The following is a 53,314-nucleotide window of genomic DNA, read 5'->3' as shown; positions in this document are numbered from 1 at the left end:
TCACGCTGGCCGCGGTGCAGCCCAACGTGGTCATCGTCAACAAGGACGTGCCGGCCAACAACCTGGCCGAACTGAAGGAGTATTTCCAGAAGACGCCGACCGCCACCTACGGCACCGCCGGCGTGGGCATTTCCAACCACCTGATCGCCGAGACCATGCTGTACAAGCTGGGCGTGAAGGTGCCGCACGCCGCCTATCGCGGCGCCGCGCCCGTCATCACCGATCTGCTGGGCGGCCATATCGCCATGACGATGGACAACATCTCCACCGCCGCGCCGCTGGCCTCGCAAGGCAAGGTCAAGGCCATCGCCGTGGCTTCGATCAAGCGCGCGCCGCAGTTGCCCAACGTGCCGACGCTGGATGAGCAGGGCCTGAAGGGCTTCGACATGCCGACCTGGCAAGGCGTGTTCGCGCCCGCCGGCCTGCCCGCCGACGTGCTGGCCGCCTACTACGCGGCCATGCAGGACGTGCTGAAGCAGCCCGCGCTGGTCGAGAAGATGGCCGGCCTGGGTTCCGAGCCGGTCACGGGCATGACGCCTGAACAGTTCAGCCAGTTCCTGGAGAAGGACCGCCAGCAATGGGCCGACATCGTCAAGGCGGCCAACATCAGCCTGGAGCAGTAAGCCGGGTTACCCCCCAAAACCCTCCGGTAACACGGAGGGTTTTTTTATGTCCCAGGCTGCAGAGCTTGACTCTGAAGTTACTTCAGGCTTTTTCATGAGGCCTGGCAATACGCCGGAACGGCGATTCGGAGTCTCAAATGGGCATACTGAAGCATCTGCTGGGCGGACAGGGCAGCCGCCATGGTTACGGCAACCGCCATGGCTACGATGGCCATCGGGGGGGCTCCCACGGCAATCCGCCGCAAGGCGCTTCCTCGCACGCAGCAGGCGTGGCCTGCAATAATTGCGGCGCGGCGCAGCCTGCGGGCAGCCGGTATTGTTCGCAATGCGGCGCCTCGCTCGCGGCGGCTGCATGTCCCCAGTGCCGTGCCGCTCTTGCCCCGGGAGCGAGTTTCTGCGGACAGTGCGGCACAGCAGTCGCGCGCACGGTTCAGCCTTGATTTCCTTCCACGACCAGGACAGCCATGAGCGACAGCCATCAGCACGGTGACGTGCGCGCCTTGCCCGAATCCCGCCTCTGGATCGCCTTCGCCCTGACGGGCACGTTCATGCTGGTGGAGGTGGCCGGCGGGATGATCACAGGCAGCCTGGCATTGATTTCCGATGCCATGCACATGCTGACCGACGCGATGGCCCTGCTGTTGGCGCTGGTGGCGATACGCGCCGGCCGCAAGGCGGCGGACCTGATGCGTACCTACGGCTACGCCCGTTTCGAGATCCTGGCGGCGGCGGTCAATGCGCTGGTGCTGCTGGGCGTGGCGTTCTACATCCTGTACGAAGCCTACCAGCGCTTGTCCGCGCCGCAGGACATCCAATCGCTCGGGATGCTGGCCGTCGCCGTGGTTGGCCTGATCGTCAACCTGATTTCGATGCGCCTGCTGGCAAGCGCGAAGGATGAGAGCCTCAACGTGAAAGGCGCCTACCTGGAGGTATGGGCCGACATGCTGGGCTCGGTCGGCGTGATCGTCGGCGCCGTGCTCATCTGGTTCACCGGCTGGCGCTGGGTGGATTCCGCGCTGGCGGTGGGCATAGGCTTCATGGTGTTCCCGCGCACGTGGGTGCTGCTGCGCGAATGCGTGAACATCCTGCTCGAAGGCGTGCCGCCGGGCATGAGCCTGCAGGCGGTGCGCGCGGCCATCGCCGGCACGGCAGGGGTGGCCTCCATCCACGACATCCATCTGTGGGCGGTGACGCAGAGCAATCCGATGCTCACGGGCCATGTGGTACTGGTGCCCGGGGCGGACGGCGAACAGGTGCGCTGCGCCATCGAAGCTCGCTTGCAGGAGGATTTTGACCTGCACCATACGACGCTGCAGATGGAGCGCGAGGATCGTTCGGCCGAGGAGCACATCCACTGAGCGCGTGTGGGTTCGCAGCAAGTTCGCGAGCAAAGAAAAACCCCTGTCCGGAGACAGGGGTTCATCAGCAGTCAGGCCAGGCCCTTGGGCCTGGCTTTTTTAGTTGGGTAGCCGGGCTGCGATTTCGGCGATCAGGCGCCGCGCCGCGTCCAGTTTGTCGCCGGCGGGCAGGGGATGGGTGCCTTGCTCGTCGAACAACACCAGTTCGGTGGTGTCCGCATCCATGACCTTGTGCGCCAGGTTGCCCACCAGCAGCGGAATGCCTTTGCGCGTGCGCTTGGCTTCGGCATGTTCGGCCAGCTTTTCGGTTTCGGCGGCGAAGCCCACGCACCAGGGGCCATTGGGCAGCTTGGCGACTTCGGCCAGGATGTCCGGATTGGGTTCGAATTCCATCACGGGCGCGCCGCCGCCTTCGCTGGTCTTCTTCAGCTTCTGGTTGCTGACGTTCTTCACGCGCCAGTCCGCCACCGCGGCCACGGCGATGAAGATGTCGGCGTCGGCCGCGCTGGCCATCACGGCGTCGTGCATCTGGCGCGCGGTGGTGACCGACAGCGCGGTGACGCCGCGCGGGACTTGCAAGAAGGTGGCGCCGGTGATCAGCGTGACGCGGGCGCCGGCCTCGCGTGCGGCGCGCGCCAGCGCGTAGCCGGTCTTGCCGGAAGAGCGATTGCTCAGCACGCGCACCGGGTCCACGGGTTCAGACGTGGGGCCGGCGGTCAGCAGCACGTGGCGGCCGGCCAGCAGCTTGGGCTGGAAGAAGGCGATCAGGTCGGTCAGCAGCTCATGCGCTTCCAGCATGCGGCCGTCGCCGGTTTCGCCGCAAGCTTGCTCGCCGGCGGAAGGGCCCAGCACGCTGATGCCGTCGGCGCGCAGTTGTTCGACGTTGCGCTGCGTGGCCGGGTTGGCCCACATCTCGCGGTTCATGGCGGGCGCGACCAGCAAGGGACAGGCGCGCGCCAGGCATAGCGTGGACAGCAGGTCGTCGGCCATGCCGTGCGCCAGCTTGGCCATGAAGTCGGCGCTGGCGGGCGCGATCAGCACCGCGTCCGCGCCGCGTGTCAGGTCGATGTGCGCCATGTTGTTGGGCACGCGGGCGTCCCATGCGTCCACGAACACCGGGCGGCCCGACAGGGCCTGCATGGTGACCGGGGTGATGAAGTGCGTGGCCGCCTCGGTCATTACCACGTCGACGGTGGCGCCTTGTTCGGTCATGCGCCGCACCAGTTCAGCGATTTTGTAGCAGGCGATGCCGCCGGTCAGGCCGAGGACGATGCGTTTGCGGGCGAGGTCGAGCATGAGGGAGGCGGCGGGTTCAGCGCCGTGTAAACGAGGAACGGACAGTGATTTTATTCTGCATTGCGGCATTGCGCCGTTCGCGATGCGTTCAGGGGGCATCAAGCAGCACAAAAACCGTGAGAAAGAGGGGGGGGGCGGGGCATGGCGGCGCCCCGGCCGGGCCGTTTTCAGGCCTGGGTCTTGGCCTTGCGGCCTCGCAGGAGCTCGTCCAGCACCAGCAGGATGGCGCCGCAGCTGATGCCCACGTCCGCCAGGTTGAAGGCGGGAAAGTAGGAGTCGTTCCAGTAGAACAACAGGAAGTCCACCACGTGGCCATAGACCACGCGGTCGATGACGTTGCCGATGGCGCCGCCCAGGATCAGGGTCAGCGCCAGGCTGAAGCGCGGCTGGCCGTGGGTGCGGCGCAGGATGATGGTGATGACCACCGCCGCCACGCAGCCCAGGCCGGTGAACAGCCAGCGCTGCCAGCCTTCCTCGGAAGCCAGGAAGCTGAACGCGGCGCCCCGGTTGTACATCAGCGTGAAGTCGAAGACCGGCAACACGTTGACACGCTCGCCATACTGGAACGAGGTGTTGAAGTAGACCTTGGTCAGCTGGTCCAGCACGATGATGAGCAATGCCAGCGCCAGCCAGCCGCCCACGCGCGCCGGCGCGGCGCGGGCGGGGGCGGTGGCGCCCGTCACTCCGGGTTCGGAGGGGCGGGCCATGCTCAAGCCTTGTCGCGGGCTTCGCCCGAGCCGAACAGATTGGACACGCAGCGGCCGCAGATCTCGGGGTGATCAGCGTCCTGGCCCACGTCCAGGCGCCAGTGCCAGCAGCGTTCGCACTTCTTGTGCGCCGACGGCGTGACCTCGATGCGGGTTTCGCCTTCGCCCGTGTGCACGGTGGCGCGCGAGACGATCAGCACGAAGCGCAGGTCGTCGCCCAGGCTGGCCAGCAGTTCCTGGTCGGCGCCGTTGGCGTACAGATCGACTTCGGCCTGCAGCGAGGAACCGATGTCGCCGGCCGTGCGCACTTCTTCCAGCTTGCGCTGGACTTCGGCGCGGATGGCGCGCAGGCGGGTCCACTTGGCCGACAAGGCGTCCGCGTCCGCGAACGGCGGCAGGGCGTGGTAGACCTCGGTGAAGATGGTGGTGCGGGCGGCGTCGGCCTGGTTCTTCAGGGCCGAGTTGACCAGTTCCTTCCAGGCTTCCTCGGCCGTGAAGGACAGGATCGGGGCCATCAGCTTGAGCAGCGTCTGCGTGATGTCCAGCAGGGCCGTCTGGGCCGAGCGGCGCGCGCGGCTGTCCACGGCCGAGGTGTACAGGCGGTCCTTCAGGATGTCCAGGTAGAACGCGCCCAGGTCTTCCGAGCAGAACGTCTGCAGGCGCGAGACGGCCGGGTGGAAGTCGTAGCGTTCGTAGTTGGCCTGCACTTCAGCCTGCATCTGCGCCGTCATGGCCAGCGCATAGCGGTCGATCTCGAAGAGTTCGCCATAGGGCACGGCCTGCGTCACGGCGTCGAAGTCGGCCAGGTTGGCCAGCAGGAAGCGCAGCGTGTTGCGGATGCGGCGGTAGCCTTCGACCACGCGCTTGAGGATCTCGTCCGAGATGGACAGTTCGCCCGAGTAGTCGGTGGAGGCCACCCACAGGCGCAGGATTTCCGCGCCCAGCGAGTCGGATACCTTTTGCGGGGCAATCACGTTGCCCACCGACTTGCTCATCTTGCGGCCCTGGCCGTCCACCACGAAGCCGTGCGTGAGCAGCGCCTTGTAGGGCGGCTGGCCGTAAAGCATGCAGCCGGTCAGGAGCGACGAATGGAACCAGCCGCGGTGCTGGTCCGAGCCTTCCAGGTACAGGTCGGCGGGCCAGGCGAGTTCAGCGCCGTGCGAACCGGCGAAGTCGCCGTCCTTGCCGCCCAGCACGGTGGCGTGGGTGCTGCCCGAGTCGAACCACACGTCGAGCGTGTCGCGATTCTTTTCATACTGGTCGGCTTCGTCGCCCAGCAGTTCGCGCGGATCCAGCGTCTGCCAGGCTTCGATGCCGCCTTGCTCGACGCGTTGCGCCACCTGTTCCAGCAATTCGGAGGTGCGCGGATGCAGCGCGCCGGTTTCCTTGTGCACGAAGAAGGCCATCGGCGTGCCCCACTGGCGCTGGCGCGACAGGGTCCAGTCCGGCCGGTTGGCGATCATGGCGTGCAGGCGGGCGCGGCCCCAGGCCGGATAGAAGGCCGTGGCGTCGATGCCGGCCAGCGCCGATTCGCGCAGGGTCGGGCTACCGTCCTTGGGCGTCACGTCCATGCCGGCGAACCACTGGCTGGTGGCGCGGTAGATGATCGGGGTCTTGTGGCGCCAGCAGTGCATGTAGCTGTGCTTGTGCTTCTCCACGTGCATCAGCGCGCCGGCTTCCTGCAGCGCTTCGACGATCTTGGGGTTGGCGTCCCAGATGGACAGGCCGCCGAACAGCGCCAGGCTGTCCACGTACTTGCCGTCGCCCATGACCGGGCTGATGAAGTCGGTGTCCTTCATGCCGTGCTCCTTGCACGACACGAAGTCCTCGATGCCGTAGGCCGGCGCCGAGTGCACCACGCCGGTGCCGGAGTCGGCCGTCACGTAGTCGCCCAGATAGGCGGGCGACTTGCGGTCGTAGGCGGCATTGAACTGCGCCAGCGGATGGCGGAACTCGATGCCCGACAGCGCCGCGCCCGGAGCGGTGGCGATGACTTCGCCTTCCAGGTTCCAGGCCTTCAGGCAGGCCTCGACGCGCTCTTTGGCGATCAGCAGCAGGGGGCCGAACTTGGGCACGGGCGACACGCGCACCAGCGCGTATTCGATCTCGGGATGCAGGTTCAGCGCCTGGTTGGACGGAATGGTCCAGGGCGTGGTGGTCCAGATGACGATGGCGCCATCGTCGACCGATTCCAGGCCGAAGGCGCTGGCCAGCTTGGCGTGTTCGGCGAACGGGAAGGCCACGTCCACCGCCGGGTCGACGCGGTCGGCGTATTCGACCTCGGCTTCGGCCAGGGCCGAGCCGCAGTCGAAGCACCAGTTCACGGGCTTCAGGCCGCGGAACACGTAGCCCTTGTCCAGGATGCGGCCCAGTGCGCGGATTTCGTCGGCTTCATTGCTGAAGTTCATCGTCATGTAGGGACGATCCCACTCGCCCAGCACGCCCAGGCGCTTGAAGTCCTTGCGCTGGCGGTCGATTTGTTCGAGCGCGTAGGCGCGGGCCTTGGACTGCACTTCGGCCACGGGCAGGTGCTTGCCGTATTTCTTTTCGATCTGGATTTCGATCGGCATGCCGTGACAGTCCCAGCCCGGCACATAGTGCGCGTCATAGCCGGCCATGTTGCGGCTCTTGACGATGATGTCCTTCAGGATCTTGTTGACCGCGTGGCCGATGTGGATGTCGCCGTTGGCGTAGGGCGGGCCGTCGTGCAGCACGAAGCGCGGCCGGCCGCGGCTGGCGGCGCGGATTGCCTGGTAGACGTGGTTTTCCTCCCACTGCGAAATCCAGGCGGGCTCGCGCTTGGCGAGGTCGCCCCGCATGGGGAAGGAGGTATCGGGCAGGTTGAGGGTCTTTTTATAGTCCATGAACGGCAAAATAGGCGCGCGCGTTTCGCGCGTCTTCGGCGATGGCGGCAGTCAGGGAAGGGAGGTCAGGAAATTTTTCTTCGTCCCGCAGCTTTTGCAGGAATTCGACGCGTACGAGTTTACCGTAAGCGTCGATGGTCTCGTCGAGCAGGTGTGACTCCAGCAGCACGCGGCCGCGGTCTTCGACGGTGGGGCGCACGCCCAGGCTGGCGACCGCCGGCAGCGGACGGTCGGCCAGGCCATAGACTTGCACCACGTAGATGCCGGAGCGCGCGGCGCAGCGCTCCGCCACCCGCAGGTTCATGGTGGGGAAGCCTAGCGTGCGGCCCAGCTTCTGGCCGTGGATCACGTGGCCGCTGATGTGGTACGGGTGGCCCAGCAGGTGGCGGGCGCGTTCCAGATCGCCCACCGCCAGCGCGGTGCGCACTTCGGAACTGGAGATCCGGTGGCCTTGCTGGTCGGTCACGTCCGCCAGCGTCTGCACTTCGAAGCCATGGCGCAGGCCGGCCTCGCGCAGCAGGTCGATGTCGCCGCTGCGCTTGTGGCCGAAGCGGAAATCCTCGCCCACCAGCAGCCATTTGGCGTGCAGGCCCTGGACCAGCAGTTGTTCGATGAAGGCGTTGGCCGACATTTCAGCCAGGCGGGCGTTGAAGCGTTCCACCACGACCTGGGAGATGCCGTAGCGCGCCAGCGCGGCCAGCTTGTCGCGCAAACCCGAAATGCGGGTGGGCGCCAGTTCCGGGCGTTGATTCAGGGTGGCGAAATACTCCCGCGGATGCGGCTCGAAGGTCATCACGGCGGGCGTCAGGTTGCGGTCGCGCGCGACCTGGCAGACGCGCGCCAGCATGGCCTGGTGTCCGCGGTGGACGCCGTCGAAGTTGCCGATCGTCAGCGCGCAAGGGGCGCGCCGGTCGGGCGGGGGCAGGGATCGGTAGATGCGCAGCGATGGTTTCACGAGCGAGAGTTTACAATTTTGGATTCCGGGTTTGTTCCTGTTTCCTCCTGATGCGCGTCCAGGCTGCTGCCGCACGCGGGATTTCGGAGGGCGGACGGGCCCGATTTCCCTTGGAATTCCTTATCTTGCCGGAAATATCTACCACCAAGCGCCGCATCGTCATCCTGATCTCGGGACGCGGCAGCAATATGCAGGCATTGGCCGAAGCCTGCCGCACTGAGGGCTGGCCAGCCGAAGTCGCCGCCGTCATCGCCAGCAAGCCCGACGCCGCGGGCCTGGAATGGGCGGCCCACGAGGGCATCCCCACCGGCGCGCTGTACCACAAGGACTACGCCAGCCGCGAAGCCTTCGACGCCGCGCTGGCCGCCGAAATTGACCGCTACGAACCCGATTACGTCATCCTGGCGGGCTTTATGCGCGTGCTGACCCCGGGCTTCGTCAACCACTATGCCGGCCGGCTGGTGAACATCCATCCCTCGCTGCTGCCGGCTTTCCCGGGACTGCACACGCACGCCCAGGCGCTGGCTACCGGCGTGCGCGTGCATGGCTGCACCGTGCATTTCGTCACGCCGGTGCTGGACCATGGCCCCATCATCGCCCAGGGCTGCGTGCCGGTCCTGGCGGGCGATACGCCTGAAGCGCTGGCCGAGCGCGTGCTGGCGGTGGAGCACCGCGCTTTTCCGGCGGCGGTGCGCTGGCTGGCTGAAGGCCGGGTTACCCTGACCAGTGACCAGCGGGTGAACGTGCAAGGCGATCCCGACCGCCTGTTCGCCTGGTCGCCGGCCGCCTGAGCGGCCCCGAATCGCATTTTTCGGGCGGAAGCCCTCCGCCCCATTGGAATACACCATGAGCAAACCCCAATCTCCGCGTTCCCGTCCGGCAGGCGCCGCCAGGTCGACCTCCGAAGGCCGCGACGGTCGGTCCTTTTTCTCGCGTCCCAAGGGCGACGCACGCACGCCGGTCGCGCGCGACAGCGCCCGTGACGAGCGCTCCGGCGGCAGCCGCGACGAGCGCACCAGTGGTCGTCCGGCGCCGCGTCCTTCCTATGACGCCCCGCGCGGCGAAAACCGTGGCGGCGAGCGCGCCTCCTACGGTTCGGAGCGCCGCGAAGGCCGTCCGGGCCCGCGTCCGTCCTACGACGCTCCGCGCGGTGAAAACCGTGGCGGCGAGCGCGCCTCCTACGGTTCGGAGCGCCGCGAAGGCCGTCCGGGCCCGCGTCCGTCCTACGACGCTCCGCGCGGCGAAAACCGTGGCGGCGAGCGTGTCTCCTACGGTTCGGAGCGCCGCGAAGGCCGTCCGGGCCCGCGTCCGTCCTACGACGCTCCGCGCGGTGAAAACCGTGGCGGCGAGCGCGCCTCCTACGGTTCGGAGCGCCGCGAAGGCCGTCCGGGTCCGCGCCCGTCCTACGACGCTCCGCGTGGCGAAAACCGTGGCGGCGAGCGGGCCTCCTACGGTTCGGAACGCCGTGAAGGCCGCCCGGGTCCGCGTCCTTCCTATGACGCCCCGCGTGGCGAAGGCCGTGGCGGCGAACGCGCCTCCTACGGTTCGGAGCGCCGCGAAGGCCGTCCGGGTCCGCGCCTATCCTATGACGCTCCGCGCGGCGAAGGCCGCGGCGGCGATCGCGCGTCTTATGACTCGGACCGTCGCGAAGGCCGCCCGGGCCCGCGTCCGTCCTATGACGCCCCGCGCGGTGAAGGCCGTGGCGGCGAACGCGCGTCCTATGGTTCGGACCGTCGCGAAGGCCGCTCGGACTCGCGTCCGTCCTACGGCGCGCCGCGAGGCGATGATCGCGGTGGCGAGCGGGGCCAGTATGGCGGCCCGCGCGGCGGCGGCAGCGACGGCGGCCAGGACCGCCCGCCCAAGCCTCAGTTCAACCGTCCGCGCCAGTCGCATGCGGCCATCCGTATCGACCAGGTCCAGCGCGTCCTGGGCGAAATCCTACAGTGGACCTATCCGGCCGACGCGGCCCTGTCGCACTGGCTGCGCCATCACCCCAATCTGGGCGCGCGCGACCGTTCCGAAGTCGCCGAAGCCGTCTATGACGTGCTGCGCCATCTGCGCCGCTACCGCCAATTCGGCGAAAGCGGTGTCGGTCCGGCCTCGCGCCGCCTGGCCATCCTGGGCCTGGCCGCGACGCTGGGCGCCGAGGCCCTGACCGAAGGCATGGACGCCGCTGAAGCCGAATGGTTGCAACGCGTGTCGCAGATCGATCTGGCGACGCTGCCGCGCGCCGTGCGCGGCAGCATTCCTGACTGGCTGGACGAGCGCCTGGGCGCCATGGACAGCCCCGAAACCCTGATCGAGGCGCTCAACCGCCAGGCCAGCCTGGACTTGCGCGTCAACCCGTTGAAGGTCGAGCGCGACGCCATGCTGACGGAATTGCAGCAGGGCGCCGGCCGCTACGAACCGGTTGCGATGCCGTATTCGCCCTGGGGCATCCGCATGGAAGGCCGCCCGGCCATCAACCGCTGGCCGCAGTTCGAGAACGGCAGCATCGAAGTCCAGGACGAGGGCAGCCAGCTGTTGGCCCTGCTGGTGGCGCCGCGACGCGGCGAAATGATCATCGATTTCTGCGCCGGCGCGGGCGGCAAGACGCTGCTGCTGGGCGCGTTGATGCGCTCCACCGGCCGCCTGTACGCCTTCGACGTGTCGGCGGCCCGCCTGGCGCGCGCCAAGCCGCGCTTTGCGCGCAGCGGCCTGTCCAACGTGGTGCCCGTGGTCATCGACAGCGAAAACGATGCCCGCGTCAAGCGCCTGGCCGGCAAGGCCCAGCGCGTGCTGGTCGACGCCCCGTGCAGCGGCATCGGCACCCTGCGCCGCAATCCGGACCTGAAATGGCGCCAGCACCCCGAGGCGCTGGCTGAGTTGGGCCAGCTTCAGGAACGCATCCTCAACAGCGCGGCGCGCTGTGTGGCGCCGGGCGGCCGCCTGGTGTACGCCACCTGCAGCCTGCTGGCCGAGGAAAACGAGGTGCAGGCCGAACGCTTCCTGGCCAGCCACCCCGATTTCGAACGCCTGGACGCCGCCGAGATCCTGGCCGCCCGCTGCGAAACCCTGAAGCTGGACGGACCCTACGTGCAGTTGCGTCCCGACGTGCACGGCACCGACGGCTTCTTTGCCGCGGTGTTCGAACGCAGGAAGAAGGGCGCGGCAGCCGGGGCTGAGAACGCCGAGGCGGCGAACGCCGATGATGCCCCCGCCGAAACGCCGGCAGAGGCATCGGCGGAAACGCCGGCCGGGGAAACCGCGGCCGGCCCGCAGGATCAGCCGGCCTGAACGGGAGCGCCGGGTCAGGGACCCGGCGTCACCACCACCGTGGCGCTGTAGCGCCGCGTGCCTAGCGTCTTGTTCTGGTACTTCACTTCCCAGGCCAGGGTGTCATTGCCGGGCTGGTCTGCCTGGTAGACCACCTGCGACACCGGTACCGCCTGGTAGGCGCAGCGGCCGGAATCGCTGGACTGGCCGCGCGTCTGCATGATGTTGGCCTTGCCCAGGCGCGGCATCATGGTCAGCGATACCCGCGGCGCGCGTAGCGCCAGGCAGTCCGCGCCACGGATCTCATAGTACGAGGCCAGCACGGCGACGTCGCCCGACTTCACCGTCTGCGCGGGAACGGAGGCGGGCAGGGCGGCTCCCAGCGCGGCCAGGGTACAAAATAAATGGGGACGTATTTTTTTCAGCAACATCAGTTGGGCAAAAGAGACAGTTTGATCGGCAAAGCACCCGCAGTGTGCGCCAGCCGCAAGTCTGCTTCAAGACCGGACGCCCAGCTGACAGGAACTTTAACGGCGAAATCCAGCCCAAACCTTGCGCCTTCGCGTATGCCCCCCACGTTCCCTGGGGAGGACGGCCCTAGCGCCGCGTGCCGCAAGGCTCGGCCTCGCCATCTACATTTCTGGCGGCGAGAGTGGTTTTTTGCCCTGAAAAACCAGGGCTTAGTCCTTGATTTCGCTCAAAAACTATTTTGAAACTACCTTGTCATAAGTCGGTCAAGGTAAGCTAAACTCCAGGCACTTCTCTAGCGAGGCTCCTAACAGCTTTATGGATTACATCCTTTCCTTCATTGCCGGCGGTCTGACCCAAGCTACCTGGTGGCAGGTCATCGTGTTCACTCTGGTTGTGACGCACATCACGATTGTGTCGGTCACGGTCTTCCTCCATCGCAGCCAAGCGCACCGTGGTCTGGATCTGCATCCGGCCGTCATGCACTTCTTCCGCTTCTGGCTCTGGATGACGACCGGCATGGTCACCAAGGAATGGGTGGCCATTCACCGCAAGCACCACGCCAAGTGCGAAAAGGAAGGCGATCCCCATTCGCCCATTCTGTTCGGCATCTGGAAGGTGCTGTTCCGCGGCGCGGAACTGTACCGCGAAGAATCCAACAACAAGGAAACCATGGCCAAGTTCGGCCACGGCACGCCTGACGACTGGCTCGAGCGCAACGTCTACAGCAAGCACAGCCTGTGGGGCGTGCTGACCATGCTCGCCATCGACGTCGCCCTGTTCGGCGCCATGGGCGTCACGGTGTGGGCCGTGCAGATGGCCTGGATTCCCTTCTGGGCCGCCGGCGTCGTCAACGGCATCGGCCACTACTGGGGCTACCGCAACTACAACAGCCCGGACACCAGCACCAACGTGTTCCCCTGGGGCATCGTGATCGGCGGCGAAGAGCTGCACAACAACCACCACGCCCATGGCACGTCGGCCAAGTTCTCGGCCAAGTGGTACGAATTCGATATCGGCTGGTGCTACATCAACATCCTGAAGTTCTTCGGGCTGGCCAAGATCAAGAAGGTTGCGCCCAAGCTCAAGCTGGACGACAGCAAGACCGGCATCGACCTGCGTACCCTGCAGGGCGTGATCACGCACCGCTACGAAGTCATGGCCCGCTATGCGGACGTGATCAAGAGCGCGGCCCGCGAAGAGCTGGCCAAGCTGAAGGATTCGCGCAACAAGGACAGCGCCGAGTGCGACTGGAGCAAGCTGCACAGCGTGCGCCGCGCCATCCATCGCAACGAGGACATCCTCCAGCCCGAACAGGTTGCCGCCGTGGACCAGGCCATCGCCAAGAACAAGTCGCTGGCCACGCTGGTGCAGATGCGCCGCGAACTCGGCCGCATCTGGGAAAGCTCCAGCGCCAGCAGCGAACAGCTTCTTCATGACCTGCAGGCCTGGTGCCAGCGCGCCCAGCAAAGCGGCATCGCCGGGCTCGAGCAATTCGCTCAACGTCTGCGCCGCTACGCGGCATGATGCTAGAGAAGCTCAACCCTGAACAACGCGCCGCAGTAACGTTAGAACCGCAGCACGCCCTGGTCCTGGCCGGGGCGGGCAGCGGCAAGACCCGGGTGCTCACCACCCGCATGGCCTGGCTGATTCAAACCGGCCAGGCCTCGCCTTTTGGGCTTCTGGCGGTCACGTTCACCAATAAGGCGGCGCGCGAGATGCTCGCGCGCATGTCGGCCATCCTGCCGATCGATACGCGCGGCCTGTGGATCGGTACCTTCCACGGCCTGTGCAACCGCATGCTGCGCGCGCATCACCGCGATGCCGGCTTGCCGCAGAGCTTCCAGATCCTGGACGTCACCGACCAGCTCGCGGCGATCAAGCGGCTGATGAAGGCCAACGGCGTCGACGATGAAAAGTATCCTCCCCGGGATGTGCAGCGCTTCATCAACGGTTCCAAGGAAGAGGGCCTGCGTCCGGCCGACGTCGAAGCCTACGACGCTCATCGCCGCCGCCTGATCGAGATCTACCAGCTCTACGAGGCCCAGTGCCTGCGCGAGGGTGTGGTGGACTTCGCCGAGTTGCTGCTGCGCGCCTACGAACTGCTGTCGCGCAACGCGCCCGTGCGCGAGCACTACCAGCGCCGCTTCCGCCACATCCTGGTCGACGAGTTCCAGGACACCAACACGCTGCAGTACAAGTGGTTGCGCCTGTTGGCCGGCGGCGGCGCCGCGATCTTCGCGGTGGGCGACGACGACCAGTCCATCTACGCGTTCCGCGGCGCCAACGTCGGCAACATGGCCGACTTCGAGCGCGATTACGCGCGCGGGACCGTTATCCGCCTGGAGCAGAACTACCGTTCCTTCGGCCACATCCTGGATTCGGCCAACGCGCTGATCGGCCACAACACCGGCCGGCTGGGCAAGAATCTCTGGACCGAGCAGGGCGAGGGCGAGCCGGTGCGCGTCATCGAGCAGCCGTCCGACGGCATGGAAGCGCAGTGGATCGTGGACGAGATCCGTTCCCTGATCCGCGAAGGCAGTCTGCGCCGCGAGATCGCGGTGCTCTACCGCAGCAACGCGCAGTCGCGCGTGCTGGAACACGCCATCTTTTCCGCCGGCATTCCCTACAAGGTGTATGGCGGCCTGCGCTTTTTCGAGCGCCAGGAAATCAAGCACGCGCTGGCCTACCTGCGCCTGATGGCCAACCCGCACGACGATACCTCCTGGATGCGGGTCGTCAACTTTCCCACGCGCGGCATCGGCGCGCGCACGCTGGAGCAATTGGGCGACGCCGCGCGCGCGCACGACACCAGCCTGTATGCGGCCGTGGCCCTGGTGCCCGGCAAGGGTGGTTCCAACCTGGCGCAGTTCGCGCAGCTGATCCATCGCCTGATCGAAGAGACGCGCGACCTGCCGCTACCGGAAATGGTCGAGCACATGCTCGAGGCCAGCGGCCTGAACGCGCACTACAAGGCCGAACGCGAAGGCGCGGAACGCCTGGAAAACTTGAACGAACTGATCACGGCCGCGGCCGTGTTCGCGTCCGAGGAAAACTACGACGGCATGCCCGCTGGCGTGGTACCCGAACAGGACACGGCCTCCACGCTCAACGCGGGCGTGGTGGACGCGCCCATTGTGGCGTCCGACGGCCTGACCCCGCTGGCGGCGTTCCTGTCGCATGCGGCGCTGGAAGCCGGCGACAATCAGGCCCAGCAGGGCCAGGACGCCGTGCAGCTCATGACCGTGCATGCGGCCAAGGGCCTGGAGTTCGACGCCGTGTTCATCACCGGCCTGGAAGAGGGCCTGTTCCCGCACGAGAACAGCGTCCTGGAAGCTTCCGGACTGGAGGAAGAACGCCGCCTCATGTACGTGGCCATCACGCGCGCGCGCCAGCGCCTGTACATCAGCCTGGCGCAAAGCCGGATGCTGCATGGCCAGACGCGCTATGCGATGCGTTCGCGCTTCCTGGACGAAATTCCCGAGCAGCACCTGAAGTGGCTGTCGCCCAAGGCCGGCCTGGCGCCGGTCGGCAGCACCGGGGCGGGCTGGGGTGGCGGCAATCGCGGCGACGCTTTCGGACGCAAGCCCACCAATACCATTGCGCCGCGTCAACCGCGTGGCGTCGCTACCGGTGTCACGGTGGGCGACAAGCAGTATCGTGTGGGTCAGGGCGTGCATCACGCGCGGTTCGGCGAGGGCACGATCGTGAGCCTGAGCGGAGCAGGGCAGGACGCCCAGGCTGAAATCCAGTTCCGCGACGTGGGCGCCAAGACCTTGGCGCTGGGCATCGCCAAACTCGACATTGTTCAGGGTTGACACACATGGCTGACAACGATACTTCCAAGGCCGAGTTGGCGTCGCTGCGCGCCGAGGTCGATGAAATCGACCAGCAGATCATGCTGCTGCTGGGTGTTCGGTTCCGCTGCACGGACATGATAGGCGAGCTCAAGCGCGACCTGGGCATGGACTTGGTCGATCCGCAGCGCGAGGAGCAGCAGGTCGAACGCATCCGCCGCCTGGCGCAGGAAGCGGGCGTGCCGCCCGCGCTTGCCGAAACCATACTGCGCGAAGTGATCGACACCGTGGTCGACCACCACACCCGCCTGCGCGAGCGTCCGTACTCGTAATGCCAGGCCGGCGGCGCCCGGGAGCCTGCATCTGCAAGCGCCCGGGCGCCGCCTTTCCCTTTCTCCCTACAAGACCCGCATGAACGCCAGCAAGGCGTCGATCTCGTCCGCGCTCAGATCCAGCGCCCGGATATGCTCTGACTTGCGCGGTGCATAAGGATCGGGCGGATCGGCGGGCGCCGGATCGCGGCCCATGCCGGCGTTGTACATCCGTAGCAGCCCCTTCAGGTCCGCGAACAAGCCGTTGTGCATCCACGGTCCGGCCCGCGACACATTGCGCAGGCTGGGCGTGCGGAACTGGCCCAGGTCGGCGGGATCGCGGGTCGCTTCGTAGCGGCCCAGATCCTGATTGCGGCGGCCATAGAACGACAGGCCGATGTTGTGGAACCGATGATCGGTCAGCATCGGGCCGCTGTGGCAATTCATGCATCGCGCCTGGGTGCGGAACAGATGCATGCCGATCAACTCGGTGTCATCCAGCGCCTCGGAACGGCCTTCCAGGAATTCGTCAAAGCGCGTCGGCTCCGGACGCAACGTGGCGACGTAGGCCGCCAACGCGCGCGCCAAGCGGTCCGCGTCCACCGGCCGTTGCGGTGCAGGGGCCGCGCCGAACGCCAGCAGGAACTGCGCCGGATATAGCTCGGTTTCAAGCAGGCGCGCCACGGCGCCGCCGGCGTCATGGTTCATTTCGCGAGGATCGTGGATGGGGCCCAGCACCTGCTCCTTCAGGCTGGCGGCGCGCCCGTCCCAGAACAGCCGCGGCGCAAATGGGGCCGCGTACAGCGGGGTTGAGCGTCGCCTGCCCATCAGCTTGTCTTCGCCCACGGCCAGCGCGAGCCCGTCCGTGAAGGCGCGCTGCGGCAGGTGACAGGAAGCACAGGACACCTGCCCCTTGCGTGACAGCGCGGTGTCGAAGAACAGCATTTGTCCCAGGGTCACGACGGCCGGACGCGCGACGTCGGCGGCCAACTCCTGCTGGCCGGCATTGGCGGCGGTCCAACTCAGGGGCGGGCTGGCGGCAGGGGGCACAGGGCCCCATTCGCGCCAGGCCACGCCGGGATCGATGGAAGGCGCGGGCCAGGACGCGGGCGACCCCGAGTAGTGGGGCCGCAGGCAAGCTGCGTTCCAGCCCGCCGGCCCGTGGCAGCCGGACGGGCCGGCAGCCGGCGTCTGGCTCGGGCTGCCGTCTCCGCGAGCCAAAGGCGCCGCCAGCGCCAGCGCGGCGCCCAGGATCAGAAGCGGTAACCGACTTGCAGCCATAGCTCCCGTCCCGTCTGAAAGGTACTGCGGTTGGTCTTGAGGTTCGGGTTGCTGGCCGTCACGGCGGGCCTGCGGTCCAGCACGTTCAGCACTTCGACCGTGAATTCCAGGCTGCGCGCGAAAGTGGGATTCCAGGCGAGCTTGGTGTCCCAGGTCCAATAGGAAGGAACCTCGCCTGATACGAATCGGTCCAGGTAGTCGGGCCGCGGGCCGACTCCCACATAGACGGTGGCGTCGCGCTTGCTACGCCAGTTCACCATGTTGCTCCAGGTCAGGCCGGCGCGCGGCCACGCGCCGATCAGGCCGAGCGTGGCGACTTGCGGCTGGTAGAAGGTGGACGGCGGCAGGTCGATGGCGCGCGTGCGCGAGCCGTTGTAGATCACGTATTCGTCGGGATCGCGCGCATCGCCGTTGTAGCCTTCGACCAGGTCCGCGTTGGTCTTGCGCTTCTGCCAGCTCCAGGACGCCTGCATGTTCCAGCGCGTTTCGCCCAGGCGCCAGGGTTCCAGCGTGCGCAGCGACAGGCTCACGCCATCGGTGGTGGACACGCCCTCGTTGGTGTAGCGGTAGCCGTCCTTGTCGTTGCCGGTCGAGGTCCACTGGTCGCGGCCGTTGCGGCGCACATAGCTCAGCACGCCTTCCATGCCCGCCATGCGATGGCGTAGCGAGACCGCCCATTCGTCGTCATAGGGCAAGCGCAGGCCCTTGTACTGGACGTAGTACTCCTTGCTGCCGTCCGCCACGGGCTGGCCGTTCTTGTCCAGCACCTGGCGTCGCAGGCGGCTACGTTCCTCTCTGAGCGCCGTCTCCAGCACGCCGGAGCCGTAGTACCGCGACCAGCCGGCGCTGAACAGCGTGTCGCCCGAACCGAACATGTCCCAGTCCAGCCGTGTGCGCGGCGACAGGTTGTTGTTGCCGAGGAAGGTCTCGCGGTCGTAGCGCAGGCCGGCGTCCAGGGCCAGCCGTTGCCATTCGACGCGGTCCGACAGGTACAGGCTGGCCATGTTGTAGTTCACGTCCACGGTGCCGGGCAGGTAGCGGACCTTGCTGAAATCCCGGTAGCTGCCGTCGCGGTTGTAGGCGCGCTGGTAGGAGTGGCTTTCCTGGAAGCGCTCAAAGTTCGCCTGTACTTGATTCAATTCGACGCCTGCGTACGGAATGTGCGTGAACACGCCCGTGCGGACCGGATCCAGGTCGACCCGGCCCTTCAGCGTCCAGGTGTCCTGGCGCGTCTGCTCCTTGCCGAAGCCGCCCGCCGTGTACAGCGGCAGCCGATAGGGGCGGAAGGTCACCAGCTCATCGCCTATGGATTCGCGGTTGCTGAGCGAGCGGTCCCAACCTGCCTGCAGCGCAAGTCGTCCGCCCTGGAAATAGTGGTCCACGTTTGCGGCTACGCCTCGCGCCGCATGGTTGTTGTCCCAGCGCGTGTGCCGGAACAGGTCGCTGGCCAGGGTTTCGCTGCGGTCGCTGTACTTCAGCGTCAGATCGGCGGTGGTGTCGGCGCTGGCGCGCACGCTGAACTTGCCCAGAAAGTTGTCGATGCGGTCGCTGTAGGCGTCCTGGCCCGGGGCCGGCTGTCCCTTGTCATCGACGCCCATGTTCCAGCGCGTGATGTCCGATTCGCGCCGCGACAGGGCCAGCACGGCGCCCGATTTTTCATTGAAGGCCAGGTCGCCCACGGCCGAATAGAAGCGCTTCTTCCATTCCGGCGAATAGCCCGGCTTGCCCTGCGCCCAACTGTTCTGCTCGCCTTCTGCCACTTCCTGCCGCGTCATCTTGGAGGTGTTCCAGCGGTAATCGAGGTTGAGCCGGTTTTCGCCGGAGAACCGGCGCAATCTCGCGTCCACGACGCCGCCCGTGAAGCGGCCGTACTCAACGGGCACGAAGCTGTCGTGCACGCGCACTTCCTCCAGCAGGCTCGTGTCGACGAAGTACGACTGCGGATTGCTGGGTACATTGCCGACCTGCAGGTTCAGGTTCTTGCTGGCGGGGTCCACGCGGTTGGTCGCGTCCATGCCGTCGAGCTGGAACAGGTTCTGGTAGGGGCTGGAGCCGTGGAAGGATATGTCCTCCACATTGAGCGAGCCGCGGTTCTGCGAGCCGGCGGCGCCTGGGTTGGTGCGTACCGCCGGATGCGTCGCCACCAGCGTGCTGAGGTCGCGGTTGGAACTGGGCGTCTCGGCGATGTCCTCGCGGGTATAGATGCGCTCGCCGACCTGTTCGCCGTAGACCCGCACGGCGTCCAGGCGCAGGGCGGAAAACTGGTTGGTCTTGTCCACGTAGACGATGTAGCGGCCCGGGCCATCCGCGCGCAGCGCCAGCCCGGAACCCGCCAGCAGGTGGTTCAGCGCGAGCAGCGGCGAATACTCACCCTGCAGCGGGGGCGAGGTCTTGCCCGCCACCGCCGCCGGCGGAAAGGAAATCTCCAGGCCGGCTTGCCGGCCCAGCGCCAGCAGCGCTTCGCCCAGCGGTTGCGCCGGCATGTCGTAGGCGGCGCGCGCGACGGGCTGGGCGGCGCTCGGCGTGACTGTAATCAAGGCGGCGATGAGCAGCGCCGCTGAAGCGCTGGACCGGCGGGCGCGCCGGTTGATGATGTGAAACTGCATGAATGCGTCCAGGCGGGTGTTGATATCAGCCGTAGGACGTGTCCAGGCGCGGGTTACCTCATCGGATTGCTCATGAATAATTTATATCGATTCTCATTTACCGATTGGCAACAGGCTTCAGCGCACGATCAGCAGGCCGGGAAGTTCGGTGATGCCAACCTTGGCCTGCGCCAGCAGCAGGGCCAGGGCGCGCTTGGGATCGCCGATGCTGGCGGTGCCTGACACGCGCAAACTCCGTGCTGCCTCGCCGAGCACCAGGATGTGCTTACCGCCATAACGGGCGAGCCGGGCCGCGGCCTCGGGCAAGGCGACGTCGTTGAATGCCAGCAGGCCCTGGCTCCAGTCCGGCGCCGGTTCTTGCGCAGCGGCGAGGCGCAGGATGCCTGTTGCCGACACGGCAGCTTCCTGGCCCGCGTCCAGTGCCAGGCTCTGCCCATCCTGGCAGGTCAGGCACTGGACCGCCACGCGATGTTCGTAGACCACCACGCGCGTGCCGTCGGCTTTGCGTGCGACGGAATAGCGGGTGCCCAGCGCGGCGGCGGAGGCGTCTGGCGTCACTACGGTGAAATCTGGGCCGCCGGGCGCGCGCGCTGCGGCCGTGAACAACGCCTGTCCGGCCAGGAGCCTGACCTCGCGCTTGCCCGGTGCGAAGTCGATGGCGATGGCCGAATCCGCATCCAGCATGGCGCTGGAGCCGTCGGGCAGGACCACGCGGCGCACTTCGGCGCCAGTCGTGTAATCAGCGCCGGGATGCGCCGTACGCAGCAATTGCCAGGCCGGCCAGGCTGCCAGCAGCGCCAGCGCCGCCGCCGCGCCGCGCTTGCGCGTGCGTCGCGGGGCCAGTTTGCCGCGCTCGATTTCGCCCATCCGCCGCCACAGGCGCGCCAGCCGCTCATAGGCGTCGGCGTGGCTGGCGTCGGCGCGGTACCAGGCTTCGAACTCTGCCTGAGCCTGCGCATCCATGCCCTGGCCGCTGTGGCGCACCACCCAGCGCGACGCTTCTTCCTGGGCGCTTCGGGGATTGGGGGGAGCCATGGTCAGGACGCCAGCGCCTGGTCGCAGGCCAGCAGGATGCGCATCATGTGCTTTTCCACGGCGCTGATCGAGATCGCGAAACGTTCGGCAATGGCGCGATAGCTCAGGCCCTCGTGCCGGTGCAGTACGAACACATCCAGGCTGCGGCGGGGTTGGGCCAGCAGGGCGGTTTCCAGCCGGCGCAGCATCTGCCGCGCGGCGGCGACATCCAGGGTGTCGGGTTCGTGCAGAGGAGGCCGCGAGGCCGCGTAGTCTGCGGTGGCCAGCAGTTCGCGGCTGCGGCGCCGGTGCCAGTCGGTGGCGATATTGGCGGCCACGCGGAACACGTAGGCGCGGTCGTTGTCGGGACGCGTCCTGTCCTTGAATTCCGCCAGCTTGATCCAGGTGTCCTGCGCGCAGTCCTGCGCGACGTCGCGCGAGCCGGTGCGCAAAGAGAGGAAACCCAGCACCTCTCGGTAGTGGCGGAGAAATACATCCGTGAGCGTAGACATGTCGCTGGCGCCGGGCGCCAGATAGAGTCAAATTCGCGGCAGAGTATAAATGATAACGATTTCTATTTCTAGATTAACCGGGAGCACAGAAGCCGCGGCGGGCAGGGCGCCCGCCGCAAGTCGTCAGGCCTCGGACTGTTCGATCCCTTCCAGCGAGCCCTGGATTTCCAGCCACTGCTCTTCCAGCTCGTCCATGCGCTTGCCGTGTTCGCCGTGTTCGGCCATGACCTTCTGGCGTTCGGCGCGGCGCGCGTCCGAGTACAGGTCCGGGTCGGCGATGACGGCGTCCAGCGCGTGCAGCTTGGCGCGCAGCTTCTCCATTTCGGTCTCGACCTTGGCGAGCTTGGATTCCAGCGGCTTGCGCAGGGCGGACAGGCGCTGGCGCTGTTCGGCCTCGGCGCGGCGCTGGGCCTTGCGGTCCACTACCGGTTCGTTGCCTTCCGCGTTCTCGCGCGCGGCCTCGGCGCGTTCGCCGGCGTTGCGGGCGGCGAGCCAGTCCCGGTAGTCCTCCAGGTCGCCGTCGAACTCGCATACCGCGCCATCGGCCACGATCCAGAAGCTGTCCACGGTGGTGCGCAGCAGGTGGCGGTCATGCGATACCAGCAGCATGCTGCCGCCGAAGTCCGCCAGCGCGGCGGCCAGGGCTTCGCGCGTTTCCACGTCCAGGTGGTTGCTGGGTTCGTCCAGCAGCAGCAGGTTGGGCTTTTGCCAGACGATCAGGGACAGCGCCAGGCGCGCTTTCTCGCCGCCGGACATGGGGCCGACCTTGCTGGTCACCGTATCGCCCGAAAAACCGAAGCCGCCCAGGTAGTTGCGCAGTTCCTGTTCGCGGGCGTCGGGGGCCAGGCGCGCCAGGTGGGCGATAGGCGTGCTGTCCACGTCCAGCATGTCCAGCTGGTGCTGATGGAAATAGCCGATCGCCAAGCCGCGCGACGCGCGTCGTTCGCCCGCCTGCACCGGCAGCTCTTCGGCCAGGGTCTTGATCAGCGTGCTCTTGCCGGCGCCGTTGGCGCCCAGCACGCCGACGCGGCTGCCGGCGCGTACCATCAGGGTCACGTCGCGCAGGATGGGCACGGCGTTGCCGTCGGCATCCGTATAGCCGGCCGACAGGTGTTCCAGGGTCAGGAGCGGATCCGGCACCTGGTCGGGCGAGGGGATGCGGATGTCGATGCCGGCTTCGGCGTGCAAGGGCGCCAGCACCTGCATGCGCGCCAGCGCCTTGACGCGGCTTTGCGCCTGCTTGGCTTTGGAGGCCTTGGCCTTGAAGCGGTCGATGAAGCCTTGCAGCCGGGCCGCTTCGCGGGTCTGGCGTTCGTAGGCGATATTGGTCTGGCGCAGACGTTCGGCGCGCTGCGTCAGGAAGTCGCCATAGCCACCGCGGTAGCGCACCAGCTTGGCGTGGTCGAAATGCAGGATGGACTTGGCCACCGCGTCCAGGAACTCGGTGTCGTGGGAGATCAGCATGACGGTGCCGGGATAGGCGGCCAGCCATTTCTCCAGCCACAGCATGGCGTCCAGATCCAGGTGGTTGGTGGGCTCGTCCAGCAACAGCAATTCGGACGGCGCCATCAGCGCGCGGGCCAGGGCCAGGCGCATGCGCCAACCGCCGGAAAAGCTCGCCACCGGCTGCATCCATTCGGCGGGTTTGAAGCCCAGGCCGGCCAGCAACTGCTCGGCGCGCGAGGCCGCGCTCCAGGCGCCGGCTTCCACCAGCGCCGCTTCCACTTCCGCGATCTGCGTGCCTTGTTCGTCCGTCAGTTCGGCGCGGCGCGCCTGCAGCTCGCGCAGATGGGTGTCGCCGTCGATGACGAATTCGCGCGCCGGGCGTTCGTCCGCTTCGAGTTCCTGCTTGACGCTGGCAATACGCCAGCCGGCCGGCATCGCCAGGTTGCCGGCGTCCAGGTCCAATGCGCCGGTCAGCAGCGCGAACAGCGAGGACTTGCCCGCGCCGTTCTTGCCGACGATGCCCACGCGTTCACCGGGATGCGCGACGAATTCGGCGCCGTCCAGCAGCACCTTGGTGCCGCGGCGCAGGGTCAATCCAGTAGCGCGTATCACAGGCTCAGTTGCTCGCGGGTAAGCAGCAGAAGCTGGTCGGAAGCTTCTTCGGTATCCAGCCACACGGGCGACAGTTGCGGGAACGCGGCTTCAAAGAAGTCGCGTTCGTGGCCGATCTCCAGCACCAGCACGCCTTCCGGGGTCAGGAATCGCGGCGCCGCTTCGAGGATGCGGCGCACCAGGTCCATGCCGTCGTCGCCGCCGGCCAGGGCCAGCTGCGGTTCATGGCGGTATTCCTGGGGCAGCGCGTCCATCGAGCCGCTGTTGACGTAAGGCGGATTGCAGATGATCACGTCGTACTGGCGTGGCGGCAGGTTGTCGAACAGATTGCTTGCGTGCAGGTCCAGGCGGTCGGTCAGGCCGTAGTCGTCGACGTTGCGACGCGCCACTTCCAGCGCGTCGGGCGACACGTCCACCGCGTCGACGTGGGCGTAGGGGAAGGCCAGTGCCGACAGGATCGCCAGGCAGCCGGATCCCGTGCACATGTCCAGCACGTTCTCGACCGCCAGCGCATCCTGCACCCAGGGCGCAAGACCCTGGTCCAGCAATTCCGCGATGGGCGAGCGCGGCACAATGACGCGCTGGTCCACGTAGAAGCGGTGGCCGCGCAGCCAGGCCTCGTTGGTGAGGTAGGCGGCGGGCAGGCGCTCGGTCACGCGACGGTCGATCAGTTCGAGCACGCGGTTGCGCTCTTCGCTGAGCACGCGGGCGTCCAGAAAGGGCTCCAGCGTATCCAGCGGCAAATGCAAGGCGTGCAGCGTCAGGTAGACCGCCTCGTCCCAGGCGTTGTCGCTGCCATGCCCCAGCGCCACCTGGGCGGCGTTCAGGCGTGATACGCCATAGCGGATCAGGTCGCGCAGGGTCAGCAGTTCTTGGCGGGCGGATTGGTACATAGGGGACTTCTTTCTAGGCGAGCAGGAGGTTTTCCAGCGTGCGCCGATAAATGTTTTTCAACGGATCGAGCGACGCCACTTCGACGCGTTCGTTGACCTTGTGGATCGTGGCATTGCAAGGACCGAATTCGATGACCTGCGGGCAGATCTTGGCGATGAAGCGGCCATCGGACGTGCCGCCCGTGGTGGAGAGTTCTGCCGTCACGCCGGTTTCGTCGCGGATGGCCGAGACCAGCGCATCCGTCAGCGAACCGCGCGGCGTGAGGAAGGGCTCGCCGCCCAGGTCCCAGTCCAGCGTGTACTCCAGGCCATGGCGGTCCAGCACTTCGTGTACTCGCGCCTGCAGGCTTTCCGGCGTGCTGGCGGTCGAGAAGCGGAAGTTGAACAGCGCCACCGCCTCGCCCGGCACCACGTTGGTGGCGCCAGTGCCCGAGTTCAGGTTGGACACCTGGAACGTAGTGGGCGGGAAATACTCGTTGCCCTGGTCCCATTCGATGTTGACGATGTCGGCCAGGGCCGGCGCCAACTGGTGCACGGGGTTGCGCGCCAGATGCGGGTAGGCCACGTGGCCCTGGATGCCCTTGACCGTGAGCTTGCCCGAGAGCGAGCCGCGGCGGCCGTTCTTGCAGGTGTCGCCCAGCACGTCGCCCGAAGTGGGCTCGCCGACGATGCAATAGTCCATCTGTTCACCGCGCGCCTTCAGCGCGTCGCAGACGATGGCGGTGCCGTCGATCGACGGGCCTTCCTCGTCGGAGGTGATCAGCAGGGCGATCGAGCCGCCATGCTGCGGGTGGGCCGCCACGAATTCCTCGGCCGCCACCACGAAGGCGGCGATCGAGCTCTTCATGTCGGCCGCCCCGCGGCCGTACAGGTAGCCATCGCGCTCGGTGGGAACGAAAGGATCGCTGTCCCACTTCTCGCGCGGACCCGGAGGCACCACGTCCGTGTGACCGGCGAACACGGCCAGCGGCGCCGCGCTGCCGCGCCGCGCCCACAGATTGGTGACCCCGCCCTGGGCGATGGTCTCGCAGGTGAAGCCGATGCGTTCCAGGCGCGCAGCGAGCGTCGCCTGGCAGTCTTCATCGGCCGGCGTGACCGAAGGGCGGGCAATCAGGTCCTTGACCAGATCCAGTACGGCTGAATTGCTCATTAGGCCCTCAGCAGATCATTGATGCTGGTCTTGGCGCGGGTCTGCGCGTCGACGCGCTTGACGATGACCGCGCAAGCCAGGCTGTGCGAGCCGTCGGCGGAAGGCAGCGAGCCCGGCACCACGACCGAACCCGAGGGCACGCGGCCATAGGTGATCTTGCCGGTGGCGCGGTCATAGATCTTGGTGCTTTGCGACAGGAACACGCCCATGGCCAGCACCGAGTTCTCTTCGACGATCACGCCTTCCACGACTTCCGAGCGGGCGCCGATGAAGCAGTTATCTTCGATGATGGTCGGGTTGGCTTGCAGCGGTTCCAGCACGCCGCCGATGCCCACGCCGCCGGACAGGTGCACGTTCTTGCCGATCTGGGCGCAGGAGCCGACGGTGGCCCAGGTGTCGACCATGGTGCCTTCGTCGACGTAGGCGCCGATGTTCACGTAGGAGGGCATCAGCACCACGTTGCGGGCCAGGTAGGCGCCGCGGCGGGCCACGGCCGGCGGCACCACGCGGTAGCCGCCTTGCTTGAAGGCGTTGTCGCCGTATTCCGAGAACTTGAGCGGCACCTTGTCGTAGAACTGCAGCGGAGCCTGGCCCATGATGGCGTTGTCGTTCAGGCGGAACGACAGCAGCACGGCCTTCTTGATCCACTGGTGCACGACCCAGTCGTCGTTGATTTTCTCGGCCACGCGCAAGCGGCCCAGATCCAGGCCGTCGATGGTGCGCTCGACCGCTTCGCGCACTTCGGCGCTGGCGTCGGTCGGCGACAGGTTGGCCCGGTCGTCCCAGGCTTTTTCGATGGTGGTCTGCAGGTCGAGAGTCATAGCGGCTCAGCTCTTAAAAGGTTGATCAAACGGAAGTATGCACAAAATGGGCGATGCGCTCGGCTGCCTGCACGCAGTCAGCCAAAGGCGCCACCAAAGCAATGCGGATGCGGCCCTGGCCGGGGTTCACGCCGTGCGCCTCGCGCGCCAGGAAGCTGCCCGGCAGCACGGTAACACCAGTACGGCCAAAAAGGTCGCGCACGAAGGCCGTATCCGAGCCGGGCGTGGCCGCCCACAGATAGAACGAGGCCTGCGGGCGGGACACGTCGAGCACGTTCTGCAGGATAGGCACGACGGCGTCGAATTTTTCGCGGTACAGGCGGCGGTTGTCCTTCACGTGCGCCTCGTCCGTCCAGGCCGCGATGCTGGCCGCGGACACGATCGGGCTCATGGCACTGCCATGATACGTGCGATACAGCAGGAAGCGGCCGATCAGTGCGGCATCGCCCGCCACGAAACCCGAACGCAGGCCCGGCACGTTGGAGCGCTTGGACAGGCTGGAGAACGCCACCAGGTTGCGGTAGGTATCGCGGCCCAGGCGGCGCGCCGCCTGTAGCCCGCCCAGCGGCGGATTGCCCTCGTCCAGGTAGATTTCGGAATAGCATTCGTCCGAGACGATCACGAAGCCGTGGCGGTCGGACAGTTCGAACAGCGTTTCCCATTCGTCCAGCGACATGACGTTGCCGGCCGGGTTCCCCGGCGAGCAGACGAACACCATGCGCGTCTTCTTCCAGATCTCGTCCGGCACCTGGTTCCAGTCGCTGGCGAAATTGCGCACCGGATCGGCGTTGACGAAGTAGGGCGTGGCGCCGGCCAGCAGGGCCGCGCCTTCATAGATCTGATAGAACGGGTTGGGGCAGATCACCACCGAACCGGCGGACGGATCGATGACGGTCTGCGTGAACGCGAACAGCGCCTCGCGCGAGCCCAGCGCAGGCAACACTTGCGTTTCCGGATCGGGGGCAGGGATGCTGTAGCGCCGCGCCAGCCACTCCGAGATCGCCCGGCGCAGGGCAGGGTCGCCCTTGGTGGACGGGTACACGGACAGGCCCGCAAGACTGTCGCGGATGGCCTGTGCGACGCGCTCGGGCGCGGCGTGTTTGGGCTCGCCGATCGACAGATTGATGGGCGTCAGACCGTCCGGCTGCTGGCTGGCCGAAGCCAGCAAAGCGCGCAGTTTTTCGAACGGATAGGGGTGTAGGGCATCGAGGCGCGGATTCATGACGCAAGATTTTAACAAGCAAGCTACAATAGCGGGCTTGGCTTAAAGCGAAGGTGGCGAAATTGGTAGACGCACCAGGTTTAGGTCCTGACGCCGTAACAGGTGTAGGGGTTCGAGTCCCCTCCTTCGCACCACGTATTGCCTGACACTGTTTTGGCGTTACGCCAACATTGTCATACAGCCCCCGAGGATTCGAGTGCCTCGGGGGTTTTCTTTTGCCAACAGCTTTGACAGTTCCCCATTAAATCGCCTACTTTGCTACGCCAAATCCACGCCAGGATTTACGCCAAAGGGGTAGAAAAGTGGGGACTTTCCGCAAGCGCGGGGACACATGGCGCGCCGAAATCAGCAAGGGTGGCGCCCGGGAAAGTAAGAGTTTCGCCACCAAACGAGAGGCCCAAGAGTGGGCGGCGGCTCGCGAAACGGAGCTTTCGACCGCCGCGGTCGGGGGCATCGTGGTCAAGACGCTGGCCCAGGTCCTGGAGCGCTTCCGCGACGAGGTGTCACCTAAGAACAAGGGCCACCGCTGGGAGCGGGTCCGAATCGACCGGTTCCTGAAGGACGAGCCGACCCTGTGCGCCAAGCCCATCCATACAGTGACCACAGGCGACCTGGCGGCCTGGCGCGATAAGCGGCTGGGGGAAGTCCAGCCCACGTCCGTCCGGCGCGACATCGCCCTATTGCGGGCCGCCTGGGGCTACGCCAGAAAGGAATGGCACAACCTCAAGGATGACGCCTGGCTGGCGCTGACCATGCCGTCGAAGGGCCGCCATCGGGAGCGGATTTATACCCAGGAAGAAATCGACCGGATTGTGCTGGCCCTAGGTTGGGAAGAGGGGCAGCCCGTTCAGGACAAGCGCCACCAGACGGCCGTGGCCTTCCTGCTATCCCTGGAAACCGCCATGCGCTCGGGAGAACTGCTCTCCCTGGAACGCGCCCAGGTGGATCTGAAAAAGCAGGTGGCCCAGTTGGACCAGACCAAGAACGGCGACCGGCGCGCGGTGCCGCTGTCAAAGAGGGCGGTGGCCCTGTTCAAGGCGCTGAAGGGCGTGGACAAGGAACGCATGTTCACCCTGACCGGTGCCCTGCGCGACGTCTATTTCCGGCACGCCAAGGCCCTGGCTGAGGTGGAGGGCGCCACATTCCATGACGCCCGGGCCACGGCGCTGACCCGGCTGGCCAAGAAACTGAGCATTCTGGAGCTGGCGCGGATGGTGGGGCACCGGGATCCGCGCAGCTTGATGATTTACTACCGAGAGAGTGCGTCCGACATCGCTCGGAAGCTGGACTAGGAGATTGGGATGTGGGACTCAGTAATCGGGAGTTTTTTGGGCGCGGCTATTGTTGTGGGCCTTGGAATCGCCTGGCGCAGTTACTTCAGCGAGAAGGGGAAGAACTTGGCGACCAAGCAGGATATTGGCGAGATAACCAATAAGATCGAGGCTGCAAAAAGTGCTCATGCCAAAGAATTGGAAGCGGTGAAGCACAGCCTATCGGCGCAAATGGCGCGGTACGGCTTTAGATACCAGCAAGAATTCGAGATTCTGAAAGCGCTGAGTGCACTTCTAGTTGATGTGCGCGACTCGACAATGGCGCTTCGTCCAGTTATGGATTTTCACGTACCCGGCGAGACTGACGCCGAACGGATGGAGCGTAGGCTAAAGGCTCTTCATGAACAAATGTACGACCTATACAAAAGCAAGGAAAAGCTCCTGCCGTTCTATCCTTCCGAAATTCGGGAGGCAGTCGATGCTGTCTTTAAGGCGGCACACCTTGAACGTGTGCAATATCAGTACGGTGATCGTCTAGCTCCAGGCATGGGGTACTACGAGCAAGCCCAAAAGAACCAGGAAGATATCGCAGCGAAGGTATCGGCTGCGCTCGAAGCGATTCGCGTAAGGGTCGTATCCTGGGAAAATCCGCCGACGGTTTAGGACTAGCAAGTGCCACGGCTCCTGCGTCCATCCGGCGCCTGTCGCTTCGACTCGATCCAGTCTTCTACCTCTTCGGCCTTCCAGCGGCGCACGCCACCGAATTGGAACGGCCGGGGAAAATCCTTGCGCTTGGTGAGCCGATCCCGGACATGGTCGGGATTCAGCTGCAGACGCTCAGCGATTTCGTTGTGGCTGATGAAGCGGTCTTCCATTTAGTTCTCCTTCTTCTGCGCGCCCGGTTGCGCGGACAGGGCGGCGCGGGATGATTCGGCTAAACGAACTATCTCCGCACATACCTTGTGCTCATTCATGTTCGGGCCGCTATAAACTTCGAGGCCTTCTCGCGCCATCGTTACGATTTCCTCGTTAGGGCGCATTGCTACACGAGTCACGCGCTCAGCTACAGCCGCGTCCTTCCATGTCGCGTGACCTTCGGGGCCTTTGATTTCTTCCAAGACTAAGCGGCGAAGCAAAGCCGCCGCGTCGGTGCAGTCATCAAAATCAGGATCAGCGGAAGTTAGCCGACCTATCAACCGATCCACCTCTGCATGCCCGGTATCGCCCAATATGTCTCGCGGATCGACCGCCCGCTCATCGGCTACAGGGGCGCTCGTCGGGCGGCTGACGTGTTTTCGCCAGATCGTTGCGGCGGCGAGCAAGTCGCTTTGGGCTTGCGATCCTGTCGGCTTTGCGAAAGCCATTCGGTCCAGGCGGTCTGCCAGCGTCTCATCTTGCGTCTTCCAATCATCGGCCACAGGGGCGCTTGCCAGGGCGGCGCGGGCTTGCCACGCGTTCCAGCTCTCCAGCTTCGCGCGGGTGCCGCCTACCTCCCACCATGCATTGAACGCCGCCCGCTCATCGGCTACAGGGGCGCTCGAACGCGCATCGTGCCACGCATCGCGCAGGCGGCCCATGTCGGAAATCTCCGGGAAGCGATCGGCCCACACTTGGAGCGCGGCCTCATCGGCTACAGGGGCGCGCAGCTTGGACAGCAGGGCGTAGGCTCGGTCAAATCCGGCCTCGAAGATGCGCCGGTTGTCGCTCGTGTCCATGATCCACGTGCGGGCCTTGAAGTACTCATCGGCCGCCGCGACACGCTCTCCTTCCTGAATTGCGGCTTCGCGCTGGGCGGGGGTGTTGATGGTCATGTCGTTTCCTTGGAAAACAGGTACGGCTGCGGCTTCGGGGGCAAGTAGGCGTGCATCGGGAACCAGAAATCCATGACGGTGACGGCAGTAGCGCCGCGCCCCGGCTTGTCCGAATGCACGTAGCGGGTATCGCCAACGATGGAATCGCGGCAAGGGACGGCGCGCTGGTAGAGCTGCTTCACGGGCGCTTGAACGACTACCCAATTCGGGATGTCTCGTTCCTCCCGCGCGATCCTGTCCTGCACGGCCGTGACGAATTCGCCCCAGGACCAGTGACCACGCGCCCAGTATTGGAGCTGGCAGGAATCGTCCATGGCGTAGGATTCTTCGAGAGCGAGTTCCATCACCCCTCCTGCTGCTGAGAGGCTGAAGCGGTGCGCCCATGCCGTTCGATGATCGTCCGCAGGTAGCGCGCCGCCATGTCGCCGGAGAGGGCCTGCGCGGTGTAGATGTCGGCCAGGATCGGCACATCCTTGGCTGCGCGCCGGCACGACTCAGCGTACCTCGCCATTTCCTGGGCGGCGGCCTCAACGTGGGCCACATCGATAAGCTGGATCGTCTTCATGCTGCGTCCCCTTTGCCCTGCTGGGCGGCTTCCGGATTCGGCGTATACGCCGGGTTGACCGGGAACAGGCGCAGGATCGCGTCGCGCACCTTTTGGGGCTTGTCCTCCCCCCATCCTGCCGGCGTCACGACGACATAGCCGCCAGTGATCGCGGCGCCCTTGATTGTCGGCAGCGCATCGCCAGCAGCGGGCGCAGGCGCTTTGATGTATAGATCTATCGAACCTGCCGATATACCCATGCGTGTTGTCTTCACGGCTTCCAGCGCTTTCAACGTTCGGTCATATATCCCGGTGTAGGCAACCTCACCTTTTTCAGTGAAGAACGCCGTCGCCACAGGGTGCAAGATGCAGGTTGGTGGCAAGCTGAAGGTTGCAAGCTCGTCCTTAGCATCGTCCTGTGCAACCGGCACCGCATGCGCCCCTTTGTAGATGCAGTGCGATCCCTGCCATACGCCTACGCTGACGCCGCGAGGGTCGGGGTCGAGGGATACGGTGATGGGCTCGTCCTGGGTGGTGGCGGGAGGGGTGGGAGCATCAATGCGGCCGCCGGTCGGGTCGCGGGGATCGACCGGATAGACGCCTTCCTCGGGATATTCCTCCAGACGAACGGTCAGGATGGGTTGCTCGTTCCACGCACCGTCATCATCTTGCACGGTCGCAGCCGGGGCCACAGCCAGCACCAGTTCGATGTCGCGGCTTTCTTCGTCGTCTCCGCCCATAGTTTCGGCTGCCAGGCTCAGTTCTGCGGCCAGAACCTTCATCTGAGCTACCGTTGTCTGCCACTGGTGCGGTGGCACCGCACGCGCCTCTCCCGTCGGCAAAGCGGCGAGCAGCTTGGTCCGAACCATGTCCTCGGTGATCTTGACCAGATTGGAGCCAGGCTCTTCCTGAAGGTGAGGGTAGTTCGCCCGCGCCAGCAGCTGATGGCGTTCTGCGTCGGTCAAGACGGACTGAATGACCGCCGGAGCAGCATCGGTTCGGATCGTCATTGCACAAGCTCCAGTCGCGCCGGCGCGGCCGGCATCGTTTTGCGGACCCAGGCGGCAGTGCCGGCCAGGCGCTCACCCGCATTCGCAGAGCCTTCAGCCTGGGCCATGAGGACTGCTGCGACGCTAGTCAGCTTCATCAGGTAATTGCCCATCTGCTCGCGATCGGTCATGCGGCAAGCAGTGAGGTATTCGCCAACAAATCGTCGTGCCAGCGCTTCGGCTTCGGCGGGGCCGGCTGGGCGGCGGTGATCGCTTTTCTCGGTCGGCATGTTGCTTTCCTCGGTGGAAGTGAGGTTGGCACGCTGGCCGAAGACGCCAGCAAGCATGGCCTCGTGCATCTGTTCGGTCTTGCAGGTGGCGCAGAGGGCGGGGCCGCCGCACTTGGCGCGGGCGCCATCCGCGCGTGGGACAACCCAGCCGTGGGATGAGTCGAATTTCATACGCGTTTCTCCAGTTCGGCTCGAATCTGTGTCTGCCGCAAAAGGTCAATTTGGTCGTCAGGGTCGGCCATGGACATGGCGCGGCGAAGGGCAGGCATTGCGGTGCCCAGGTTGCGCAGCGTGCGCTCCTGAATTGGCACCATGTACTTGAGTGCGATGTGCAGCTCGCGCAGCGGGTCCAGAGGCAGGCTTTCGCCATGCCGAACGCACCACATTTCGAAATGCCAGATCACGCCCTCGATCGCGCCGGCGGCTTCGTACCAGCAGCCGTCGCCAGCCTGGAACTGGGGGATGCCCTTCGCGTCCGCGTGGACAGTGCCGTCGCGGTTGATTTGGTCAATGATTGCCTCCACTGGCCGAAGTACCAGATCGGTCGCGACGATCATCGGTGCGCGGACAGCGCGCGGGGTGTAGCGCTTGTTCCGGGCCTTGCGAGCCCTGCGATGCGGGTTGCTCATGCGGTTCTCCCTTCGGTGTCCGTTCCCAGTACCCAGCGCAGCGCCTTGGCGTATTCGCCCTCGGCAGCCGTCAGCGCGGTGAGAATCTGGGTGCGAGTTTTGATGCGGGGTGCGTTGCCCATCAGGCGTGCTTGCCGCTGGGCGCGTTCGCGAGGCTTCGCACCGTGCCCGGCCGCGATGAGTTCCGTGACTTTGTCGCGCTGCTCTTGCGGCGTCAGCTTGGAGAGTGCCCTGGCGTGCGTGATGTTGATCTGGCCTGCCTCGATGGCGTTCTGGACAGCGGCGGGGCATTCAAGCAGCGCCAGGGTGCTGCGGACGGTCGCCACGTTGCAGCCGAAAAGCAGTGCGAGGTCGTCATCGCCGTGGCCACGCGCCTGAAGGTTCGCCATCTTCTTGGCGCGGCCGAGCGGGGTGTCCGCCTTTCGGATCTCGTTTTCGCTCACCATTGCGCCTGCCATCTTGATGGCAGAGCCGCGGCGGATTACGCCCGGCACCTGCAGGGGCTTCAGTCCTTGCTCTTCCAGGCGGCGGTTCGCTTCAATGGCGTGCTTGACGCGCTGGCGCCCTGCGACGACCAACGTTTTTCCAAGCTCGGGGTCCTTCCAGACGCTGATCGGCTGAATGATGCCCAGGTCCATTACATTCCTGACCATCGCCTCATCCAGCGGCAGGAATACCCGCTCATCGAAGAGCGGGTGATCTGCGTCCGTGATCAGCGTGAGGTCTTCCGGCTTGAAAAACAGGACGTTGCTCTTGCCGCTGGCGCCGTAGGCGTCGATGCTGTTCTTTGCCATAGTTCTTCTACTCCGTACGCCTTGCCCGACGGGCTCAGGCTGCAATCTCGTTGTGGGCGTGGGTGGCGAGGTGATACGCGAACAGGACGTCGTAGGCGAGCGCGGCAGTGGTATGCGAGCTGTTGTCGATCACGCGGTCGCTTTGGAGGCTGTTCACGTCCTGCTCAGATGCATGCGGCGCCAGGACGGCGTCAGCTGTGGGCCTGACGACGCGCCACACCTCACCACCGATCGAATGCACCAGTGCGGCTTCGTTGGCGAAGCGCACGTCGGTGATCGCAATCCGACGCCAGCCATCTCTATGCAGCGATTCAAGGGCCTCGTGAGCGCGCAAGATCCAGTAGTCCTTGCCCGACTGGTTGCGCCGGTACTCGGTGCCCCATAGGCGCATCGCCCAGCGCGGACTCAGCGCCCTGTCAAGCGTCAGTCCGAGCGGGAGAGACCGGATCAGCTCCACAAAAGCGCGGTCTGAACAACGATGCAGCGCCAGTTCGTGGGTTGGCCGCTCCTTGGCGCTGCGTTCGGTGAAAAGCCGCAGATCGACCCCGAACGCGGCAGCGAGTTCGGCGCGTAGCGCGTCTGCAAACGCCAACCGGGCGAAGCTATGGGCGCTGACCAGGATGTCGGCACAGGTGTCTTTGCCTGCGCCGGCGTGCCCGGCCAGGCCGACAACGAGATAGGGGCCGCTGCGGCTTTTCATCAGACGATGCCCCCGAAGATCGGCGTGATCGTGGTGCCGGCTGCGATCTTTGCCAGGATTTCTTCGACTGCATGGTCGACGACGCGATCGGGGCGCACCAGGTCGTACCAGAGGGTCAGGCCGCTGCTCGTGTTGCGATAGCGCAGCTTCGCCTCCAGGGGGTAGGAGTCACCGCGCCAGAATGGCGCGAGTCCCAACCGGAAGCGGTCGAATGCTTGCATGCGGGTGACGGTGGCCGCATCGTCCGTATCGACGTGCTCAATGTTCACGCCACCCGATTGAAGCCGCACGGCGGAACGAACGCGCTTTTCCGACGAAGCTTCGAAGGCAAGCGCCATCTGGAGCATTTCGCCGCCGGAGGGGAACCCTTCGCCGCCTTCGATATCCTTGCCCGCGAAGCAGTGGATGTTGTCCTCGATGAAGGTCGCGAACTCCATCTGGTTCATCTTCTCGCCGCTGGCGCCGACCCACGTTTTCCATTCGGGACTGGAATCAGGCGTGAGGACCGCCCGAAAATCGCACCAGCCGGCCGGGTTCAGCAGGTCGCCGTGCACGTGATCGTTCAGAACGGCCGTGACAACCAGCGGTGCGTCGGCGCTTTTCGCGTTGACTTTGACGTAAATCTGCGACTGCGGCTGGCGATGCTGATTCACGTACTGCAAAAAGCTGTCGAGCGTTTTCAAGTGCACGCCGCCCTTTTTGCGCGTGGGCATCAGTTGAAGCTTCTGCAGCGCGGTATCGTCCTGGATCTGGTATCCCTCCGGCACGGCGAAGAGTCGGCCGTTGGGGCTGTTCGCCAGCTCGAAAGGCTTCGGGGTGAGGCGGGCGACCGTCTCGGCTATGTTGATGTGCTCGTCCAGATTTGCGGTGTTTGCGGGCATGGTTATTGGTCTCCAATGGCGCGCAGGTTGGTGAGGTTGCTGGCCGTGTTCGGCAGCGTCTTGAGGTCGAGGGCCTGCTGGCGCGGATCACTGGGCGCCAGACGGCCTTCGGGGGTGGGATACATCAGAGTGGTGAGCGGGGCTTCCTCGGGCGCGACGCTCGTGATCTTGTCGAGGATCTCCAGTGCGCCGGAACGGCTCACTTTCTTCACCGTCAACTGGATCGTCAGCTTTCCGGCTTTTCCGGTCACGTCGACGGCCTGCACTACCTTCGCGAGCTGCTCTTGCAGCTCGGACAGCAGATAGCCGCCTCGCAGGTGTCGAAGGGTTTCTTCGATGGAGTTGGTGGACATGGCACTCCTTTAGGTGCGGTTGGGAAACTGGCTATTCGGCGTCGCCCGCGGCCCGCGCTCGCCAGTCATGTTTCGGGCGCAGGTGGACGACGCGGCTCGGTGGCGGCACTTCGGCAGAATTGAGGATCGAAATGCACAGCGCGCGGTTGCGCATCAGCACGTCAATGTCGCGAACCCGTCGACCCAGCTTCGCAACTGCGGCCAGCACCTGCTCGCGTGTGAATTCCCGGGCCATGTGTGGGCTCCTTAGCGTTGAACGATCAGCAGCGGGGCGTCCGGGATGTTCTGCACCAGCGCTTCGCCGTTGGGGTTGACGTACAGGCACGCGAATTGGCGCGTGAGCGGGTCTTGCCACAGTTGCCCGCGATAGCCGCAGCTGCGGGCGAGCATGCGGGTACGCTTTTCGTCATCGGCCTTGAACAGGCGGTGATCATTGCGGGCGATCACTTGGGCCCAGCCGAACAGGGCCGCGACTGCGACGAGCGTCGCAAGCGCGGCTGCGATGCATAGGGAAGCGCTTTTCATGGATGTCTCCTAGCCCCGGCACCCGGGGCGGGGTGGTTTAAGCGGGGATCGTGACGACGACGGTGTTGACCATCGTCCCGGACGCCTTGAACGAGGCATCCGGCAGCGGCGTGATGCCGCCACCGTGCTGCTCTACCAAAGCGCGAAAGTCGTTGGTCAGCCTGTTTTCACGGAAGGTGACACCGGCGCTCATCACGGCAACCAGCAGACCGCTTGGCTTTAGGAATTGGTGGGCATGCGTGACGTGCTTGATGTCGGCCTGCTTCAAGAACGGCGGATTCATCACCACGCGGTCGTAGCCCTGAATCACCGGAATCGACATGAAGTCCGCCTCGCGCACGCAGAGGCGTTCGTCGGCGCGCAAGATCTGAGCGTTGGCCGCCATCAGTTCTATGCAATCGACGTGCGCGCCTGCCTCTGCGCAAGCCTTTGCAATGGCGCCTTGCCCAGCGCTGGGCTCCAAAACGGTCATGCCGGGTTGAAGGTCAGCGAGGTCAAGCAAGACGCTGACAACTTCTGGGGGAGTCGGAAAGAAGTTGAACTCGTCCTTGGGCACTTCGACATGCCCGGTCAAAATGATCTGGTCCAGGCGGTCGGCAGCGTCGCCATCGAAGACGTGGGCGCGAGCTTTGCGGTTCCACTTGCCGCCGGCAGCCTCCAGCACCTTGTTGGTCTTCTCGTACAACTTCCGGTCCAACTGCCCGGTCAGAACCACAGCATTCCCGGTCGCCTGCGCGGCGCTGAGGACGCTCAGGACTGATTGCTCGACTTGCATTGCTGTTCTCCCTGTTGCTCACCGGGTGGTGAGTGCGTTGGCTTCGACAACTGGAGATTCAGGGGAGGGCGCAAGCAGGCTTTACGTGCCCAGCTCGGTGATGCTGCGGATGGCACGAGCGTCGGCGGTCCGACGAGGCCAAGGGCGGAGGCTATGCCGCGCCCTCTCCTGAATCCCAAGTTGTCAAAGAACGAGCCCCGGTGCTCGATTGCTTGAGTGGTGAGGCGTTGGAGTTATTAAACACCATGTTTATTCATTTGGTCAACGCCGTGTTTATAAAAGGCAAAGAAAAAGCCCGCTCAAGGCGGGCTGTGAATTGAGATTATGGAGATCAGCGACCGACGAACGTCTCAGACGGTTTTCGCTTCTCGATCTTTCCTACAAGTTCGGATGGAAGATCATCCTTGATGTTGAAGCCATTACAAAGAGCCTCATTCGGTCCCCATACTGCACCCATGGAAACCCGGCGGTTCGATTCTTCACATGTCATCCATTTATCTGATTTCCCGAGCAAGTAGTCCATTCGAGCCCAGAAGACGTCATAGATGGCGGTACCGGGTACATTCCCGCCCATGCCTGGCGTGCTGCCGGCAGACATGTCCCCACCCGTTGTGGGCATTGGGAGCACAGATCCGGCAGAAGTATTGAGTGCCGCCGACACGCGCACCGAGCTTTCCAATTCCTTGGCTCGAACAGTCCACGTATCCGTTCCCATGGTTGCAGCCAAGACTAGATAGATACTCCATGACCGAGTTGCGCTCATAGAATTGTCATCATGGAAGAATCGGAAATCGTCCCCGTCTGCCAAGCGCAACAGCTTCTCCGCCGCATTGAACACGTCGTCGGCAGATTTGCCTTCGTAAGTTCGTTGGGTGACTTCTAAGTATTCCGCTCGAGTTAACTGCGGTTGCTTCGTTGCACACCCAGCCAGCAGAGCAGAGGCTGATATTGCGGCGACGAGTAGGCGCTTCATCTTCGGTTCCCTAGGCATCCAATAGATTGCAGATTGTAAGCCTGTACCCTGCAGGCGTCGAAGTTGGAGCGTTCATTTCTGCATCAAGTACCCGAGTATGCCGGCGAGCAACAGGCAGATAATCGTCAGCCTTACGCTTATGGCGCGCAGCAATTCATTGGACTGCCGGCGTGACTCGGCCAGAGAGTCCTCGAGTCGTTGCGCCCGTTCGTCAGGCGTATATGAAATCTCATGGTCAAACATCAGGTTTACCCATGCTGGTGCAGGTCTTCGAAAAGGCAATGCGGGCTACTGCACGAATCTACGAGCGAATCCACTGCCCCGCCTCGTCATCCCGCAGCCTGGCGCCAGCCCAGACAACCTGTCCCAGCACCCGCACCGGCGTACCGTTCTCAAGCGGGATGTCCGGATACCCCGGGTTGAACGAGCGCGCGACCCATTGTTTCGTCAGTCGATCACGCGTCACCGTCTTCACGATCATCTTGCCGTCGTAGTTGATGGCGTAGACGCCGCCCGCAGCTAGATCGCGCACGGTCAGGTCTTCATTTGGAACCACCAGTAGGGCGGCCCCATCACGAATGATGGGTTCCATGCTGTCGCCCTTGGCGTAGACGACTCGAGCCTTCCCGGCATCCGCGCCCACCGCGCGCAGGAACGAACGACGGAAGTGCATCACACCGGTCTGTTCTTCAAGGTGGTTCTCAATGCCGTCGCCGGCGGCCAAGCGAACGTCAGCCATCTCCGGCACCTTTTCGAACTTGTCATTCGCTGCATATGGCTCGCCTGGGCCGACATTGGCCACCACTCCAGTCTGGGTGCTAATCCGGACCTTGGGATTGGTTTCTGCCTGGTGCGTTGTATTTCCGCCTTCCCACGGGGCAGGGGGGAGTCCTTGGATCCGCATGGGAAAGGCGTCGTCAGCATGGTCCATGTCGACCAAGCCGCCGGGTTTATACGTGCGCAGTGACAGCACGGCCGGCGGTGCCAGTGGCGCCGGATGCGAGACCTGAATGCCGATTTTCAGTTGAGCGATGGCCAGAGCAATCGCGCCGTCCAGCGCATTCAACTGCGCTGGAGGCAGTCCACGTACGTCTTCCTCAGTGATTGATCGAAAAGGCCAGGGCTGCGACTTTGCCGATTCGGACGTAGCCGGCGCCTTCGCGGTCGCGCCGGCTGTGAACATGGTGCCTTTGCCAGTCATTACCCAGGTCGCATTTACGCCCAACACGTTTTGGGCAGCCAACATGCCTTCCTTCGATGGCCCGCGGCGCTCCCAATTATTGACATTCTGCTGGGCGACGTTCAACAGCCGCGCCAGATTCGCCTGCTCTGGGCCGCTCATGAGCATTCCCGAAGCTCGGGCAGCCTCGTAGATCCTCGCCATCTGTTCGTGCATTTGCTTCATGGAGGCAATTGTTGCCGCGATAAACGTGTTGTTGATACACGCTGTGTTGACCTTTGAATTAAACATGGTGTTTAATCAAGGCCAAATGGAGAAGCGAATGGAAGAACTTCATCAGGACGCGGCGCGTATTGATGCCTTTGGCGGCCCTACTAAGGTTGCCGAACGTCTCGGTATCGCGGATCAGCCGGGGGCCGTTCAGCGCGTTAGTAATTGGAAGCGTCGTGGCATCCCGCCAAGCGTGCTGCTGGCGCATGAATGGCTTCGCGAGCCCGAGCTGGCCGACCAGCAGGAGGCCAGCCATGCGTGACAACCCGGCAGCCCAGGAGGGTGCGTTGAAAGCTGCCCGCGTCGTCGCCGAGGCGGGCGTTCTTGCGTGGTTGGTGCTTAACGGAATTACTCCGGCGAGCCCTTCACCTTCTGTTCGAAATTCTTCGAGAACTCTTCTATGAAGGCCCAGACCGTTTCGGCCAACAGTTTTCCTTCGTGGGCCGAAGGTTGCCGAGGTCCGAACAAGTTCGGTTGCGTTTCTAGCACCTTGAACAGCACTTCGCGTGCGCGAGTGTATTGCCTTACTTCCATGAGAACCCCTCCTGTGGGGAAAGTTGGTAGTGGTTGGTACCCACGCCCGGGCATCCCGGGCAACGCCGATCGTAGCCGCAGGATGGGGTTCTCGCCAGTTATGCGCCGTCATCGGTCAATGCACCGTCGCGCTCTCGCGCCCATCGGTGGCCCACGCCATGCGGTCCCGTTCGGCGCGCAGCTCATCAAAGATTTCAAGCACCGCTCGCTCGCTCGCGTTTTCAAGGCGGCGCGTCGCGATGTCCTGCGCTTGGATCAAGAGGCGTTCTGTTTCGGTAATGGCGTCCGTCATGGCTCGATTCCAGGGTTGAGGTGGAGTGTGCATGGTATGTGCGCCGCAACCTGGCATCTACGAGAATCGCGCCCCATTTTCGGGAGGTCGCTATGACCAAGCACTATGCAGACTCGCATTGGCGCGGGTCGATCTACAACGCGCTTCGCGCGGCCCCTGACGGGGTCAGCGGCTTTTGCGCCTGGGCTGCCGAATTCAGAGACCGAAAGATTTCGCCCAAGACCCTCTACAAGAAGCTAGACGGGTCGGATCCTGCTGAGCGTCTGGCAATTGAAGATGCGGAGCTCATCACCGAGTATTTGCGCCGCCACGTTGTGACGCGGGATCGCGCCACAGGCTGGATTGCCGCTCTGGCTTCGCAGTTCGAGCTGGCGGCCATCGAGCTTGACGCCCCGCCGCCTGGCGGGAGATGGCCCTGCGAGATCACGGCGATCATGGAGAAGGGGTTCACGCTTTCTGAGCAAGGCGGGATTCTGTCCGGCATGTTGGCCGGAGCGCTTAGAGACCGTCGCATCACGCGTCGGGAAGCTGGCCAGATCGAGGCTCAAGCGTATGCCGAGATTCGCATGCTGCTCCGGCTCGTCCGAAACGTGAGACGAGCGGGAGACGAGGGGCTGACCCTTGGAGCCCTCGGAGACGAGGAATGATCCAGCGGCGCACCAGGCGTGGACGGCCGGCTGGGTCATTGGGCCCAGTCTCGGCGCAAGTACTCGCGTTATTGACTACCGATCCCTTGACTGCGGGGCAGGTGGCCGAAGAGCTACAGCTTTCCGTGATGGTTGCGAAGTACACGTGCAGCCGCTTGGCCGCGGCCGGCGTCATACGCGTGGTGAGGCATGTGCGGATACCGGGCGCTCATAGACGGGTGTCGGTGTATGGCGCTTCAACCAGTCCCGAGCCGAATGTCGGCGCTCCGTCCTGGTTCGTCTTGCCGGTTGGAGCAACTGCATGACGCGCGACCTGTTCGGGCGCGCGTCCGTCCAAGCATCTTACCGCCGCACCCGGGAGGCGCCCGACGTCGGTCGAGCGCCGGTGCCGGATGCGTGGCAGCGCTCCTCGTGCCCCCAGACTTTTTTGTTCGGCCAGGGGAGAAGCTTCACGCGCGAGGAGTTGTTGCGGACAAGTGGATTCCACGAAGCCGCGAAGGCCTATCCCGACCACGAGATCCTGGTTGTGTTCGACACGACCACGTCCAAGCCATTCACCTACTTGATGCAGCTTCCCCGCAACCATCCTTCGCGCCTGAATGCGGATGGGATGCCTGATCCTGCCCGCCAGCCGTTTTGGCGTCATGGCGAAATCATTCACCTGCAAAGCGGGAGAGCGCCGCCCTGAGTTCTTACAGGGAGGGGGGAAGAGGCTGAATACGCGGTTACCCCTCCGACATGGCTCCAAACCGAATCCAGGGAGCAGCGTGGGTGCGAAAGGCTAGAGCGCGGAAGGGGTGTCTGTACGGACGCCAACAGTCTGGCCGATCACAGGGGCGTACATCCGCCTGTGGGCCCTGATGCATACGGTCGGCTCCAGTTCGGCAATGCAAACGGTTGAGCGCGGTGGGTAGGGGGAGCTCTGCCCATCGCACCGATCCCACCTATTCAGCAATGTCCTTCAACAGTCAGCAGGTGTCATAGGTAGAGGTGCAACATGAACGTACTAAAGCTCGTTCCTACAGAGAATTCCGCGCGATCGCCGCAGCAAACTCCAAGTTTCCCCGAGTTCTGGGCGAAATGGCCGCGAAGAGTGGCCAAGCGCGACGCCGAAAAGGCGTGGGCCAAGCTCAAGCCGGAGGAAAAGTCGGCCGCCTTGGAGGCTCTCCCCCGTCATGTCGAGTACTGGAATGCGGCGGCCCGCGAGCGTGAGCACATCCCCCATCCGGCGACGTGGTTGAACGGCGCGAGGTGGGATGACGAAATCGTGATGCCGCAGCCGAAGCCGTCGCAGGCATCTCAGGGCCAGCAAGCGGCGGCGCCAGGTTGGATGGCCAGTTGGTCAGGCATGGACAGCATGGCGCGCCAACTGCAAATCGACACCGCCCGTCTGGGAGAGACCCACCATGCGTACAAGGCGCGGATTTTGCAGGCGATTGACGATCGCGATCGGACGAGGAAGGTGGGCTGATGGATCGCATTCAATGGGTGCATAAGCGATTCGAGGCCTGGGCGATGTGGACCTTGAGCGGAGGCGGTGGCGGCATGCCCCGGACCTATGATCCGAACCGCGTTGACCAGACCGCAGACGTGCGCGCGGGATGGCGGAACTCTGATCCTGCGTTTGATGCGGGTGCGTTGGAGATCGACCGCGCGATCGCCCAGTTGCCGGCCGAACTCAAGACCGCGGTGAAAGCTGCCTACCGATGGGAGGGAGGTATGCAGGAGATCGCCGCCACATTGGGCTGCACGCGGGCCACCCTACACAACCGCCTGTGCAATGCCGATCGCCGCGTGAGCGCCTGGCTGGATGCGCGCCGCCAGAGGGGCGAGGAAATCAAGGAGCGAGGAATTTTTGCAACTTATACATGAGGGTGCATAATCCGGTACATTCCTGCGGAGCCCGCAACCTAAGAGCCCTGAGCGCCAGTCGCCAGGGCTCTTTTGTTTGTGCTCTCGGGGCTGTTGTTGCAACCGTAGTCGGGATCGGCTGGCGCCGACATCGCCACTACTCCTCGGCGTGGCCCGCGCCGTAATCCCGACAGGGCATTCACATATGGTTCAAGCCGCTCCCAAGCCGTGCAAGCACGCTGGTTGCTCCGCACTCGTCTACGACGGGTCCGGCTACTGCGACAGGCACCGGACGGCGGGCTGGAGCGAAAAGCGGGGTGGCTCGACAAAGCGCATCACCGGCAGGCGGCTCCAGCGCATGCGCGCCGAGCTATTCGCTCGAGAGCCGCTCTGCGTAAAGTGCCTGGAACATGGTCGGGTTCGCCTCGCCACACAACGCGACCACATCGTGCCGCTCTTCGAAGGAGGGGCGGACGGTCCTGACAACGAGCAGGGCCTGTGCGACGAGTGCCACGACGAAAAGAGTCTGGCAGAGCGGCAGAGGGCTCAGGGCCGATATCTTGGAAGGTTCAGATGAGCAATCGACTCACAATCGTTTTCCCTGACAGCATCGGTGGAAAGGCAACTCCGACGCGAGGCACGAAGGTCTTCACACCCGACGGAGTGCCGATCGGTGGCGTCCAGAGGATTGAACTGGTAGCTGAAGCGGGCGACCTCTGGCGCGCGAAGATCGAGTGCCTCGCGGTCATCGAAGGCAGCGTGGTGGCTGAAGTGTCCGGGCCGGCAGGCGATTCGGGAATGGAGAAGGAACCTCAGGCGGAGGTGGTAGCGCCCTCCGACGAGGCGGGGGGTGGGTAGAAAGTTCAAGGGGGTCGAAGCGGAAACCGGCCGCTCCGTCTTTTTTTTCACGCGCCGGATTTTTCTATAGGGGGGGGGTCAAAAAGGGGCCTCCTCAGGACCATGACGCATCAGCTCAAACCCGTTCCGAATGTCGGTGGCGGAGTTGGGATCGGTGCGTCCGCGCCACCTGCGTTGCCGGCTGAGATTCCGACCGCGCCGATGACGCTTACCGCAGCGGAGCGTAAGGTCTGGAACCACGTGACGCAGGCGCTGCTTGACGTCGGTCTGATCCATCGTACTGATGCGCTGGTCCTCGCCGTCATTTGCCGCACCTTCAGCCGATGGGTGGCTGCCGAAAAGCAACTGAGCGACTACGCAGCGGCACACGGCGGTGACTACATGGTGACGACGCCAAACGGTTATGTGCAGCCGCACCAGATATTCCACGTCGCGAGCAAGTTGAAAAAGGAGCTGCTCCAGTGGTTGCCTGAGGCCGCGCTCACGATCCCCTCGTTCCAGAAGGCGACCGCCGTTGCCGCCGGCGGCGGCCAGGGCTCGCTGTTTGAGGATGACCCCGTGGAGCAGCACCGGCAGCGCAAGATCGCGGCCGGCATGAGGGCGGTATGAGCGCGTCCAAAAGGCGCGAGCTGGTCAGGTCGTTTGACTGGGACGCGTACGGCCGGGGCGTGATGGCGGGCGACATCGTTGTGTGCCGCTGGATCAGGCTGGCGGTGGAGCGACACTACCGCGACCTGGAGACGGGCGCCGAGCGCGGCCTGTGGTTCTCCGAGGCCCTCGCGCAGCACGCCCTTGAGTCGTTCCTCTTCCTGCGGCATTCGAAGGGGGAATGGGCGGGCCAGCCTTTCGAGCTTGCACCGTGGCAGCAGTTCTGGGTAGCGCTCGCCTTCGGCTGGATGCGCACCGATGGAACGCGCCGGTTCCGCGAGGTCTGGGAGGAAGTCCCGCGCAAGAATGGTAAGTCGACCAAGCTGTCCGGGATCGGCCTCTACCTCTTCACGTTCGACGGGGAGGGCGGTGCCGAGGTGTACAGCGCGGCGACCAAGATGGATCAAGCCAAGATCACGCACGCCGAGGCTGTGCGGATGGTCCAGGCGTCGCCCACCCTACGGCGCAGCATTGGGGTGCGCCTCAATGAGCTGTATGACACCCGCCCCGGGCGCGCCGATGTTTTCCTGCCTCTGGGACGGGACGCCAAGAGCCTGGACGGCCTGAATCCCCACGGGGCGATCCTGGACGAGGTTCACGCGCACCCGACGCGGGAGATTTATGACGTGATCAAGTCGGGTATGGGTGCCCGACTGCAGCCCATGATCTGGCAGATCACCACGGCGGGCTTTGACCTGTCCTCGTTCGGATACTCGCAGCATGAGTATGCGGAGAAGGTGCTCGAAGGGGTGCTTGAGGATGACGAACTGCTGGCCGTCATCTACACCGTGGACGAGCCGGACAAGTGGGACGATCCGATTGAGTGGGCCAAGGCGAACCCAAATTTGGGCGTATCAGTCTATGAGCCGCAACTGCGGGCGGTGGTCGAGCGCGCCAAGCGTCAGCCGCAGGAGTTGCCGAACGTCCTCACCAAGCGCCTGAACATTTGGGTGCGAGGTGGTTCGCGCTGGATCGGTGCAGAGCCGTGGCGCCAGTGTGGCCGAGAAGGGCTGAGCCTGGACGAATTCGCAGGCGAAGACTGCTGGGCAGGGTTGGACCTGGCCGAGAAGAGTGACATCGCGGCCTTGACGATGGTGGTGAGGCGGCACGGGCAGTACTACGTTTTCCACCGGTTCTATCTCAACGAGGAGCAGGTCAACGCGCCCGAAAACCGGCACTTTTTTGGCTGGGCCGAAGCCGGGCATCTGGTTGTGACGCCGGGAAATGCGACGGACTTCGACTTTATCCGCAGCGATCTCAAGGAGTTCGCCCGAAAACTGAACCTCCGAGAGGTGGTCTACGACCCGAAGTTCGCCGCGTACTTCGCGGCAAAGCTGCAGGAGGAAGACGGGCTTCTGATGGTCGAGATGCCGCAGACGTCCGCCCGCTTCACGCTGCCGCTGGTGGCGATCGAAAACCTTGTTCTGACGGGCGATCTGATCCACGACGCGAATCCGGTCATGGCATGGATGGTGAGCAATGTGGTGATGCGGCTCTCGAAGTTCTCCGGGCTCAAGCATCCGACCAAGGAAAAGCCCGAAAACAAGATCGACGGGGTCATCTCCATGACCCAGGCAATGAGCCGAGCGCTGAATGAGGATGGCGCGCCGGATCTTTCTGAATTCCTCAACAATCCGGTGGTGGGATGAAGCCAAATACCAAGAAAATCGGGCGCGTTCGGGCCGCTGTCCTGAACTGGCTCGGGGGGCCATTCGACCTGACGGATACGGAGGCGTGGGCGCGGTTTGGATCGTCATCGAGCTCCGGCCAGGCAGTCACCGAACAGACCGTCTTAACGCTGTCCTCAGTGTGGGCATGTGCCCGGCTGATATCGGAGACCATCGCCACGCTGCCACTGGGCATGTATGAGAAGGCGGCCTCCGGACGTCGGCCGGCCGCGCAGCACCCGCTGGACTTCATCATCGGCGTCCAGCCGAACAGCGACACGGTTTCCTCCGTTCACTGGGAAGCCGTAGTGGCGGCCATGCTGCTTCGCGGCTCGGCCCGGTGTGAAAAGCTGATGGTCGGCGGCCGGCTCGTGGGCCTGCAGTTCCTATATCCAGGACGTCTGGTTATTTCCCGGGCCGCGAACGGGACCAAGCGATATCGGTACACGGACGACGAGGGGCGCCAGAGGGAGATCCCTGCAAGTCGCATCTGGACTGTCCCTGGATGGTCTTTGGACGGTGTGAACGGTGTCTCTGTGATGCGGTATGGCGCCAATGTTTTCGGCGCCGCTCTGGCGACGGACTCCGCAGCGTCTGGGACCTTCAGCCGCGGTCTGATGCCTACAACCTGGTTCAAGTATCCCAAAGTGCTAAAGCCGGAGCAGCGGAAGGATGCCCGCGAGTTCATCGAGAACCGGCTGTCGGGTGCTGTGAATGCTGGCCGTCCAGCGATTCTTGAAGCGGATATGGAAGTGGGCACGATCGGAATTAACCCGGCCGACGCGCAATTGCTTGAGTCTCGAGGGTTCTCGGTCGAGGACATATGTCGCTGGTTCCGAGTCCCGCCGTGGATGGTCGGACATACCGAGAAGTCGACCAGTTGGGGCAATGGCATCGAAAGCCAGATGATCGGATTTCTGACATTCACACTGGCGCCCTGGTTGCGCCGCATTGAGCAGTACATCGTCAAGGATTTGCTCTCGCCGGCGGACCGGGGTCGGTTCTACCCCAAGTTTGCCGTTGAAGGCTTGCTGCGCGCAGATAGTGGCGCCCGCTCGGCCTTCTACGCGGCAATGGTCAACAACGGCATCTTCACCCGCGACGAAGTGCGCGAGCTTGAGGACCGTGAGCCGCGTGGCGGCAATGCAGATGTCCTGACCGTGCAGTCCGCCATGGCACCTTTGGACTCCCTCGGCGCAGTGAACTCCGGCCAGGAAATGCGGGCAGCGTTTCGCGCCTGGCTGGATGACGGCGATTCCAGCACCACCATTTAAGGATTCCCACCATGAGTGTCAAAGCCCTTCCGCGCGCGCCGGAGAACCGCCCCTGCGCCGCAGTCACCAGCAATGTCGTCCCGCGTGCGTTTGAGCGGTGGGATACCAGCATCCGCGCCGCCGTCGAGGACGACGCTGATGAGCGGACCATCAGCGTGTACGACGTCATTGGTTACGACTGGTGGACCGGTGAAGGTGTTACGGCCAAGCGGGTTTCGGCGGCGTTGCGTAACTTGGGCTCTGGCCCCGTGACGGTTCATGTGAATAGCCCGGGCGGCGATGTTTTCGAAGGCTTTGCAATTTACAACCTGCTGCGCGAGCACAAGGGCGAAGTCACGGTGAAGGTGCTCGGTCTGGCGGCGTCCGCGGCGTCGGTCATTGCGATGGCCGGCGACACCATCCAGATCGCGCGCGCAGGGTTCTTCATGGTCCATAACTCGTGGGTGATGGCGGCGGGCAATCGCCACGACCTACGGGAAATCGCTGACTGGATGGAGCCCTTCGACGCGGCGATGGCCGATATCTATGTGTCGCGCACCGGCAAAGACCTCGCAGAGGTCCAGCGGCAGATGGATGGCGAGACCTGGATCGCCGGCAGCCGAGCGGTCGAGGAAGGCTATGCGGACGAGCTGCTCGCCTCCGACCAAGTCGGCAAGGGCGACGCGAAGGCGTCTGCTAGCGCGGTCCGGCGGATAGAAGCGGCGATTCGCGCCGCTGGCCTACCGCGCAGTGAGGCTCAACGCCTGATTCAAGAATTCAAGTCCAGCCTGAGCGATTCGGCTGGCAGCGGTGCGCGTGATGCCACCGAGCGCGGCCTGAGCGATTCGGCTGCATTCAGCTCCATTGCCGCTACGGCGGCATCCCTCACCAACATTCTCAAACCGAGGTGATCATGTCCCATCCCGAAAAGGATATCGAAAGCATCAACGCCAGTCTCAAAGAGATTGGCACCCAGCTCAAGGCCCAGGCCGAGTCAGCGGAAAAGGAAATCAAGGCGCATCAGAAGCTGTCGGCTGAAACGCGCGAGAACGTCGACAAGCTGCTGACGACGCAAGGCGAACTGCAGGCGCGGTTGGCGACGGCCGAACAGCTGCTGGCAAAGGTCCAGAACGGTGGCGGCCAGGCCGCTGAGCCGACTTCGATGGGCGAACAGGTGACCGCATCGGAAGACTACGCGGCGTATTGCAAGAATCCGCGCGGTTCGTTCCGCATGCCGGTGCAGGCCGCCATCACCAGCGGCCCCGGGTCTGCCGGCGACCTTGTGATTCCCGATCGCCTGCCCGGTATCCAGGGCCCGGCCCTGCGCCGTCTGACCATTCGCGACCTGCTGCTGTGGGGCCGCACCCAGTCCAACAGCATCGAATATGCGCGCGAACTGGTCTTCACGAACAATGCCGGTCCGGTCTCCGAAAACCCGACGAACCCGAAGCCGCAGTCCAACATCACGTTCGAACCCGACTCGGCGCCGGTCGTCACGATCGCTCACTGGATCCCGGCGTCCAAGCAGGTGCTGGCCGACGTCCCGCAGCTGCAAAGCTATATCGACGGTCGCCTGCGCTACGGCCTGAAGCTGAAGGAGGAAATCCAGCTCCTGAAGGGTAGTGGCACCGGCCTGAACATGCATGGGATTTATACCCAGGCCACGGCCTACGCCAACCCGGGGGTTACGGTTCAGGCGGAAACGCGTATCGACCGTCTGCGCTTGGCGCTTCTGCAGGTCGAGCTGTCCGAGTACTTCGCCGACGCCATCGTGCTCAGCCCGCTGGACTGGGCCGCGATCGAGTTGACCAAGACCACCACGAACGAGTACCTGTTCTCGAACCCGCGTGCGCAGACGCTGCCGGGCCTGTGGGGCCGCAACGTCGTACCGACCCAGGCCATGGATCAGGATGACTTCCTGGTGGGCGCATTCGGTGGCGGCCTGGCCGCGCAGGGTTGGGACCGTGAAGACGTCAGCGTCCAGATCTCTTTCGAAGACCGGGACAATTTCGTCAAGAACATGGCCACGATTCTGTGCGAAGAGCGCGCGGCACTGACGGTCTATCGTCCCTCGGCGTTCGTCAAGGGTGACTTCCAAGGTCTGACGAACTCGTAAGCGGCAAGGGGCGGCTGGCCGGTGTCTGCCGCCCGCACAGGAAACCTGCAATGAAGAAAGTGATTGCGCTGCAATCGTTTGATCACGACGTTGTCAGACGCAAGGGCGATAGCTTCTGGGTATCGGAGCAGATCGCCGCTGCGCTGCAACGCAAATCGCTCGTTCGAATTGAGGGTGAAGATCGGGACCCTTCGCCGGCCGCTGGCATACCGTCGTCTGCATCGCCAGCGGTCCGAGTCTCACGGCGGACGACTGTGAAGCGGTCCGCCTCTGGCGGTCACGTGGAGCAGGCAGATCTGTTGTCGTAACAAACACGTCGTTCCGGGCGGCGCCCTGGGCGGATGTGCTGTATGCGATGGATCGGGATTGGTGGATGGTGTACGGCGCCGAAGCGCAGCAGTTGTTCACGGGTGAGAAAGTCGCCCCGCACGGCGGAATTGCCGGCGTAACCCGGTGCCTGGAGCTTCGGGCAGAGCTGAACTCCGGGGCTGGAGCGGTTGCCCTTTCCGCGATGCGAGGAGCCGAGCGCGTGATCCTGCTGGGATATGACGCGCAACTGACGGGCGGCCATGCCCATTGGCACCCGGATCACGGAGATGGGCTTGGAAATGCAGGAAGCGTTGCGAAGTGGCCCGCCCAGTTCGCGGATCTCGCGCGCCGGCTTAGCGCTGTGCGCGTGGTGAACGCCAGCCGGGCGACTGCGCTGGAATGCTTCCCGCGGCAGGAGCTGAGTCAGGCTCTCGCGGAATGCGAGGTCAGCAAGCCGCCGCTGCTCGTCAACGGCATGCACGGCCTGGGTGACAACCTCCACCAGCGCGCCGTCGTGCGAGAGCTGCTCAGGGAATGGGATGTCTGGCTCGAAACGCCATGGCCTTGCCTGTATCACGACCTGGACGGCCTGAAGATGGTCGGCAAGGGATCGCGCCTGCGGACGCAAGCGAAGAATGCGCAGCGTGAGGCCTCGCGGTACAGCGTTACGCCCGTGCCTGCGGGAGCGAGATCCTTAGAGGTCAGGTATCCGCCGGAAGCGGTTCGCAAGCATGGGTCTGTGCTGGCGGCAATGGCTGCTCAGTGCGCCGTCGAACCGGGCGATTTCCGACTCCCGGTGAAACGCGAATGGATCGAACGCGCCGAGGCGCTGACGAGAAAGTGGGGGGCTGATCGCCCCATTTTGATCGTGCGGCCCCTGGTCGAGCGCAAAGAATGGGGTGGGTGCCGCAACCGGAACCCGGACTCCAGCGTTTACCGGGAGCTGTTCGAAGTCATCCGCGATCGCTTCTTCGTGGTGAGCCTGGCAGACCTGGAGCCAGGCAAGGAATGGTTGTCCGGCGATGCTTTGCCGGCGGATGTTTCGCTTCACGCCGGCGAATTGGACGTCGAGGTTATGGCGGGGCTGTTCTCCCTGGCAGCGGCGGTCTATACCGCGCCGGGGTTTGCCGTGATTTTGGCCCAGGCGGTGGGCGCTCCCGTGGTTTCGGTCTTCGGGGGCTATGAGTCGTCGGCCTCGTTTTCGGCGGGGGCTGCTTTCTCGCCATACCTCGGCCTGGACCCCATCCGGCCATGCCAATGTTTCAGCCACGTCCACAACTGCGATAAGCGGATGGACCTGGCAGCCGCGCATGAGCGCATGAGGGAGTTTCTGGATGAACACTGCAAGACTTCGGCCGTCCGAGAAAATCTCGCCGCGCCAGTATGACGTGGCGGGTTTGCCGCCGGAGTACTTCAACCCCGGCGAGCTGGCCGTGTTGCTGCATCTTTTCGAATCGGTCTCGCCGCGGGTTGTCATCGAATTCGGCGTCAACGCCGGACGGACGCCGGCTGCGGTGTTGCGCAACCTGCCGACGGTGAGCCGGTACGTCGGCGTCGACGTCCTGCCCGGGTACCGAACGCTGATGCCCGTGCAGCGCAACGAGGTACCGAAGCAGCCCGGGGGCCTGGTGAAGGAAAATCCCCGCTTCGAACTGGTCCTCCGCAAGCGAGGCAGCTTTGACCTGGCCGTCGCGGACTTGCCGAGCGCGGACGCAATTTTCATCGACGCGGATCACTCACGCGAAGGCGTGATGAACGACTACCGCCTTGCGCGCGCCCTTGTCCGACCGGGCGGCATCATTGTTTTCCACGACGACAACTGCCGGCGGGAAGTGCAAGTGACCGAAACCTTGAATGAGCTGTGCGCCGCCGGCGCGCAGATCGTCCACGTCCACGACACCTGGATCTCCTATGAGCGTCATTGATCTCGCGATCGCGAAGGCGCTCCTGGACGTCACGCACGACTTTGACGATGTGAAGTTGCAGGTGTTGCTGGACGGCGCGGAAGCCGAGGCGGCGGGTTACATGAACCGTCCCGACTTGCGCGGTCCTTGGTATGCCGAGGGCGATTCCAACAGTCCGCCCAGCTCGGAGCCGGCGGTTCCGGGCGATGTCGTCCTGGGAGTCATGCTCCTGATGCAGGCTGTATATCAGGCTCCGCCCGACGACGTGCCGAAGTTGCGCGCTGCCGCCGAAGTCAAGCTGAGCCCGCGCCGGCTCGGAATGGGGGTCTGAATGCTGGCCTATCGCTTGCGGCATCGTGTAGCCATCGAGGAGCTGAGCACGGTCAAGGGGCCCGATGGACGCGTTGAGACGTGGCAGGCGCTCGCGCTCGATTCGGACACGGTCTTTGACGCTGTCCCGGCCGAGGTGCTCACGGGACCCGGCCGCGAGGTGATCGCCTCTGGTGCGCCCCAGGAGTCCGGCGTCGCGCGGGTGGCGATTCGTTGGTTTCCGATATCGGACGAGCGTCTTGGGCGTTGCCGCATTGTCTGGAACGGCCGGGCATACCGTATTGAATCCGTCGAAACCGACCGTACGGCGCGCCAGGAATGGCGCTTCCGGGCGGTTGCAGACAAGGGAAGAGGGGTTTGAATCTTGAAGCAAAACCAGCTGAACCGCATCGAGGCTGCAATCACGGCCCTCCAGTCGCAGATGGACACGCTCACCAAGCAGTTCTTTGTGCTGGTAGAGGCGCTGGACGAAGACGGCGATGCCGAACCCATGACGGATCTGGACGGCAATCTCACCGAGGTGCCGCCATCGATAGGGAGCAGCCTCGATGAAGATGGAGATGCAGCTTAAGGGCCTAGACGACGTCCTCGCGACTTTGAAGGCGCTGCCGCCGGAGATCGTCTCCAAAAAGGGTGGGCCTGTGAAGAACGCTCTCCGGCGCGGTGCCCGCCAGTTGCGGGACGCCGCCGAGGCAAACCTGCGGGAAGTTATCGCGCGCGACGGCGGCCAATCCACGGGGCTGCTTGAAAAGAATCTGATCGCGTCGCGCGGCAAGCCTCTCTCGAGCGGGAAAGGCGAGCGCTACCTGGTGAGGGTGAAGCGCAAAGCGTATCCGGGCCGCAATCCGGAGCGAGACGGCAAGGTGCCCACCGTACGAAAGAGCGCACAGCTCCTGGAGTGGGGATCGAGCCAGCAGCAAGCCACGCCATGGTTACGCCCGGCAGTCTCCCAGCACGGGGCGGCGGTGATCGAGACGATCCGGACGGACTTGCTGAAGCGGATCGACAGCACGGTGAAACGTATTGCGAAGAATGGTGGAGGGCGCTGATGTTCGCTCCTGTTGAAGAGGTGTTGTCGACGCCTTCGGTTTTGGCCATTGTTGGACCGTCAGGAATATGGGGCAGCGGCATTGCCCCGGCCGATCAGCCGGCGCCCTATGTGGTCTGGCAGACCGTGGCCGACGATCCGTATGTGCAGCTCTCTGGCGCGCCGGAAGACGACCTAGATGAGGTCCAGATCGACGTTTACGCGGCGGTCGAGGCGCAGTCCAAAGAGCTGGCCCGCGCAGTGCGCGCCGCATTGGATGCAGCAGGCGTGGTGAACGCCGTGATGTTCGCGGCGCGAGAACAGAACACCAAGCTCTTCCGCATCAGTTTTCGCGCTGATTTCATCCACCGCCGGCAGTAGCCGGTAGAGAGAACCCGAAAGCCCGCACATGCGGGCTATTTTTTTGGAGCTATCCATGGGAATCAAAAGCCAAGGCACGCACCTTTTCCTGCGTATCCCGAATTCGAACGGCCAGACTGCGCTCAAGATGAAGTGCCCGACCGGCATCCAAGGTCTGGGTGGCCCGCGTGATCAGATCGACTTCACGTGCCTGGACGACATCGACGATCGTCAGTACGTGGCTGGCCTGGGCAATCCTGGCCAGGTGACTGTCCCGTTCAACTACGACCCCCAGCACGCCAGTCACCAGCTCCTGTTCGATCTGAAGGACGCCGGCACGAC

At 64.5% G+C, this 53,314-nt stretch carries 63 protein-coding genes and 1 tRNA gene (2 of these 64 only partly in view); 32 read left to right on the top strand and 32 right to left on the bottom strand.

Going from position 1 to position 53,314, the window contains the following annotated elements; all coding sequences use genetic code 11:
• The 3 genes from IPU70_RS02070 to IPU70_RS02060 all read left to right on the top strand — a co-directional run.
• A protein-coding gene (locus IPU70_RS02070; protein ID WP_207464531.1) for a tripartite tricarboxylate transporter substrate binding protein crosses the window boundary here: on the top strand, positions 1–623 show its 3' portion. Its footprint begins 367 nt before the window's first position; 623 of the gene's 990 nt are visible here — the last part of the coding sequence; the start codon falls outside the window, past its left edge; the stop codon is at positions 621–623.
• A gap of 137 nt (positions 624–760) precedes the next feature.
• Positions 761–1,063, top strand: coding sequence for a zinc ribbon domain-containing protein (locus IPU70_RS02065; RefSeq protein ID WP_207464530.1), 303 nt, complete (start codon positions 761–763; stop codon positions 1,061–1,063).
• Between the two features lie 24 nt (positions 1,064–1,087).
• Positions 1,088–1,981, top strand: coding sequence for a cation diffusion facilitator family transporter (locus tag IPU70_RS02060; protein ID WP_207464529.1), 894 nt, complete (start codon positions 1,088–1,090; stop codon positions 1,979–1,981).
• 99 nt (positions 1,982–2,080) lie between these two features.
• Here the strand turns inward: IPU70_RS02060 and coaBC are convergent, their stop codons facing one another.
• From coaBC to IPU70_RS02040, 4 genes are all read right to left on the bottom strand, one after another.
• A complete protein-coding gene (coaBC, locus tag IPU70_RS02055) occupies positions 2,081–3,277 on the bottom strand; it encodes a bifunctional phosphopantothenoylcysteine decarboxylase/phosphopantothenate--cysteine ligase CoaBC (RefSeq protein ID WP_207464528.1) in 1,197 nt (398 codons plus the stop codon).
• Positions 3,278–3,444: 167 nt separating this feature from the next.
• Positions 3,445–3,984, bottom strand: coding sequence for a signal peptidase II (gene lspA / locus IPU70_RS02050; RefSeq protein ID WP_207464526.1), 540 nt, complete (start codon positions 3,982–3,984; stop codon positions 3,445–3,447).
• A 2-nt stretch (positions 3,985–3,986) separates the two neighbouring features.
• Positions 3,987–6,848, bottom strand: a complete 2,862-nt coding sequence (gene ileS / locus IPU70_RS02045) for an isoleucine--tRNA ligase (protein ID WP_207464525.1) — start codon at positions 6,846–6,848, stop codon at positions 3,987–3,989.
• Positions 6,838–7,803 carry a bifunctional riboflavin kinase/FAD synthetase gene (locus IPU70_RS02040; RefSeq protein WP_013394711.1) on the bottom strand — a complete coding sequence of 322 codons (966 nt, stop codon included), beginning with the start codon at positions 7,801–7,803 and terminating at the stop codon, positions 6,838–6,840. The genes ileS and IPU70_RS02040 overlap by 11 nt, the downstream gene beginning before the upstream one ends.
• A gap of 134 nt (positions 7,804–7,937) precedes the next feature.
• On the opposite strand from IPU70_RS02040, the gene purN reads away from it, so the two are divergent.
• Together purN and IPU70_RS33060 are read left to right on the top strand one after the other, a co-directional pair.
• The gene (purN, locus tag IPU70_RS02035; protein WP_207464619.1) at positions 7,938–8,594 is read left to right on the top strand and encodes a phosphoribosylglycinamide formyltransferase; all 657 of its coding nucleotides are present in this window, start codon (positions 7,938–7,940) and stop codon (positions 8,592–8,594) included.
• 1,114 nt (positions 8,595–9,708) lie between these two features.
• Positions 9,709–11,079, top strand: a complete 1,371-nt coding sequence (locus IPU70_RS33060; protein ID WP_207464617.1) for an RsmB/NOP family class I SAM-dependent RNA methyltransferase — start codon at positions 9,709–9,711, stop codon at positions 11,077–11,079.
• A 14-nt stretch (positions 11,080–11,093) separates the two neighbouring features.
• On the opposite strand, the gene IPU70_RS02025 is transcribed toward IPU70_RS33060, so the two are convergent.
• Entirely contained in the window at positions 11,094–11,489 is a 396-nt protein-coding gene (locus tag IPU70_RS02025) for a hypothetical protein (protein ID WP_207464524.1), read from the bottom strand.
• 355 nt (positions 11,490–11,844) lie between these two features.
• On the opposite strand from IPU70_RS02025, the gene IPU70_RS02020 reads away from it, so the two are divergent.
• Genes IPU70_RS02020 through IPU70_RS02010 form a run of 3 tightly spaced genes read left to right on the top strand, consistent with a single transcriptional unit; the run spans position 11,845 to position 15,655 of the window.
• The gene (locus tag IPU70_RS02020) at positions 11,845–13,053 is read left to right on the top strand and encodes a fatty acid desaturase (protein ID WP_207464523.1); all 1,209 of its coding nucleotides are present in this window, start codon (positions 11,845–11,847) and stop codon (positions 13,051–13,053) included.
• Complete coding sequence (locus IPU70_RS02015; protein ID WP_207464522.1) at positions 13,050–15,344, top strand: UvrD-helicase domain-containing protein; 2,295 nt, start codon at positions 13,050–13,052, stop codon at positions 15,342–15,344. The genes IPU70_RS02020 and IPU70_RS02015 overlap by 4 nt, the downstream gene beginning before the upstream one ends.
• A gap of 5 nt (positions 15,345–15,349) precedes the next feature.
• Positions 15,350–15,655: a chorismate mutase gene (locus tag IPU70_RS02010; RefSeq protein WP_207464521.1), complete on the top strand. Its 306-nt coding sequence runs from the start codon at positions 15,350–15,352 to the stop codon at positions 15,653–15,655.
• 66 nt (positions 15,656–15,721) lie between these two features.
• Here IPU70_RS02010 and IPU70_RS02005 read toward each other — a convergent pair whose 3' ends face one another.
• From IPU70_RS02005 to dapC, 9 genes are all read right to left on the bottom strand, one after another.
• Positions 15,722–16,915, bottom strand: a complete 1,194-nt coding sequence (locus tag IPU70_RS02005) for a cytochrome-c peroxidase (protein WP_207464520.1) — start codon at positions 16,913–16,915, stop codon at positions 15,722–15,724.
• Positions 16,888–19,521 (bottom strand): TonB-dependent receptor, encoded by a 2,634-nt coding sequence (locus IPU70_RS02000; protein WP_207464518.1) that lies wholly within the window; start codon positions 19,519–19,521, stop codon positions 16,888–16,890. The genes IPU70_RS02005 and IPU70_RS02000 overlap by 28 nt, the downstream gene beginning before the upstream one ends.
• 117 nt (positions 19,522–19,638) lie before the next feature.
• On the bottom strand, positions 19,639–20,556 hold the full coding sequence (locus IPU70_RS01995; RefSeq protein WP_207464516.1) for a FecR family protein: 918 nt from the start codon (positions 20,554–20,556) through the stop codon (positions 19,639–19,641).
• A gap of 2 nt (positions 20,557–20,558) precedes the next feature.
• Positions 20,559–21,047, bottom strand: a complete 489-nt coding sequence (locus tag IPU70_RS01990; RefSeq protein ID WP_207464514.1) for an RNA polymerase sigma factor — start codon at positions 21,045–21,047, stop codon at positions 20,559–20,561.
• A gap of 123 nt (positions 21,048–21,170) precedes the next feature.
• Positions 21,171–23,105 carry an ATP-binding cassette domain-containing protein gene (locus tag IPU70_RS01985; protein WP_207464512.1) on the bottom strand — a complete coding sequence of 645 codons (1,935 nt, stop codon included), beginning with the start codon at positions 23,103–23,105 and terminating at the stop codon, positions 21,171–21,173.
• Entirely contained in the window at positions 23,102–23,998 is an 897-nt protein-coding gene (prmB, locus tag IPU70_RS01980; RefSeq protein WP_207464510.1) for a 50S ribosomal protein L3 N(5)-glutamine methyltransferase, read from the bottom strand. Before prmB ends, IPU70_RS01985 begins: the two co-directional genes overlap by 4 nt.
• 13 nt (positions 23,999–24,011) lie before the next feature.
• Positions 24,012–25,148 (bottom strand): succinyl-diaminopimelate desuccinylase, encoded by a 1,137-nt coding sequence (gene dapE, locus IPU70_RS01975; protein ID WP_207464508.1) that lies wholly within the window; start codon positions 25,146–25,148, stop codon positions 24,012–24,014.
• Positions 25,148–25,969 carry a 2,3,4,5-tetrahydropyridine-2,6-dicarboxylate N-succinyltransferase gene (gene dapD, locus IPU70_RS01970; protein ID WP_013394697.1) on the bottom strand — a complete coding sequence of 274 codons (822 nt, stop codon included), beginning with the start codon at positions 25,967–25,969 and terminating at the stop codon, positions 25,148–25,150. Before dapD ends, dapE begins: the two co-directional genes overlap by 1 nt.
• A gap of 25 nt (positions 25,970–25,994) precedes the next feature.
• On the bottom strand, positions 25,995–27,191 hold the full coding sequence (gene dapC, locus IPU70_RS01965; RefSeq protein ID WP_207464505.1) for a succinyldiaminopimelate transaminase: 1,197 nt from the start codon (positions 27,189–27,191) through the stop codon (positions 25,995–25,997).
• Positions 27,192–27,238: 47 nt separating this feature from the next.
• On the opposite strand from dapC, the gene IPU70_RS01960 reads away from it, so the two are divergent.
• From IPU70_RS01960 to IPU70_RS01950, 3 genes are all read left to right on the top strand, one after another.
• Positions 27,239–27,325, top strand: a tRNA-Leu gene (locus tag IPU70_RS01960).
• Positions 27,326–27,493: 168 nt separating this feature from the next.
• Positions 27,494–28,483, top strand: a complete 990-nt coding sequence (locus IPU70_RS33055) for a site-specific integrase (RefSeq protein ID WP_207464503.1) — start codon at positions 27,494–27,496, stop codon at positions 28,481–28,483.
• 9 nt (positions 28,484–28,492) lie between these two features.
• Positions 28,493–29,125, top strand: coding sequence for a hypothetical protein (locus IPU70_RS01950; RefSeq protein ID WP_207464501.1), 633 nt, complete (start codon positions 28,493–28,495; stop codon positions 29,123–29,125).
• A 2-nt stretch (positions 29,126–29,127) separates the two neighbouring features.
• On the opposite strand, the gene IPU70_RS01945 is transcribed toward IPU70_RS01950, so the two are convergent.
• From IPU70_RS01945 to IPU70_RS01870, 16 genes are all read right to left on the bottom strand, one after another.
• Positions 29,128–29,337 (bottom strand): AlpA family transcriptional regulator, encoded by a 210-nt coding sequence (locus tag IPU70_RS01945; protein ID WP_207464499.1) that lies wholly within the window; start codon positions 29,335–29,337, stop codon positions 29,128–29,130.
• The gene (locus tag IPU70_RS01940) at positions 29,338–30,273 is read right to left on the bottom strand and encodes a hypothetical protein (protein WP_207464497.1); all 936 of its coding nucleotides are present in this window, start codon (positions 30,271–30,273) and stop codon (positions 29,338–29,340) included. It lies immediately after the preceding gene.
• Positions 30,270–30,617 (bottom strand): hypothetical protein, encoded by a 348-nt coding sequence (locus IPU70_RS01935; protein WP_207464495.1) that lies wholly within the window; start codon positions 30,615–30,617, stop codon positions 30,270–30,272. Before IPU70_RS01935 ends, IPU70_RS01940 begins: the two co-directional genes overlap by 4 nt.
• The gene (locus IPU70_RS01930; RefSeq protein WP_207464493.1) at positions 30,617–30,838 is read right to left on the bottom strand and encodes a hypothetical protein; all 222 of its coding nucleotides are present in this window, start codon (positions 30,836–30,838) and stop codon (positions 30,617–30,619) included. Before IPU70_RS01930 ends, IPU70_RS01935 begins: the two co-directional genes overlap by 1 nt.
• Complete coding sequence (locus IPU70_RS01925) at positions 30,835–31,827, bottom strand: hypothetical protein (RefSeq protein WP_207464491.1); 993 nt, start codon at positions 31,825–31,827, stop codon at positions 30,835–30,837. Before IPU70_RS01925 ends, IPU70_RS01930 begins: the two co-directional genes overlap by 4 nt.
• Positions 31,824–32,267 carry a hypothetical protein gene (locus IPU70_RS01920; RefSeq protein WP_207464489.1) on the bottom strand — a complete coding sequence of 148 codons (444 nt, stop codon included), beginning with the start codon at positions 32,265–32,267 and terminating at the stop codon, positions 31,824–31,826. The genes IPU70_RS01925 and IPU70_RS01920 overlap by 4 nt, the downstream gene beginning before the upstream one ends.
• Positions 32,264–32,725: a hypothetical protein gene (locus IPU70_RS01915; protein WP_207464487.1), complete on the bottom strand. Its 462-nt coding sequence runs from the start codon at positions 32,723–32,725 to the stop codon at positions 32,264–32,266. Before IPU70_RS01915 ends, IPU70_RS01920 begins: the two co-directional genes overlap by 4 nt.
• Entirely contained in the window at positions 32,722–33,519 is a 798-nt protein-coding gene (locus IPU70_RS01910; protein WP_207464486.1) for a hypothetical protein, read from the bottom strand. The genes IPU70_RS01915 and IPU70_RS01910 overlap by 4 nt, the downstream gene beginning before the upstream one ends.
• Positions 33,520–33,553: 34 nt before the next feature.
• Positions 33,554–34,219 carry a hypothetical protein gene (locus IPU70_RS01905; protein WP_207464484.1) on the bottom strand — a complete coding sequence of 222 codons (666 nt, stop codon included), beginning with the start codon at positions 34,217–34,219 and terminating at the stop codon, positions 33,554–33,556.
• A complete protein-coding gene (locus IPU70_RS01900) occupies positions 34,219–35,100 on the bottom strand; it encodes a DUF2303 family protein (RefSeq protein WP_207464482.1) in 882 nt (293 codons plus the stop codon). Before IPU70_RS01900 ends, IPU70_RS01905 begins: the two co-directional genes overlap by 1 nt.
• 2 nt (positions 35,101–35,102) lie before the next feature.
• Positions 35,103–35,453, bottom strand: coding sequence for a hypothetical protein (locus IPU70_RS01895; RefSeq protein WP_207464480.1), 351 nt, complete (start codon positions 35,451–35,453; stop codon positions 35,103–35,105).
• 31 nt (positions 35,454–35,484) lie between these two features.
• Entirely contained in the window at positions 35,485–35,688 is a 204-nt protein-coding gene (locus IPU70_RS01890; RefSeq protein ID WP_207464478.1) for a hypothetical protein, read from the bottom strand.
• An 11-nt stretch (positions 35,689–35,699) separates the two neighbouring features.
• Positions 35,700–35,978, bottom strand: coding sequence for a hypothetical protein (locus IPU70_RS01885; RefSeq protein ID WP_207464476.1), 279 nt, complete (start codon positions 35,976–35,978; stop codon positions 35,700–35,702).
• Between the two features lie 37 nt (positions 35,979–36,015).
• A complete protein-coding gene (locus IPU70_RS01880; protein ID WP_207464474.1) occupies positions 36,016–36,753 on the bottom strand; it encodes a methyltransferase in 738 nt (245 codons plus the stop codon).
• A 331-nt stretch (positions 36,754–37,084) separates the two neighbouring features.
• Positions 37,085–37,726, bottom strand: coding sequence for a hypothetical protein (locus tag IPU70_RS01875; RefSeq protein ID WP_207464472.1), 642 nt, complete (start codon positions 37,724–37,726; stop codon positions 37,085–37,087).
• Positions 37,727–38,027: 301 nt separating this feature from the next.
• Positions 38,028–39,131 (bottom strand): S24 family peptidase, encoded by a 1,104-nt coding sequence (locus IPU70_RS01870; protein WP_207464470.1) that lies wholly within the window; start codon positions 39,129–39,131, stop codon positions 38,028–38,030.
• Here IPU70_RS01870 and IPU70_RS01865 point away from each other — a divergent pair.
• Complete coding sequence (locus IPU70_RS01865) at positions 39,130–39,438, top strand: hypothetical protein (protein WP_242702251.1); 309 nt, start codon at positions 39,130–39,132, stop codon at positions 39,436–39,438. The genes IPU70_RS01870 and IPU70_RS01865 overlap by 2 nt on opposite strands.
• An 86-nt stretch (positions 39,439–39,524) precedes the next feature.
• Here IPU70_RS01865 and IPU70_RS01860 read toward each other — a convergent pair whose 3' ends face one another.
• Together IPU70_RS01860 and IPU70_RS01855 are read right to left on the bottom strand one after the other, a co-directional pair.
• Positions 39,525–39,710: a hypothetical protein gene (locus tag IPU70_RS01860; RefSeq protein ID WP_207464468.1), complete on the bottom strand. Its 186-nt coding sequence runs from the start codon at positions 39,708–39,710 to the stop codon at positions 39,525–39,527.
• Positions 39,711–39,825: 115 nt separating this feature from the next.
• Complete coding sequence (locus tag IPU70_RS01855) at positions 39,826–40,002, bottom strand: hypothetical protein (RefSeq protein ID WP_207464631.1); 177 nt, start codon at positions 40,000–40,002, stop codon at positions 39,826–39,828.
• A gap of 92 nt (positions 40,003–40,094) precedes the next feature.
• On the opposite strand from IPU70_RS01855, the gene IPU70_RS01850 reads away from it, so the two are divergent.
• The 20 genes from IPU70_RS01850 to IPU70_RS01755 form a co-directional block, all read left to right on the top strand.
• Entirely contained in the window at positions 40,095–40,649 is a 555-nt protein-coding gene (locus IPU70_RS01850; RefSeq protein ID WP_207464466.1) for a phage regulatory CII family protein, read from the top strand.
• Positions 40,650–40,950: 301 nt separating this feature from the next.
• Positions 40,951–41,337, top strand: coding sequence for a hypothetical protein (locus IPU70_RS01845; RefSeq protein ID WP_207464464.1), 387 nt, complete (start codon positions 40,951–40,953; stop codon positions 41,335–41,337).
• A 309-nt stretch (positions 41,338–41,646) separates the two neighbouring features.
• A complete protein-coding gene (locus IPU70_RS01840; RefSeq protein ID WP_207464463.1) occupies positions 41,647–42,120 on the top strand; it encodes a hypothetical protein in 474 nt (157 codons plus the stop codon).
• Positions 42,120–42,521 carry a sigma-70 region 4 domain-containing protein gene (locus IPU70_RS01835; protein ID WP_207464460.1) on the top strand — a complete coding sequence of 134 codons (402 nt, stop codon included), beginning with the start codon at positions 42,120–42,122 and terminating at the stop codon, positions 42,519–42,521. The genes IPU70_RS01840 and IPU70_RS01835 overlap by 1 nt, the downstream gene beginning before the upstream one ends.
• Before the next feature lie 184 nt (positions 42,522–42,705).
• Entirely contained in the window at positions 42,706–43,077 is a 372-nt protein-coding gene (locus IPU70_RS33050) for an HNH endonuclease signature motif containing protein (RefSeq protein ID WP_207464459.1), read from the top strand.
• Positions 43,074–43,358, top strand: a complete 285-nt coding sequence (locus tag IPU70_RS01825) for a hypothetical protein (protein WP_207464458.1) — start codon at positions 43,074–43,076, stop codon at positions 43,356–43,358. Before IPU70_RS33050 ends, IPU70_RS01825 begins: the two co-directional genes overlap by 4 nt.
• A 102-nt stretch (positions 43,359–43,460) precedes the next feature.
• Entirely contained in the window at positions 43,461–43,967 is a 507-nt protein-coding gene (locus IPU70_RS01820; protein ID WP_207464457.1) for a P27 family phage terminase small subunit, read from the top strand.
• Positions 43,964–45,655, top strand: a complete 1,692-nt coding sequence (locus IPU70_RS01815; protein WP_207464456.1) for a terminase large subunit — start codon at positions 43,964–43,966, stop codon at positions 45,653–45,655. The genes IPU70_RS01820 and IPU70_RS01815 overlap by 4 nt, the downstream gene beginning before the upstream one ends.
• A complete protein-coding gene (locus IPU70_RS01810; RefSeq protein WP_207464455.1) occupies positions 45,652–46,947 on the top strand; it encodes a phage portal protein in 1,296 nt (431 codons plus the stop codon). The genes IPU70_RS01815 and IPU70_RS01810 overlap by 4 nt, the downstream gene beginning before the upstream one ends.
• A gap of 11 nt (positions 46,948–46,958) precedes the next feature.
• Positions 46,959–47,837, top strand: coding sequence for a head maturation protease, ClpP-related (locus IPU70_RS01805; RefSeq protein WP_207464454.1), 879 nt, complete (start codon positions 46,959–46,961; stop codon positions 47,835–47,837).
• A 2-nt stretch (positions 47,838–47,839) separates the two neighbouring features.
• A complete protein-coding gene (locus IPU70_RS01800) occupies positions 47,840–49,042 on the top strand; it encodes a phage major capsid protein (RefSeq protein ID WP_207464452.1) in 1,203 nt (400 codons plus the stop codon).
• A gap of 50 nt (positions 49,043–49,092) precedes the next feature.
• Complete coding sequence (locus IPU70_RS01795) at positions 49,093–49,350, top strand: hypothetical protein (RefSeq protein WP_133434393.1); 258 nt, start codon at positions 49,093–49,095, stop codon at positions 49,348–49,350.
• Between the two features lie 65 nt (positions 49,351–49,415).
• Positions 49,416–50,738, top strand: a complete 1,323-nt coding sequence (locus IPU70_RS01790) for a hypothetical protein (protein ID WP_207464450.1) — start codon at positions 49,416–49,418, stop codon at positions 50,736–50,738.
• The gene (locus tag IPU70_RS01785; protein WP_207464449.1) at positions 50,686–51,276 is read left to right on the top strand and encodes a class I SAM-dependent methyltransferase; all 591 of its coding nucleotides are present in this window, start codon (positions 50,686–50,688) and stop codon (positions 51,274–51,276) included. Before IPU70_RS01790 ends, IPU70_RS01785 begins: the two co-directional genes overlap by 53 nt.
• Positions 51,263–51,586 carry a head-tail connector protein gene (locus IPU70_RS01780; RefSeq protein ID WP_207464448.1) on the top strand — a complete coding sequence of 108 codons (324 nt, stop codon included), beginning with the start codon at positions 51,263–51,265 and terminating at the stop codon, positions 51,584–51,586. Before IPU70_RS01785 ends, IPU70_RS01780 begins: the two co-directional genes overlap by 14 nt.
• Positions 51,587–51,946, top strand: a complete 360-nt coding sequence (locus IPU70_RS01775; protein ID WP_207464447.1) for a head-tail adaptor protein — start codon at positions 51,587–51,589, stop codon at positions 51,944–51,946.
• Between the two features lie 3 nt (positions 51,947–51,949).
• Positions 51,950–52,156 (top strand): hypothetical protein, encoded by a 207-nt coding sequence (locus IPU70_RS01770; RefSeq protein WP_207464446.1) that lies wholly within the window; start codon positions 51,950–51,952, stop codon positions 52,154–52,156.
• Entirely contained in the window at positions 52,134–52,634 is a 501-nt protein-coding gene (locus tag IPU70_RS01765) for an HK97-gp10 family putative phage morphogenesis protein (RefSeq protein ID WP_207464445.1), read from the top strand. The genes IPU70_RS01770 and IPU70_RS01765 overlap by 23 nt, the downstream gene beginning before the upstream one ends.
• The gene (locus IPU70_RS01760) at positions 52,634–52,993 is read left to right on the top strand and encodes a DUF3168 domain-containing protein (RefSeq protein WP_207464444.1); all 360 of its coding nucleotides are present in this window, start codon (positions 52,634–52,636) and stop codon (positions 52,991–52,993) included. Before IPU70_RS01765 ends, IPU70_RS01760 begins: the two co-directional genes overlap by 1 nt.
• A gap of 55 nt (positions 52,994–53,048) precedes the next feature.
• On the top strand, positions 53,049–53,314 hold the 5' portion of the coding sequence (locus IPU70_RS01755) for a phage tail tube protein (protein WP_207464442.1). It continues 211 nt past the right edge of the window; the window shows 266 of its 477 coding nt (coding positions 1–266); the start codon lies at positions 53,049–53,051; its stop codon lies beyond the right edge, outside the window.

Source organism: Achromobacter sp. SD115, from assembly GCF_017355315.1.
GTDB classification, from domain to species: Bacteria; Pseudomonadota; Gammaproteobacteria; order Burkholderiales; family Burkholderiaceae_B; genus Achromobacter; species Achromobacter xylosoxidans_B.
Note: the sequence above shows the minus strand (reverse complement) of the source record. Positions and strands in the feature narration are given on the sequence as shown.

Excerpts from the sequence above, each read along its gene's own strand:
- IPU70_RS01765 (WP_207464445.1), top strand. The coding sequence starts at position 52,134 with ATGAAGATGGAGATGCAGCTTAAGGGCCTAGACGACGTCCTCGCGACT.
- IPU70_RS01925 (WP_207464491.1), bottom strand. The coding sequence starts at position 31,827 with ATGACGATCCGAACCGATGCTGCTCCGGCGGTCATTCAGTCCGTCTTG.
- IPU70_RS01990 (WP_207464514.1), bottom strand. The coding sequence starts at position 21,047 with ATGTCTACGCTCACGGATGTATTTCTCCGCCACTACCGAGAGGTGCTG.
- IPU70_RS01890 (WP_207464478.1), bottom strand. The coding sequence starts at position 35,688 with ATGGCCCGGGAATTCACACGCGAGCAGGTGCTGGCCGCAGTTGCGAAG.
- IPU70_RS01910 (WP_207464486.1), bottom strand. The coding sequence starts at position 33,519 with ATGGCAAAGAACAGCATCGACGCCTACGGCGCCAGCGGCAAGAGCAAC.
- IPU70_RS02060 (WP_207464529.1), top strand. The coding sequence starts at position 1,088 with ATGAGCGACAGCCATCAGCACGGTGACGTGCGCGCCTTGCCCGAATCC.
- IPU70_RS01815 (WP_207464456.1), top strand. The coding sequence starts at position 43,964 with ATGAGCGCGTCCAAAAGGCGCGAGCTGGTCAGGTCGTTTGACTGGGAC.
- IPU70_RS01820 (WP_207464457.1), top strand. The coding sequence starts at position 43,461 with ATGACGCATCAGCTCAAACCCGTTCCGAATGTCGGTGGCGGAGTTGGG.
- IPU70_RS01920 (WP_207464489.1), bottom strand. The coding sequence starts at position 32,267 with ATGAAATTCGACTCATCCCACGGCTGGGTTGTCCCACGCGCGGATGGC.
- IPU70_RS01905 (WP_207464484.1), bottom strand. The coding sequence starts at position 34,219 with ATGAAAAGCCGCAGCGGCCCCTATCTCGTTGTCGGCCTGGCCGGGCAC.
- ileS (WP_207464525.1), bottom strand. The coding sequence starts at position 6,848 with ATGGACTATAAAAAGACCCTCAACCTGCCCGATACCTCCTTCCCCATG.
- IPU70_RS02065 (WP_207464530.1), top strand. The coding sequence starts at position 761 with ATGGGCATACTGAAGCATCTGCTGGGCGGACAGGGCAGCCGCCATGGT.
- IPU70_RS01940 (WP_207464497.1), bottom strand. The coding sequence starts at position 30,273 with ATGACCATCAACACCCCCGCCCAGCGCGAAGCCGCAATTCAGGAAGGA.
- IPU70_RS01855 (WP_207464631.1), bottom strand. The coding sequence starts at position 40,002 with ATGACGGACGCCATTACCGAAACAGAACGCCTCTTGATCCAAGCGCAG.
- IPU70_RS01950 (WP_207464501.1), top strand. The coding sequence starts at position 28,493 with ATGTGGGACTCAGTAATCGGGAGTTTTTTGGGCGCGGCTATTGTTGTG.
- IPU70_RS01835 (WP_207464460.1), top strand. The coding sequence starts at position 42,120 with ATGGATCGCATTCAATGGGTGCATAAGCGATTCGAGGCCTGGGCGATG.
- IPU70_RS01805 (WP_207464454.1), top strand. The coding sequence starts at position 46,959 with ATGAGTGTCAAAGCCCTTCCGCGCGCGCCGGAGAACCGCCCCTGCGCC.
- IPU70_RS01865 (WP_242702251.1), top strand. The coding sequence starts at position 39,130 with ATGGAGGCAATTGTTGCCGCGATAAACGTGTTGTTGATACACGCTGTG.
- IPU70_RS01845 (WP_207464464.1), top strand. The coding sequence starts at position 40,951 with ATGACGCGCGACCTGTTCGGGCGCGCGTCCGTCCAAGCATCTTACCGC.
- IPU70_RS01795 (WP_133434393.1), top strand. The coding sequence starts at position 49,093 with ATGAAGAAAGTGATTGCGCTGCAATCGTTTGATCACGACGTTGTCAGA.
- IPU70_RS33050 (WP_207464459.1), top strand. The coding sequence starts at position 42,706 with ATGGTTCAAGCCGCTCCCAAGCCGTGCAAGCACGCTGGTTGCTCCGCA.
- IPU70_RS01935 (WP_207464495.1), bottom strand. The coding sequence starts at position 30,617 with ATGGAACTCGCTCTCGAAGAATCCTACGCCATGGACGATTCCTGCCAG.
- IPU70_RS01945 (WP_207464499.1), bottom strand. The coding sequence starts at position 29,337 with ATGGAAGACCGCTTCATCAGCCACAACGAAATCGCTGAGCGTCTGCAG.
- dapE (WP_207464508.1), bottom strand. The coding sequence starts at position 25,148 with ATGAGCAATTCAGCCGTACTGGATCTGGTCAAGGACCTGATTGCCCGC.
- IPU70_RS01900 (WP_207464482.1), bottom strand. The coding sequence starts at position 35,100 with ATGCCCGCAAACACCGCAAATCTGGACGAGCACATCAACATAGCCGAG.
- IPU70_RS01850 (WP_207464466.1), top strand. The coding sequence starts at position 40,095 with ATGACCAAGCACTATGCAGACTCGCATTGGCGCGGGTCGATCTACAAC.
- IPU70_RS01870 (WP_207464470.1), bottom strand. The coding sequence starts at position 39,131 with ATGAAGCAAATGCACGAACAGATGGCGAGGATCTACGAGGCTGCCCGA.
- lspA (WP_207464526.1), bottom strand. The coding sequence starts at position 3,984 with ATGGCCCGCCCCTCCGAACCCGGAGTGACGGGCGCCACCGCCCCCGCC.
- IPU70_RS01790 (WP_207464450.1), top strand. The coding sequence starts at position 49,416 with ATGGTGTACGGCGCCGAAGCGCAGCAGTTGTTCACGGGTGAGAAAGTC.
- IPU70_RS02025 (WP_207464524.1), bottom strand. The coding sequence starts at position 11,489 with ATGTTGCTGAAAAAAATACGTCCCCATTTATTTTGTACCCTGGCCGCG.
- IPU70_RS01915 (WP_207464487.1), bottom strand. The coding sequence starts at position 32,725 with ATGAGCAACCCGCATCGCAGGGCTCGCAAGGCCCGGAACAAGCGCTAC.
- IPU70_RS01775 (WP_207464447.1), top strand. The coding sequence starts at position 51,587 with ATGCTGGCCTATCGCTTGCGGCATCGTGTAGCCATCGAGGAGCTGAGC.
- IPU70_RS01800 (WP_207464452.1), top strand. The coding sequence starts at position 47,840 with ATGTCCCATCCCGAAAAGGATATCGAAAGCATCAACGCCAGTCTCAAA.
- IPU70_RS01885 (WP_207464476.1), bottom strand. The coding sequence starts at position 35,978 with ATGAAAAGCGCTTCCCTATGCATCGCAGCCGCGCTTGCGACGCTCGTC.
- IPU70_RS02000 (WP_207464518.1), bottom strand. The coding sequence starts at position 19,521 with ATGCAGTTTCACATCATCAACCGGCGCGCCCGCCGGTCCAGCGCTTCA.
- coaBC (WP_207464528.1), bottom strand. The coding sequence starts at position 3,277 with ATGCTCGACCTCGCCCGCAAACGCATCGTCCTCGGCCTGACCGGCGGC.
- IPU70_RS01810 (WP_207464455.1), top strand. The coding sequence starts at position 45,652 with ATGAAGCCAAATACCAAGAAAATCGGGCGCGTTCGGGCCGCTGTCCTG.
- IPU70_RS01760 (WP_207464444.1), top strand. The coding sequence starts at position 52,634 with ATGTTCGCTCCTGTTGAAGAGGTGTTGTCGACGCCTTCGGTTTTGGCC.
- IPU70_RS01895 (WP_207464480.1), bottom strand. The coding sequence starts at position 35,453 with ATGTCCACCAACTCCATCGAAGAAACCCTTCGACACCTGCGAGGCGGC.
- IPU70_RS02010 (WP_207464521.1), top strand. The coding sequence starts at position 15,350 with ATGGCTGACAACGATACTTCCAAGGCCGAGTTGGCGTCGCTGCGCGCC.
- dapD (WP_013394697.1), bottom strand. The coding sequence starts at position 25,969 with ATGACTCTCGACCTGCAGACCACCATCGAAAAAGCCTGGGACGACCGG.
- IPU70_RS01780 (WP_207464448.1), top strand. The coding sequence starts at position 51,263 with ATGAGCGTCATTGATCTCGCGATCGCGAAGGCGCTCCTGGACGTCACG.
- dapC (WP_207464505.1), bottom strand. The coding sequence starts at position 27,191 with ATGAATCCGCGCCTCGATGCCCTACACCCCTATCCGTTCGAAAAACTG.
- IPU70_RS01840 (WP_207464463.1), top strand. The coding sequence starts at position 41,647 with ATGAACGTACTAAAGCTCGTTCCTACAGAGAATTCCGCGCGATCGCCG.
- IPU70_RS01995 (WP_207464516.1), bottom strand. The coding sequence starts at position 20,556 with ATGGCTCCCCCCAATCCCCGAAGCGCCCAGGAAGAAGCGTCGCGCTGG.
- IPU70_RS02020 (WP_207464523.1), top strand. The coding sequence starts at position 11,845 with ATGGATTACATCCTTTCCTTCATTGCCGGCGGTCTGACCCAAGCTACC.
- IPU70_RS01875 (WP_207464472.1), bottom strand. The coding sequence starts at position 37,726 with ATGAAGCGCCTACTCGTCGCCGCAATATCAGCCTCTGCTCTGCTGGCT.
- prmB (WP_207464510.1), bottom strand. The coding sequence starts at position 23,998 with ATGTACCAATCCGCCCGCCAAGAACTGCTGACCCTGCGCGACCTGATC.
- IPU70_RS02015 (WP_207464522.1), top strand. The coding sequence starts at position 13,050 with ATGATGCTAGAGAAGCTCAACCCTGAACAACGCGCCGCAGTAACGTTA.
- IPU70_RS01860 (WP_207464468.1), bottom strand. The coding sequence starts at position 39,710 with ATGGAAGTAAGGCAATACACTCGCGCACGCGAAGTGCTGTTCAAGGTG.
- IPU70_RS01930 (WP_207464493.1), bottom strand. The coding sequence starts at position 30,838 with ATGAAGACGATCCAGCTTATCGATGTGGCCCACGTTGAGGCCGCCGCC.
- IPU70_RS01880 (WP_207464474.1), bottom strand. The coding sequence starts at position 36,753 with ATGCAAGTCGAGCAATCAGTCCTGAGCGTCCTCAGCGCCGCGCAGGCG.
- IPU70_RS01785 (WP_207464449.1), top strand. The coding sequence starts at position 50,686 with ATGAACACTGCAAGACTTCGGCCGTCCGAGAAAATCTCGCCGCGCCAG.
- IPU70_RS01825 (WP_207464458.1), top strand. The coding sequence starts at position 43,074 with ATGAGCAATCGACTCACAATCGTTTTCCCTGACAGCATCGGTGGAAAG.
- IPU70_RS02005 (WP_207464520.1), bottom strand. The coding sequence starts at position 16,915 with ATGGCTGCAAGTCGGTTACCGCTTCTGATCCTGGGCGCCGCGCTGGCG.